This is a genomic window from Bifidobacteriaceae bacterium (assembly GCA_031281585.1).
GTDB lineage: Bacteria > Actinomycetota > Actinomycetes > Actinomycetales > WQXJ01 > JAIRTF01.
Map to the genome: position 1 here is coordinate 1 of JAITFE010000047.1, position 42,769 is coordinate 42,769.

General features: G+C 67.4%; 34 protein-coding genes. 8 read left to right on the top strand and 26 right to left on the bottom strand.

Annotated features, from left to right (window positions below):
- Positions 1-815 (bottom strand): N-acetyl-gamma-glutamyl-phosphate reductase (locus LBC97_04825; GenBank protein MDR2565375.1); only part of this gene is annotated, 815 nt, incomplete at its 3' end.
- A gap of 118 nt (positions 816-933) precedes the next feature.
- Positions 934-1,362 carry a helix-turn-helix domain-containing protein gene (locus tag LBC97_04830; protein ID MDR2565376.1) on the bottom strand — a complete coding sequence of 143 codons (429 nt, stop codon included), beginning with the start codon at positions 1,360-1,362 and terminating at the stop codon, positions 934-936.
- Positions 1,363-1,603: 241 nt separating this feature from the next.
- On the opposite strand from LBC97_04830, the gene LBC97_04835 reads away from it, so the two are divergent.
- Positions 1,604-2,350, top strand: coding sequence for a phage Gp37/Gp68 family protein (locus LBC97_04835; GenBank protein ID MDR2565377.1), 747 nt, complete (start codon positions 1,604-1,606; stop codon positions 2,348-2,350).
- A 1-nt stretch (position 2,351) separates the two neighbouring features.
- On the opposite strand, the gene tcmP is transcribed toward LBC97_04835, so the two are convergent.
- The 6 genes from tcmP to LBC97_04865 form a co-directional block, all read right to left on the bottom strand.
- On the bottom strand, positions 2,352-3,530 hold the full coding sequence (gene tcmP / locus LBC97_04840) for a three-Cys-motif partner protein TcmP (GenBank protein ID MDR2565378.1): 1,179 nt from the start codon (positions 3,528-3,530) through the stop codon (positions 2,352-2,354).
- Between the two features lie 66 nt (positions 3,531-3,596).
- Positions 3,597-7,001 carry a bifunctional lysylphosphatidylglycerol synthetase/lysine--tRNA ligase LysX gene (gene lysX, locus LBC97_04845; protein ID MDR2565379.1) on the bottom strand — a complete coding sequence of 1,135 codons (3,405 nt, stop codon included), beginning with the start codon at positions 6,999-7,001 and terminating at the stop codon, positions 3,597-3,599.
- A 274-nt stretch (positions 7,002-7,275) separates the two neighbouring features.
- The gene (locus tag LBC97_04850) at positions 7,276-8,043 is read right to left on the bottom strand and encodes an ABC transporter permease (GenBank protein ID MDR2565380.1); all 768 of its coding nucleotides are present in this window, start codon (positions 8,041-8,043) and stop codon (positions 7,276-7,278) included.
- A 25-nt stretch (positions 8,044-8,068) separates the two neighbouring features.
- Complete coding sequence (locus LBC97_04855; protein ID MDR2565381.1) at positions 8,069-8,983, bottom strand: sugar ABC transporter permease; 915 nt, start codon at positions 8,981-8,983, stop codon at positions 8,069-8,071.
- Positions 8,983-10,317 (bottom strand): sugar ABC transporter permease, encoded by a 1,335-nt coding sequence (locus LBC97_04860; GenBank protein MDR2565382.1) that lies wholly within the window; start codon positions 10,315-10,317, stop codon positions 8,983-8,985. The genes LBC97_04855 and LBC97_04860 overlap by 1 nt, the downstream gene beginning before the upstream one ends.
- Before the next feature lie 246 nt (positions 10,318-10,563).
- Complete coding sequence (locus LBC97_04865; GenBank protein MDR2565383.1) at positions 10,564-11,805, bottom strand: extracellular solute-binding protein; 1,242 nt, start codon at positions 11,803-11,805, stop codon at positions 10,564-10,566.
- Positions 11,806-12,242: 437 nt separating this feature from the next.
- Between LBC97_04865 and LBC97_04870 the strand changes: the two genes are divergently transcribed.
- Complete coding sequence (locus tag LBC97_04870; protein MDR2565384.1) at positions 12,243-13,592, top strand: sodium-dependent transporter; 1,350 nt, start codon at positions 12,243-12,245, stop codon at positions 13,590-13,592.
- Here LBC97_04870 and LBC97_04875 read toward each other — a convergent pair.
- The 9 genes from LBC97_04875 to LBC97_04915 all read right to left on the bottom strand — a co-directional run bounded on the left by LBC97_04875 (position 13,589) and on the right by LBC97_04915 (position 23,140).
- Entirely contained in the window at positions 13,589-14,893 is a 1,305-nt protein-coding gene (locus LBC97_04875; protein MDR2565385.1) for an FAD-binding oxidoreductase, read from the bottom strand. The genes LBC97_04870 and LBC97_04875 overlap by 4 nt on opposite strands.
- Positions 14,894-15,062: 169 nt before the next feature.
- Complete coding sequence (locus LBC97_04880; protein MDR2565386.1) at positions 15,063-16,022, bottom strand: FKBP-type peptidyl-prolyl cis-trans isomerase; 960 nt, start codon at positions 16,020-16,022, stop codon at positions 15,063-15,065.
- 62 nt (positions 16,023-16,084) lie between these two features.
- On the bottom strand, positions 16,085-17,311 hold the full coding sequence (locus LBC97_04885; protein MDR2565387.1) for a hypothetical protein: 1,227 nt from the start codon (positions 17,309-17,311) through the stop codon (positions 16,085-16,087).
- A gap of 126 nt (positions 17,312-17,437) precedes the next feature.
- The gene (locus tag LBC97_04890) at positions 17,438-17,749 is read right to left on the bottom strand and encodes a ferredoxin family protein (protein ID MDR2565388.1); all 312 of its coding nucleotides are present in this window, start codon (positions 17,747-17,749) and stop codon (positions 17,438-17,440) included.
- Entirely contained in the window at positions 17,746-19,041 is a 1,296-nt protein-coding gene (locus tag LBC97_04895; protein ID MDR2565389.1) for an FAD-dependent oxidoreductase, read from the bottom strand. The genes LBC97_04890 and LBC97_04895 overlap by 4 nt, the downstream gene beginning before the upstream one ends.
- A gap of 19 nt (positions 19,042-19,060) precedes the next feature.
- Complete coding sequence (locus tag LBC97_04900; protein MDR2565390.1) at positions 19,061-20,200, bottom strand: acyl-CoA dehydrogenase family protein; 1,140 nt, start codon at positions 20,198-20,200, stop codon at positions 19,061-19,063.
- Between the two features lie 59 nt (positions 20,201-20,259).
- Positions 20,260-21,195: an electron transfer flavoprotein subunit alpha/FixB family protein gene (locus tag LBC97_04905; GenBank protein MDR2565391.1), complete on the bottom strand. Its 936-nt coding sequence runs from the start codon at positions 21,193-21,195 to the stop codon at positions 20,260-20,262.
- Positions 21,196-21,210: 15 nt separating this feature from the next.
- On the bottom strand, positions 21,211-21,963 hold the full coding sequence (locus tag LBC97_04910; GenBank protein ID MDR2565392.1) for an electron transfer flavoprotein subunit beta/FixA family protein: 753 nt from the start codon (positions 21,961-21,963) through the stop codon (positions 21,211-21,213).
- A gap of 22 nt (positions 21,964-21,985) precedes the next feature.
- Positions 21,986-23,140: an acyl-CoA dehydrogenase family protein gene (locus LBC97_04915; GenBank protein MDR2565393.1), complete on the bottom strand. Its 1,155-nt coding sequence runs from the start codon at positions 23,138-23,140 to the stop codon at positions 21,986-21,988.
- Positions 23,141-23,428: 288 nt separating this feature from the next.
- Here LBC97_04915 and LBC97_04920 point away from each other — a divergent pair, with 288 nt between their 5' ends.
- The 4 genes from LBC97_04920 to LBC97_04935 all read left to right on the top strand — a co-directional run bounded on the left by LBC97_04920 (position 23,429) and on the right by LBC97_04935 (position 27,940).
- Positions 23,429-24,658 (top strand): CoA transferase, encoded by a 1,230-nt coding sequence (locus LBC97_04920; GenBank protein MDR2565394.1) that lies wholly within the window; start codon positions 23,429-23,431, stop codon positions 24,656-24,658.
- 75 nt (positions 24,659-24,733) lie between these two features.
- A complete protein-coding gene (locus LBC97_04925) occupies positions 24,734-26,401 on the top strand; it encodes an AMP-binding protein (protein MDR2565395.1) in 1,668 nt (555 codons plus the stop codon).
- A gap of 215 nt (positions 26,402-26,616) precedes the next feature.
- Positions 26,617-27,546, top strand: coding sequence for a LysR family transcriptional regulator (locus LBC97_04930; protein ID MDR2565396.1), 930 nt, complete (start codon positions 26,617-26,619; stop codon positions 27,544-27,546).
- A 22-nt stretch (positions 27,547-27,568) separates the two neighbouring features.
- Positions 27,569-27,940 (top strand): hypothetical protein, encoded by a 372-nt coding sequence (locus LBC97_04935; protein ID MDR2565397.1) that lies wholly within the window; start codon positions 27,569-27,571, stop codon positions 27,938-27,940.
- Positions 27,941-27,944: 4 nt separating this feature from the next.
- Here LBC97_04935 and LBC97_04940 read toward each other — a convergent pair whose 3' ends face one another.
- The 4 genes from LBC97_04940 to LBC97_04955 all read right to left on the bottom strand — a co-directional run bounded on the left by LBC97_04940 (position 27,945) and on the right by LBC97_04955 (position 32,822).
- A complete protein-coding gene (locus LBC97_04940) occupies positions 27,945-29,687 on the bottom strand; it encodes an ABC transporter ATP-binding protein/permease (GenBank protein ID MDR2565398.1) in 1,743 nt (580 codons plus the stop codon).
- Positions 29,684-31,444 carry an ABC transporter ATP-binding protein/permease gene (locus LBC97_04945; GenBank protein MDR2565399.1) on the bottom strand — a complete coding sequence of 587 codons (1,761 nt, stop codon included), beginning with the start codon at positions 31,442-31,444 and terminating at the stop codon, positions 29,684-29,686. Before LBC97_04945 ends, LBC97_04940 begins: the two co-directional genes overlap by 4 nt.
- A 154-nt stretch (positions 31,445-31,598) precedes the next feature.
- Positions 31,599-31,892 carry a hypothetical protein gene (locus tag LBC97_04950; GenBank protein MDR2565400.1) on the bottom strand — a complete coding sequence of 98 codons (294 nt, stop codon included), beginning with the start codon at positions 31,890-31,892 and terminating at the stop codon, positions 31,599-31,601.
- 438 nt (positions 31,893-32,330) lie between these two features.
- Positions 32,331-32,822, bottom strand: a complete 492-nt coding sequence (locus tag LBC97_04955; protein MDR2565401.1) for a hypothetical protein — start codon at positions 32,820-32,822, stop codon at positions 32,331-32,333.
- A 151-nt stretch (positions 32,823-32,973) separates the two neighbouring features.
- Between LBC97_04955 and LBC97_04960 the strand changes: the two genes are divergently transcribed.
- Positions 32,974-34,677, top strand: coding sequence for a glutamine--tRNA ligase/YqeY domain fusion protein (locus LBC97_04960; GenBank protein MDR2565402.1), 1,704 nt, complete (start codon positions 32,974-32,976; stop codon positions 34,675-34,677).
- 172 nt (positions 34,678-34,849) lie between these two features.
- Entirely contained in the window at positions 34,850-36,523 is a 1,674-nt protein-coding gene (locus LBC97_04965; GenBank protein ID MDR2565403.1) for a hypothetical protein, read from the top strand.
- Between the two features lie 303 nt (positions 36,524-36,826).
- Here the strand turns inward: LBC97_04965 and LBC97_04970 are convergent, their stop codons facing one another.
- The 5 genes from LBC97_04970 to LBC97_04990 all read right to left on the bottom strand — a co-directional run.
- On the bottom strand, positions 36,827-37,276 hold the full coding sequence (locus LBC97_04970) for a hypothetical protein (protein ID MDR2565404.1): 450 nt from the start codon (positions 37,274-37,276) through the stop codon (positions 36,827-36,829).
- Between the two features lie 396 nt (positions 37,277-37,672).
- Positions 37,673-38,542, bottom strand: coding sequence for a DUF3800 domain-containing protein (locus LBC97_04975; protein ID MDR2565405.1), 870 nt, complete (start codon positions 38,540-38,542; stop codon positions 37,673-37,675).
- Between the two features lie 572 nt (positions 38,543-39,114).
- The gene (locus LBC97_04980; GenBank protein ID MDR2565406.1) at positions 39,115-40,365 is read right to left on the bottom strand and encodes a hypothetical protein; all 1,251 of its coding nucleotides are present in this window, start codon (positions 40,363-40,365) and stop codon (positions 39,115-39,117) included.
- 334 nt (positions 40,366-40,699) lie between these two features.
- Entirely contained in the window at positions 40,700-41,563 is an 864-nt protein-coding gene (locus LBC97_04985) for an Abi family protein (GenBank protein MDR2565407.1), read from the bottom strand.
- An 830-nt stretch (positions 41,564-42,393) separates the two neighbouring features.
- The coding region (locus LBC97_04990; protein MDR2565408.1) for a winged helix-turn-helix transcriptional regulator at positions 42,394-42,769 on the bottom strand (376 nt) is incomplete at its 5' end.

A 42,769-nucleotide genomic window follows, 5' to 3' on the forward strand; every position in this document is an offset into this window, starting at 1 on the left:
TTGGCCGGGTCAAACCGCGGGCCCGGTTTGGCGGTGACCGTGGCCAGGATGCCCCGGCTCATGGGCACCAGGGTGGGAGTGAAGCTGATGGTGGGCTTGGGCCCGCCCGGGGCTCCCGCTTTGGCCAAGTTCTGGATGATCTCAGGGATGTGACGGTGGCCGCCGCCCACCGCGTAGGGGCTGGCCGCGCCCAGGATTTCGGAGGCGAGCAGGTGCGGCTTGAGGCTCTTGCCGGCGCCGGAGACGCCGTTGGCCAGGACTGCGGTCAGGTCACTGGGGCTGAGCAGGCCGGAGGTGATCCCAGGCGCCAGCGCCAACGTCACCGCGGTGACGTTGCAACCCGGCACCGCGATGCGCTCCGCGCCCCGGAGGCGGTCGCGCTGCTTGGGCGCCCCGGTCCCGCCCGCGCGCCAGCCGACCAGGAGTTCCGGCATGCCGTAGGTCCAGGTCCCGGGGTGCTCGCCGCCGTAGTAGTCGGCCCAGTCTTGGGGATCTTCGAGGCGGTGGTCCGCGCCCAGGTCCACCAGGATCGAATCGGGGCTGGCTTGCTCCAAGGCGGCGGCCAACTCCCCGGACTTGCCGTGCGGCAGGGCGAGCACAATGACGTGGTGCCCGGCCAGGACCTCCGGGGTGGTGTCCGCAAGCACGCGCTCCCCCAAAGCGGCGATGTGCGGATGATGCCGGCGCAGCGTTTGGCCCGTGCTGGAGTGGGCCGTCACCGCGCCGACCCGCGCCTTCGGATGGGCCGCCAACAAGCGCAGGGTCTCGCCGCCGGCATAGCCGGAGGCCCCCGCAACCGCCACACTGAAACTCATGCGCCCCAGCCTACCGCATGATTATGCGCTCCACCGCAATTCCATGCACCCGCAGAAATGGGGACGGTACCTGTTTCCGGCGAGCCGGAAACAGGTACCGTCCCCATTTTGGGTCGACTCACGCCAGGCGGCGGATGCGCCGGAGCGTTGCCGAACCCGGCGTGACGCGGCCATTCACCCAAGTCGAAAGACGGGTGCGGGAGGTGCCCAGACGCCTGGCAAACTCGGTTTGGGTCAACCCGGAACCGGCCACCAGGGCCCGGATATCGGCGGCGACCGCCTGGGCGTCCTCCCGGTCCGCCTGGGCGCGGGCCTTCTTCAAGATCTCGGCCAGCAACACCGCGGCCGGGCTCGCGTCCACATAGCGAAGGACGTCGGCCAAGTTCGCGGCGGCCGCCCCGTACGGCTCTGCGCGAACCGCGTTGGCGACCCGCGCCCAGTCCGCCAGATAGCCGCGCTCGATCGCCGCCCGGAAGCCCTCTTGCGGCCAGGTCTCCACCGGATCCAGCGGAGACGCGTCCACATTCCTGAACGCCAGCCGGGTCATCGGGCCATTTCCTCGGCCAGATTGATCTGCCACATCGGCAATCGTATCAATTGTGATACGCAGCCTTGAATTGCCCCAGTGGCGCTGTGGGGCTGCAAACGTACCTGCGTCTTCTCGGATACGAGGGTGGCGAGGGCTCGTCGAGTGGCCGACCCTGCCACCACGGCTCTGCCTTCGACCGGCCGTCAGACTTGGGTGGCAAGCTTGACCCGTCGAATCTGTGGTGCGCGAAAGGTTGCTTGTGAAGAAGACCAGCATCGAATGGACCGAACTGTCCTGGAACCCGGTGACCGGCTGTGACCGCATCTCCGCTGGCTGCGACAACTGCTACGCATTGGCCATGGCCCGGCGGCTCAAAGCGATGGGCACTCCCCAGTACCAAACCGATGGCAACCCGCGCACATCGGGGCCGGGCTTCGGCGTGGCCATGCACCCCGAATCGTTGAGCCAGCCCCACACCTGGACCGGTCACAGGACGGTGTTCGTGAACTCAATGAGCGACCTGTTCCACGCCAAGGTGACCACTGAGTTCATACTCGAGGTCGTGGAGGTGATCCGCGAGACGCCCCAGCACACCTACCAGGTCTTGACCAAGCGCCCTATACGAGCTCGTCGGCTCAGTGCCAGCGTCGAGTGGCCGGACAATCTGTGGCTGGGAGTGTCGGTGGAGAATATGGGGGCCAGCCGCCGTGTGAGCGAGTTGCGCGTCATCCCGGCCGCCGTCAAATTCTTGTCCTGCGAACCGCTGCTCGGCGACCTCTCAACGCTCAACCTCGCCGGTATCGACTGGGTGATCGCCGGAGGCGAGTCCGGCCCGCGCTGCCGGCCCATGCACATCGACTGGGCGCGCGGCATCAGGGACAACTGCCTTCAAGCGAACGTACCGTTCTTCTTCAAGCAGTGGGGCGGGCGGGCGCCCAAGGTCCGGGGACGTGAACTCGACGGCCGCACCTGGGACGAGAAACCATTGTTGACCGGCACCGGATGACTCACCGGGAATACAACCGGCGCTGAAGCCGCTTGTCGGCCCGAACCAACCGGATTTCGCCGCGTTTTAGCAAGGCGGCGACGGCGCTGCGCGCTTGCTTTTCGCGCGCGATTCCGAGGACGTCGGCGAAGACCTCGGCCACATGGTCAACCAGCCGGAACTTTTGGCCTGTGGCCGCGATCCTTCGGATGTTTGCCTCCACTGCGGCCGCCGATTCGGCCTGCTGACGTAGCGCGTCGCGTTTGAGTTGCGCCCTGAGGGTGGCGCCTTCGAGCGTGACTCCGGCCCCGTTGAAAAGGTCGGGCTGCGACCGGTCCGGCTCGCGCGCCATCGCCTCGACCCATTCCGGCCAGGCCGCGCCGAGGCAATCGGCGAAGCTCCACAGCCCTTCCGTGTGCCTGGTCAGGAAAATCAGGTGGTAAATGGGCTGGTGGTCAATGCGTTTGCGCACCGGCACGACGATCCCGTCCATGCTGGTGGCAGACGCCAGACGCCGGGCATATTCGTTGGCGACCGCTTGGGCTATGGCTTCGAAACTCTCAGCCGCATCCCTGGGACGCAATCGCGCCGCAATGTCCCGCCACCATGGGCCGCCGCACACGCCGTCGAGGCGCGCTGCCCCTTCTTGGTCGCTGGAGTGCTTCAGAACCTGTCCCGCCGCTCTGCGCACAAGGCCGTCCGAGAAATTGAGGAAGCCCTCGGTCGGCGGGAACTTGGCGGCTCTCGGGCCGGTCAGCGTGTCGCGCACGTAGTCAAATGGCATTAGCGCGCCACAGGGGTCGAGGAACAAGAACAGCGCAGCGCCCTTCGACCCGGCGATGATGGGCGGCAACTCGTCTTCGATGCGGCCCTTGCGGTCCTGCACCTGGATGCCGTTTTGCCTGAAAAGGGCCGCCGTCTCGCTGAGTCGCTTGTAGTTGGTGGCATTGCTCTCGACCAGGTAGATGTCCACCTGCGTCAGGCTGCCCGTGTCCCGCGCCGCTTGCAGCATCAGCTTCGCCGAACCAGGACCCGCGCCAGAATCGCCTGTGCCAGCGTAGCCGTCAACGAGGAGCACTCGGGGGCTCCGGGAACCGGTCTTGGCGATGAAGCGGGGAAGGTATTGTCGCAAGATCGCGTGTTTGAACATTGATTGCGCGTGCTTCTCATCCAGCAGCCCTGCGCTGGTTCCCGTCGCCATGTGCCAATCATTCCAGCGGGGTCTGACACCCGTCTGAGTTGAAGTGGATAGAAGCGGCGGGTGGGACTAGGCGCCCGGAGGGCGGACGAACGGGAAAGTCAGCGTGTCGCGGATGGTGGTGCCCGTCAAGGTCATGACCACGCGGTCCACGCCCAGGCCCAGGCCGCCCATGGGCACCAGGCCGAAGTCCAGGGCGTTCAAGAAGTCCTCGTCGATCTCCATCGCCTCCGGGTCGCCGGCGGCCGCCTTGGCGGATTGGGCGGTCAGCCGCTGGCGCTCGTCCACCGGGTCCGTCAACTCCGAATACGCGGTGCCTACCTCCGTGCCGAACGCCACCAGGTCCCAACGCTCCGCCAAACCGGGCTGGGAACGGTGCTTCCGGGTCAACGGCGAGGTCTCGACGGGGAAGTCCTTGTAGAACGTCGGCTCGAAGGTCTGGCCCTCCACCAACGCGTCGTACAGCTCCGCCACGACCTCCCCCGCGGTCCACTCGTCGCGGAACGCGACTCCCGCGCCCGCGGCCAGCGGGCGGAGCTCGCCCAGCCCCGTGGCCGCCGTGACGGGCGCCCCCAAAGCCTTGGAGACGGCATCGTGCACCGAAACGACCGGCCAATCCCCCGCCAAGGAGACTTGGCGCCCGTCCGGAGCCACGGCCACCGGCTCGCCGTGCACCGCCAGCGCCGCCGCGCGGATCAAGTCCTGGGTCAGCAACCGCATGCCCTCGTAGTCGGAGTACGCCTGGTAGGCCTCCAACGACGTGAACTCCGGATTGTGTTTGCGGTCCACGCCCTCGTTGCGGAAGTTCTTGCCCAGTTCGAAGACGCGTTCCACGCCGCCCACGGCCAGCCGCTTGAGGTACAACTCCGGCGCGATCCTCAAGTAAAGGTCCATGTCATAGGCGTTGATGTGGGTCCTGAACGGGCGCGCGTTGGCGCCCCCGTGGACTGGCTGGAGGATGGGCGTCTCCACCTCGATGAAGCCCCGTTCCCCGAGCGCGGAGCGCAAAGCCGCCGTCGCGGCCGACCGCGCGTAGATCAACTCCATCGCCCGGTTGTTGGTCGCCAACACCAGGTGCGGCGCCCGCGCCAACGCCGGGGTGGGCTTGGGCGCGGCGTTTTCCAGGCGCCGCTTCGACGGCGGGTGCGCCACCGATTTGGCGGCCATGGCCCAACTGGTGGCTTCGAGGCTCAGTTCCCCGGTGCGGGTGAGCGTCAGGGAGCCCGTGACCGAGACCACGTCGCCAAGCTGCGCGTGCCGTTTGAACAGGTCGAAGCCCGCCAGCGTGCCCCGCCCGGCCAACACCTGAAGTTCGACCACGCCTTCCCGCAAGTCCGCGAAGACCACCCCGCCGTGGTCCCGTTTGCGCAGGATGCGCCCCACCACGGAGAATTCCGCCGCCGATGCCGTCCGGTCGCCCGCCGCCACGCCGTCCGAACGTTGGAGGGCCTCCCGCAGCGACATGGTGCGCGGGACCGCCACCGGGTTCGGCTCCACGCCCGCCGCCGCCAACTCGTCCCGGTGCTTGAGGCGGGCGGCCACCACCCTGTCGGGGGCCGGCTCGCGTGTCGGCGCGGCCAGTTCGGCGCGGTCCAACTCCGCGACGGCGGCCACCAGCGCCGGGTCGCTGGGACCGCCCAGGCCGCCTCCGCCGCCCGGCAGGAGGTCCGCGGGCGAGCGGTCCGGCAAGAAGCCCTCCGCCCGGCCGATCGCCACGATCACCTCCGCCAGGGACGCCCCGTGGTCGAAGCAGATCATGCGGGGCTGCCAATCCGGCAGGTACTTCTCATTCGACCGGTAAAGCCCGTCGATCTGCCACCAGCGCGAGGCCACCAGCAACAACCGGCGCACCAGCCGCGCCATGGGGTAGGCCCCCACCTGGGCGCCGTCCACCAAGAACCGCCGCAGCACCGCGAAGTTAAGGGAGACGCGCTCAATCCCGCTGTCCCGCGCCGCCTCCACCAAGGCGGTCACCATCAACTCGGTGGTGCCGCCGTGCGCCCTCGGATCGTGGCGCATCACGTCCAGCGAGGCACCGCGCCGCCCCCAGGGCGCGAACGTCAGCAGCGCCCTGACCTGCCCGGTCGAGTCATGCGCTGTGACGATCAGGTCGCGCCCGTCGCTCGGGTCGCCGACCCGCCCCGACGTCATGGAAAAACCGCGCTCGTCGCCCCGGCGCCAGAACTCCGCGTCCCGGGCGAGGGTCGCCAACTCCTCGGCCGGAATGTCCTGCTGGCGCCGGACCCGCGTCGTATAGCCGGCGCGGCGCGCCCGCCTGGCCGCCTCCGCCACCGGCCGCAGCCTGGGGTCGCGGAGCGAGAAGTGGTCGGGGCGGATGATGGCCTCGTCGCCGAGTTCCAGCGAGCGCAGCCCCGCCGCCTGCCAGGCCCGCCCGCCCCGCCGGGTGGCGGAGACCACCGCAGGCGTCCAGCCGTGCCGCCTGGCCAGGTCGATCCAGCGTCCGATGGCGTCCCCCCAGGACGCCCTGTCCCCCACCGGGTCCGAACTGGCCAGCAAGACGCCGCCGATCACGCGGCCCACCACCGCTGCCTGGCCGTCCGCCGAGAAAACGGCCGACTTGTCGCCGCGCAGGTTGTAATAGCCCAGCGAGTCTTGCTCGCCGTACCGCCAGAGCAGCCGGCGCAACGCCAGCTCTTGCGCGTCGGTGATGGCGGTCAGGCGCCGGTCGGAGCGGGTGAACACGATCAGCGCGGCCAGCACGGCGAGCATGCCCAGCGCCGAGGTGGAGCGGATGACCCACCACGGCGCCACCGCGTCCGTCATAGCCGGGTGGAACTCCGGCCGTCCGCCAATCCCCGAGCCGGTGATGATCTCCTCCGGGCCCTGCCCCAGGGTGACGTTCACCGCCCACCAGGCTTTGAGGGCCAGCGAATCCGCCTTCGAGCCGATGGCGGCGGCCCAGGCGAACGCCCACGCGGCCGCCAGGGCCAGGCCGGCCGCCAAAGTGGCGACGGCCTTGACGGCCGCCCCTTTGGACACCAGCGCGCCGAAGGCTTTGCGTTGCGCCACCAACCACCCGGATACGGCGGCGGCCACGACCACGCTGACACCCACCCGCACCGGCACGGCGGCCACCCCCAAGCGGATGACCAGGCTGGGGTAGACCAGGCCGTGCCAGTCGAACCCGGCCGCCCACGCCGCCACGAGGACGCCCGCGTAGATCACCGCCGGGGCCTGGATCACCAGGATGACCGTCCACATGGCCGCGCGCTTGCGGTGCCGGATGGCCACGGCCAGCACCAACAGCGCGGCGAAGTTGAAGAAGGAGGGGTTGCCGGGCAGGTTGAGGGCGTCCAGCACCGTCCAAACCGCGCGGTAGGCGTGCGGGAAGAGGCGGCGGGTGGGCCCCGCGATCAGCGCCCATACGGCCGCGAAACCCAGAATGCGGGCGGCCCAGACCGGCGTGCGGTTGGCACGCCAGTCGCGGGCCTCGGTTGTCTCCCGCTTGGCCATGGCGGTTCCTTTCCCCCGATGCGTGCGCCCTATGGGTGCGGGGGCGCCGCTAAGGCCATTGTGCCGCACCGGAGCCTGAGGCGGGCGGGACCGCAGGTGGACCGACCACCGCGCGGCGGCCAGGGTGGCCGGCCTACGGGGCCAGGAGCGTGGTGAATAACCACGCTCCGACCGTGTTGACGAGGGGCGGCGGAACGCTGACCAGCGGAAACTCCCCACCTTCGGTGTGGGCCCAAGCAGGAAAACACCGTTTCGGTCCTAGGAGGCCGGTTTTTCACCGGCCTCCTAGGACCCGGTAGAGACCCGCCGCCACCAGGAACAACGGGTACAGGAAATAGAAGAGGTATTTCTCCCAGTTGTGGCCAAGGCCTTGGCGGCCGTTGCCGAAGTGCAAGACCACCAGTCCGGCGGCGGGGGTGATCCCGCCCAGCACGCCGATGGCCGCGCCCGTGAACATCATGGTGTTGCGCCGCTCCGCGAGCAGCCGGAACACCAGGGCGAACGCCAAGACCAAGAGGCCCGTCGGCATCAGGCCCAGGCGCAGGCCCACGTTGAACAGCAACAGCCAGAGCGCCCCCGCGACGCCGAGCACGGCCCACAACGCCCCGCGCGCGAGGCGCGAAGTGGCCTGGAACCGGCCCGCGCCGGCGCCCATAGCCAGCACCGCCAGGGCGGCGAGCAGGGCCCACACCGGGTTCTGCGACGACATGTCCCACGCCCGGCCGCTGGTGGCCAGGTCGTAGGGCACCTCGCTGACGGCGGCCAGCGCCGCCAACCGCAGCGCGTAGAGGCCGACCGAGCGGGTGCGGGAGAAACCCTGGCAGACGAACCAGGCGTAGATCGGGATGGCCGCCCAGGAGGCGGCCTCCAACAGGATCGCCGCGCTCAGGCGGCCAACCCCGACCTGCGCCAAGTCCGCCGGCATGCCCTTTTGGACCACTGCCGTTCCGACCATCGAGGCGGCGAGCAGCGTCAAGCCGATGACCTTGAGTTGCCGGTCGGTCAGCCCGCGCGCCTTGGCGCCGCTTGTCGCCTGATCCATCCTCTGGGACCGCCGCTCGCGGCCCTCAGCCCTTGACGGCCCCGGACATGGAGGTCTGGTAGAACCGCTGCATCAGCACGAACAGGATGGCGATCGGCAACGACACGCAGACTGCCCCCGCCGCGAAGCGGGCGAACCACGTGCCGATGTACTCGCGCTGGAGCATCTGCCACAGGCCCAGCGACACGGTGTAGTTCTCCTGGGTGCGGCAGATGGCCTTGGCCAACACGAAGTCCAGCCAGGGGACCATGAAGCCGACAATGGCCTGGTAGACGATCATCGGCTTGGTGATCGGCAGGATGATCTTGGTGAAGACCTGCCAGCCGGTGCAGCCGTCCAGGATGGCGGCCTCGTCCAGCGAGAAGGGGATGGTGTCCATGAACCCCTTCATGACGTAGAACGTGGCCCCGGACCCGCCCGCGTACACAATGATCAACGCGACCGTGGTCCCCGTCGTGGAGGACGTCAGCCCCATGGCCTTCAGGATGAAGTAGATCGCCACGACGGACATGATCCCGGGGAACATGCCCAGGATCAGCGCGCCGTTCATGAAGGGCTTGCGCATGCGGAAACGCAGCCGGCTCATGCAGTACGCCACCGACAGCACGAAGAACACGCTGATCACGCACACCACGATCGCGATGATCAGCGTGCGCAGGAACATCTGGCCGAAGTTCATGACCTCGGTCTCCGTGAACAACTGGATGTAGTTGTCGAACGTGTACTCCGTCGGGAAGAACGTGGTGGTGTAAGGCTTCGTGTTGGCGTTGAAGCTCTCCATGAACACCCACGCCACCGGGACGAGCCACGCCACCGCCATGACCGCCAAGAAGAGGTGGCTGGCCACGTCGCTGACGATCCGCCGGGTCCTCAGGCCCGCGCCGTGGCGCTCCTCGGGCTCCAAGCCGGGGCTTTCCAGGTCGATAACTGTCGCGCTCATCAGCGGAATCCCTCCTCGTTCTTGTACGACCCGCTGCTGCGGTAGGTGACCAGCGCGACCACCGCCAGCACCACAAAGGTGAAGATGCCGATCACGGCGCCAACGTTGTAATTGCCCTTGTCGACCGTCAGCTTGTACAGCCAGGTGATCAACAAGTCCGTCTTGCCCGCCGAATCGCCCACAGGCGTCGGCGCGCCGTTCGACAGCAGGTAGATGACGTTGAAGTTGTTGACGTTGGACGTGAACGTGGTGATCAGGTACGGGGTCATGACGAAGAAGATGTACGGCATGGTCACGTAGATGTAGCGCTCCCACCAGTTCGCGCCGTCAATCTTGGCCGCCTCATGCGTCTCGGCCGGAATGTTCTGCAGGATGCCCGTCACCTGCATGATGGTGTAGGGAATGCCGATCCACAGGTTGACCACGATCACGGTGACCCGCGCCCAGGTGGCGTTGGTGAAGAACGGGAGCGACTCGTCGATCCAGCCCCAGTTCCGCAGCATTTGGTTGACTATGCCCTCTTGCTGCAGCATCTGGTTGATCGCCAGCAGGGACACGAACTGCGGCACCGCGATCGACATGGAGAAGCAGACCCGCCAGAAGCTCTTGAGCCTGGTCCCCACCCGCAAAATGATCATCGCCATGAACATGCCGAGGAAGAAGTTCAAGAAGGTGGCGAAAAACGCCCAGACCAAGGTCCAGATCAGCACGGAGACGAACAGCTTGGCGTTGACGCCAATGTCCCCGGACCCCTGGCTTGAGAGCACCACGGAGAAGTTCTTCAAGCCCACCCAGTTGAAGGCGGGCGTGTGGTTCTGGTCGAAGCTGGTGAACGCCATCGAGATCATGAAGACCAGCGGCAGGACCGTGAAGACCAGCAAACCCAGAGTCGGCAACGTCATCAAAGTGCCGTACAGGCGCTTGTCTGCGAGCGACTTCAGGTCCTGGCCGAACGAGGGCGCCTTGCCCTTCTCGCGGACCAGCACCTCGGCCTTGTAAGCGCTGCGGACCGCGAACGACCACAGGACAATGAAGAGCAGCACGATCAGGGCCCAGGCGATTCCGTAAAGCAGTACCTGCACGGAATTGGTGGGGTTGAGGACAACGTAATTGCCGTCCGCGTCCCAGTCCTGGGTGCCTTTCGTGATGGGGCCCAACTCGCCCAGGCCCTTCAAGCTGCCTATCCCAGAGGTAATGAGCAGCCAGACGAACACCGCCTCCGCCGCCAGGAAGATCAGGCCCTTCACGACCTGGCCGCGAACCATGTTGCCCAGACCCATCACCAGAGCGCTCGCTTTTGTGAACGCGTCCCCGCGCCTAAAGGCGGCGCCCAGGGAATAAGGTGACGGCGGGACTCGAGCCGGGGCTTTCCGTCCCGGTTTGCTCCTGGGGCGCTTTTCCGCGCCGACCGGAGCCGTCGTTTGTGTCACTGGTTATCCACCTTCTTCGACAAGAAAGAAATACGGGAGGTGACCTAAGGGGGACGACATGAGGGCCGCGGCAGGGGCCACCGCCCCGGCCGCGGCCTTCATTCAACTCCAAGGGTCCACACTACCCCTCATGAGTCAGCGAGTTGGCTGCTAGCTGCCCGCATTCAGGGAAGAATTCCAGGCTTCCGTCTGCTCGGCCGCGTTGGCGGCGGTGACCTCCTTGGAAACCAGCGCCTTGCCGAAGTTTTCCGTGGGCGTCCAGAAATTGCCCATCGCCGGAACGGTCGGCTGGAACACCGATGTGGCGGCCACCGTGTCGATCTGGGCGAGCGCCACCGGGTCCGCCGCGACGGCGGAATCAGAGGCCAGCGACTTGTCCGTGGGGATGATCCCGCGCATGTCGTAGTGGGCCTTTTGAGCCTCCGTCGAGCCGAGGAAAGCCGCGAACGCCGCAGCGGCCTGCGCGTTCTTGGCGTTCGGGTTGAAAGCGATCGCCTTGGAGCCCGCGAAGGACTTCATCTGGACCTGCTGGCCGCCCAAGGTGAACGTCGGCAATTGGGCTGCCCCGAAATTGTCGCCCAAAGCCTCTTGGACCGCCGCGCCGTCCCACGAGCCGGAGAAATAGGCGTTGATGGTCTTGTTCTGGATCCCCGCCAGGCCCGCGCCATTCGAGTCGACCACGAAGTTGGGGTTGGCCACCAGCCCCACCAGGTAGGCGGTCACATCCGCCGCCTTGGCGCCCGAGAAATCGACTCCGGCCGCCTCATCGGTGCCCTCCGGGCCGTACAGCGTGCAGCCGTTCCCAATGTAGAACGAGGGCAGGTACCAGGCGGTGTCCAGCGGGAAGGCGACCTTGCCCTTGGCCAGCATGGCGTCCAGGCTCTTGACGTCCTCCTCCGTGAAGACCGACTTGTCGTAGTACATGAACCAGGTGTTGGCCGTGAACGGGACGCCGTAGACCTTGCCGTCCGCGCCCGTCACAGATGTGATCATGATGTCTTCGTTTTGCTCTTGCACCTGGGACAGGACGTTCGCCGGAACCACGCCGATCGCGCTCGCCTCAACCAGGTTGCCAAGCTGGTCGTTGGCGAACATGTACACGTCGGCCGCAGCGGACGTGTCCTGCTTTACGGTGGTGGCGGCGTCGCCTTCCGACACCACGGAGTTCTTCCAGGTGATCTTCCATTCAGGATGCGCCTTTTCGAACGCCGCCTCTTGGGTCTGGAGCCATGACGAGGCGTTAGCCTGGTCTTCTTTTGGCCCCCACACGCTCAGGGTCACTTCGCCGGTCGACCCTGAGCCATTGTCGTTGTCTTTTGAATCGTCGCCGCAGGCCGCCAGGCCGGCGGTCAGGCCCAGTGCCAAGACGGCCAGGACTGTAACACGCTTCATTTATTCGCCTCCATATTGTTATGACTCCCGCGAGCGCACCGAGGGCGTCCGCGACATCGGTTGTCAAGGAGCAACGCTAGTGGCGGAAACACAGCGGAAACAAAAACGCGTGAGTAGCCTCACATCCTGGACGGTGGTCGGGAGCCCGTTTCGATCCCCTTGTTGCGCGGCCAGCCGATGCGCTGAACTGGCCTTTTTTTGGTGCTTTGGCTCCCGCTTGAGGAGTCCTTGGGCCAATAACGTTATAAAGTTGTAACGCGCGGCAGCGCCCCGGCCCGCGCCCGGCGGCCGAATTGCGGATCGGGCCCCAAAAACGGGGGGCGACCAGGCGGCATCGTGCGCCGGATTTGTATCAATTCCGTAACGATTTGCGGCTACGCTACCCAAGGGCGCGGCGCCGCGCCCTTGCGGCCAATCCCCCAACCTGGAGGCTCCCCATGGCAAAACCGGCTTCGCACAAAGAAGCGACCACACCCTCAGCCCAGCACGGCGGAAACGCTTTTTCCTCCGCCTATGGCTTCATCATCACAACGATCGGCTTCGCGGTCGGCGTGGGCACCATCTGGCGCTTCCCCTACATGCTGGGAGAGAACGGCGGGTCGCTCTATCTGATCACCTACCTGGTCATCATCGCGGTCATCTGCGTGCCGCTGCTCGCGGCGGAAATGGTGATCGGGTTCAAAGGGCAAGGCTCGGCGGTCAAGGCGTACCAGGCGCTGGAGCCCCGCCGCCAGCCCTGGCACCTGGCCGGTTGGCTCCACCTGGCGACCGCCCTGATGCTGATCGGGTACATCACGCCGATCTTCGGCTGGATCCTCAAGTACATCGTGGCGACCCCGCTGGGCGAGTTGAAAGGCCTGGACGCCGAGGGCACGCAGGCCTATTTCAACGACCTGGTTGGCCACCCGTGGGAGGTGGCGGCGTTCTGCCTCGCCAATCTGGCGATCAACGCCCTGGTGGTGGTCGGCGGCGTCAAGCGCGGCGTCGAAATGCTCTCGAAGGTGCTGCTGCCGCTCTTGGCCGTCGTGATGGTGGGGCTAATCATCTTCGGGCTCACCCTGCCGGGCGGCGGCGAGGGGCTGACCTTCCTGCTCAAGCCGGACTTCTCGGAATTTGGGCTGGGCACCGTCCAATCGGCGCTGGGGCAGTCCTTCTTCGCGGTCGGGATCGCCATGCTGGCGTCCATGATGTTCGGCTCCTATGTCAAGAACCCGCGCGAGAAGATCGCGCGGGCCTCCGTCATGGTGTGCTCCTCGCTGGTGGTGGCCGGGCTGTTGGCCGGCTTCATGATCTTCCCCGTGCTGTTCTCCGCCGGCTTGGCGCCGGAGGCCGGCCCCGGTTTGGTCTTCATGACCCTGCCGAACGCCTTCAACCAGATCCCCTTCGGCACGGCCTTCGGCACGCTGTTCTACGTGGGCTTCTACTTCGCCGCCCTGACCTCCATGGCCGGGGTGATCGAGGCCTGCGTCGGCATGATGATGGACCAGTTCAACCTCAAACGCGGCGTGTCGCTGGTGATCACCCTGGCGATCCAGAACGTGGTGGCGCTTGTCGCCGTTTTCTCCTTCGACCCGATGTTCGACGTCTTCGACTCGCTGGCCAACAACTACCTCTTGCCGATCGGCGCGTTCATCATCGCGGTGTTCGTGGGCTGGATTTGGGGCGCCGACAAGTTCGTGGCGGCCTGCAACGTCAAATCGGCCTTCGCCAAGGTCTGGCTGAAAGTGGCGATCAAGTACCTGTGCCCGATCGCCGTGCTGGTGATCTTCGTCAGCGCGTTCTTCTAGCCGGACACGCCGCCGGAGGTGGTGTGCGCCGACCGCAACCGGGAGAAGAAGCCCAAGCCGACCTGGCGCCCGGTCCTCGGGCTTTGCCAGGTGGCCGGCACGGCATCGTGATCCTGGCCGTCCTCCGTGGCCGTGACGATCGCGTTCAGGTACTCCCCCAGCAGTGGGCCGTACTTGAACGAGTTCCCCGAGGTCCCAATGCCCACGTAGAACCCCTCGGCGGCTGTCTTGTCGAGGATCGGCGTCCAGTCCGAGGCCACGTCGTAGACGCCAACCACGCCGCTCGGCCGGGGCGGGATGGCGATGTCCGGGAACCGCCGCGCGGCGCGCGTGACCTGTGCGTCGAACAGGGCCTGGGTCCGGTTCATGTCGACCTGGTCGACCGGGCCGTCCACCCAGTCGAACCCGTCGCACTCCGGTTCCGCGCCGCCCACGATCAGCGACCCGCTCGGCTCGGGGCGCAGGTAGTAGCCCAGGTCCTCGTCCACCACGACCGGCCCCAGCTGGCCGCCTTGGTTGTAGGAGGGCGGCGCGGCGACCGCGTGGACCTCTTGGCGCATGGGCCGGGTCGTGATGTTGAACTCCGCGCCCACCCCGGCCAGTTTCAGAAGCTCGGCGGACCACGGGCCGCCCGCGTTGACCACCTCCGGCGCCTCCGCCACCGTCCCGTCGCTCAGGTCGATCCGCCACACGCCGCCACGTTGCCCGATGCCGACCACCCGGGTCTTGTAGCAAGTCCTAGCGCCTTGGCGTTCGGCCGCTTTGGCGAAGTTCTGGGCGGCCAGCCGCGGGTCGTCGATGAACCCGGCTTGCGGGGTCAGCATGGCGCCAAGCTCTCCGGTGGGGTCCGCCCAGAACTCCTCCGTGTCGATTCGCTTGGGCGGATAGAAGCGGCCGTTGTCGATGCTGGGATAGGCGGCCCTGAGGCCGGCCGGGTCGAACTCCTGGTAGTCCACCCCCAACTCTTCGAAGAGCGCCCGCAGATGCTCATGGGTGAAGGAGACGGAATCCATGATCAAGATGCCGATCTGGTGGAACTTCGCCACGTCCTCGCTTGGCGGCGCCTCCAGGTAGTCGCGCAGGTTCTGCCAGACGAACCTCGACTCCCAGGCCGTCGCGGCGGTCTCCAGCTTCGAATACTCGAAGCGGATGACGGCGCTCGAGGCGCTGGTCGAGCCGAAACCGGGCCCCGCGCCCTTGTCGATCAGGACGACCTTGCGCCCGGCTTTGGCCAACTGGTAGGCGGCCGAGGAGCCGACAATGCCGGCCCCGATAACAATGACGTCGCCGGTGAGGGCCATGGCGCGCTCCTGTCCTTCGCGATAGCGGGGTTCCGCCGCATGGCGCGCGGGTCCCCTGGGGGTGGGTCCATCTTGCGTGCAAACCGCAAGCCGCCGGCCCGAACGCCGCGACGGCGGGGCTTTAGCGCGGTCGGTCTTGCGGCATTCAGCATACCCGCGTCAATCCGAGTCAGGCGGCGGCGAGGATGTCCACCACGAAGACGAGGGTCGAGTTCGGAGGGATTGTGCCCATGTCCTGGTCCTTGTAGCCCAGTTCGGGCGGTACTACCAACAAGACGCGGCTGCCCACCGGCACGCCGGTCAGCCCTTGCGCCCAGCCTTGGACCACGCCGGACAGGAAGAAGGCGGTCGGCGCCCCCCGCTCCCAGGAACTGTCAAACTGGGTTCCGTCCCACAGCCAGCCGGCGTAGTTGACGCCCACGGCCTGATCTGCGGCGACGGCGGGGCCGGTCCCCTCAATCAGGCGTTGGCTGACCAGTTCGGCGGGCGGCTCGGCGCCCTCGGGGATGGCGATCGAAGGTTTGCCGTCCTCGCCGAATGAGACTGTGGGCAGGCCTGGCTGGTCCGGGGTGAGGGCTTCGCCTTCGGCGCTTTTGAGCATGGGTTGCGCCTTCTTGATGCTCAACGCCACCAGATAGGTGTCATCCGGGGCGGGGGAAGCCGAACCGTCCGCGTTGGCGGCCGCCTGCCCCGGCGTGGTGAAGCTGAGCACCACCTGGGCCCCGACCTTTTGCCCGTTGATCGCCTCGCGAATGTAGTCGCCGTCGGTCGGCTGCTCGGTGACTATGTAGGCGTCAGGCGGGCCGCCCTCATAGGTCGAGGCCTGCAGCGACCCGTCCAACCCGCCGAAGAGCGCGTAGTCCATGAGCACAAGGTCGCCGGGTTTCACCTCGGCCCCGTCGCCAGCCTTGGCAACCCGTGAGGCGCTGGGTTGGTTCAGGTTGAACGGCTTCGCGAAGTCAAGCGAAGGCGAGTCGCCCTCCACCCATTCCACCGCCGCCAGCGGGTTGGCCGCCGCGGGGCTCCCCGAGCCATCCGGCGTCTTGGCGCCGCCGTCCCCCTCGCCGCTGCACGCCGTGACTGTCAAACCGACGCACACCAACCCCGCCAGCACCATGCGTTTCCTCATGCCGATTCCTCCGTTTCAAGTGACTGAGCCATCCTAGAGGCTGCCTCGGCGGGTTCGGCCGCTCAGTCGTCTCGGTCAAGCAGTTCGTTCACGAACTCCAACACATCCGGCGACAGGGCTTCCGCCAGAATGCGGGCCACATTCTCGCGGTCTCTTTCCCAAGTGCCCGCCTCCTCGGCCGCCTCCCGGAACGCGGCGAGGCTCTCCGGGGATGGGTCCAGCGGCAGGTAGCGCAACCAAACCGCCGCAGCGCCCTCCAGGTCGCCGCGCCGCTTGGCCGCCTCCGCCAACAGGTCGGCCAGGCTGGGGTCAGGTTCGACGTCCGGGCCGGCCGGATTCCTGGAAAGGCGCTCCATCGCCTCGAAGCCGCTGGTCGCCGCCGCTTGCGCGGCGTCCTCAAAGCCCGCCCGGCTCAGCGCGTGCGCCAGGTCCGAATAACTGTCCGGATCATCCGGCTCCACGGTTATCAACTCGCGAATCAGGTCTTCGTCGCGGCCCAGGATGGCGAATTCGCGGTCAATCCAAGCCCCCGCTCGCTGAACGCTCTCGTGGCGTCCGCGCCGACGCCGGGTCTCGGCCGCTTTCGAGCGGAAACGCCCCCAAGCGGACGTGTCCAACGCCCCGTCGTATTCGGCCACGGGCACCAGCATGCCGCCGCCCGGAGCTTCAAAAGTCAGCCAATGCAGCCAGTCGGCCAGCTTCTCCCGCTCCTCGCGGGTCAAGGATTCCGCAAGGCCGGTCGCGGCCTGCTGGTGAAGCATCCCCAACACCTGCGCCCCCACGGCGGGCGCCGCCGCCCCCGGCCCCTCGCTGGCGGACAGTTCGCGGAGGTGAGTCACCCCGGCCTCGATGGCGCGCAGCAATTCGACGCTCGGCGCGTGCGTCGCCCGTGTCGCGATCTCGGTGAGCAGGTCCGTGTTCAGGTCCCAGTCGTCGTCAAAGTCCTCGTCGTCGAAGTAGTCCTCGAAGTCGTCTTCGTCGTCGAGTTCGTCGTCGTCAGGCTCGTCGTCGTCATTGTCGTCATCGTCGTCAAAGTAGGCGAGTGGGTCGAAATCGTCGTCCTTCGCGGTGACGAACGCCTCCACGATCCTTTCCCCCAGGTCGCCCACGTCCAGGGCCTTGACGGTGCCCTCGCGCTCGGCGAACGCGGCGAACTCCGGGACTTGCGCGGCGGCGGCGCGGATGAACTCCGCCAGTTCGTCTGAGGCCGCCCATTTCAGCCAGCCTTCGACTGGACGGGACAGCACTGCCTTCGGGGAGTCGTCGTTACGGGTGTCGTTTTGGTCCATGCTCCAATTGTCGGGGGACGGTTCCAGATCCACCCCGACGCCGCGCCGGGCCCGACGCGGAATCCGCAGCCGGTCAGCGGCCGTCAACTGGGTCGTCTGGGCGACTTCCACGACTTTTAGGCTGTATCACCCGAAGCGGTACTGGACGCCGGCCGCGCCCTCCGGGTAGGTCCACTCCAGCACGTCGGGGCCGCACAGCAGCCAACACGCCCCGCATTCCAGGCAGCCGTCCCGGCCCAATTCGACCCTGCCGTCACCCCCGACGGTGTAAAGGCCCGCCGGGCAGGCCGCCACCGCCAGGAGCAGGCGCGGATCGCCCTCGCTGCCGGGCTTGACCCGGATGTGGAAGGCTTTGCCCTCCCTGAAGACGTTCAGGCCTAACAGCGCCGTGGCCGCGCCAGGCGCCTGTGGCGCCGCCTGGCCGCCGCCCCCGCTCACAGCCGCACCACCTTCGGCAGGTCCCTCACGGCCGCGCGGGCCAGATCGCGTAACGTGAGCGCGCCCGCCAGCGTTTTGAAGATCCTTGGCTTGGGACCCGGCGGCATCCGGTACAGGGCGCCCAGAACCGAGGTCGCCAACTCCGGGTAGTAGGCGAAGAACCGGTCGTGGTCCAAGGCGCGCGCCACTTTGCGGTGCTCTTTGAAGTCCGCCATGACGAAGCTGTCCCGCAAGAGGCGCTCGTAGAGGCCCAAGGACGCGGCGCCGTAGTCGCCCCGCTCGGATGCCGCGACCGCCGTTCGCGCCGCCAGATGCCCGCTCATCAGGGCGTATTCCATGCCGCGCACCGTGATGCCCGCGTTGATGGAGAAGCCGGCCGCGTCCCCCGCCACCAGGATCCCCTCCCCGCTCAGGCGCGACAACGCGTCGTAGCCGCCCTCGGGGATGAGGTGCGCCGAGTATTCCACCGCCTGGCCGCCGTCGATCAGCCGGGCCACCTCCGGGCGGGCCTTGAAACGCTCGAGCAGCTCCCAAGGCGCGGTCTTCGGCTCGCGTTCCGCGAGGGCCGTCAAACCCACCACCAATCCAAGGCTGATGCTTTCCTTGTTGGTGTACAGGAAGCCCCCGCCGAACTTGCCCTGGGTCGGGTCCCCCATGAACAGTCGCGCCACCCCGGCGCCCGGCGCAAGGTTGAACCGGCTTTCGATCGCCTCGGCGGGAAGCTCTATCACCTGCTTCACCCCCAGGGCGAATTGCCCGGGCGGCATGGGGCCGCGCAGCCCCGCCTCGCGGGCCGTGAACGACAGCACCCCGTCGCAGCAGATGACCACGTTGGCGCGCAACTCTTCGCCGCCGGCCTCCACCCCGTCGACCTTCCCGCCCGCCCAGATCAGGCGCTCGACTTTCTGCTTGGTCGCCACCACCGCGCCGCGACTTTCCGCCCGCCTGGCCAAGTGCCGGTCGAGCTTCGCGCGGCTAACCGAGTAGCTCTGGTGGGGTTCCGCCTCGATCTGCGGGTCGCACAGGCGCGCCAACAAGCTTGACCCGCCGCTCATCACGCACAGTTCCTCCTGGGTGATGGGGCGCTCGAACGGCGCGCCGTCCAGCAGGTCGCCCAACGCTTCCCGGATTGGCGACACGTACAGCCGCCCGCCCGTGACGTTCTTGGCCCCGCAGTAGTCCCCGCGCTCCAACACCAAGGCCTCGCGGCCGGCCGCCGCCAGGGTGTGCGCGGCCGCCAACCCGGCCAACCCGCCGCCCACAATGATCGCGTCGAATCGATCCTCTGCCATCGCCAGCCTCCGACCTTTCCTAGCCGCGCAACAGTTGGCCGGCCACCACCAGGCGCTGAATCTGGGCGGTGCCCTCGTAGATCTGCGTGATTTTGGCGTCTCGCATGAGCTTCTCAACCGGGTAGTCGCGGCTGTAGCCGTAGCCGCCAAAGACCTGGACGGCATCCGTCGTGACGCTCATCGCGGTGTCCCCGGCGAAGGTCTTGGCCATGGCCGCCTCTTTGGTGCTCGGCAAGCCCGCGTCCTGCAACCAGGCGGCGCGCCGGGTCAGCCACCGGGCGGCCTCGGTCTTGATGGCCATGTCCGCCAGCATGAATTGGACGCCCTGGTTCGCCGCGATCGGCTTGCCGAACTGTTTGCGTTCGCCGGCGTAGACGACAGCCAGGTCGAGGGCGGCTTGCGCTATCCCGACCGCCTGCGCCGCCACCACCGGCCGCGACAGATCCAGCGTCTTCATGGCGATTTTGAACCCGTCGCCCTCGCCGCCCAACAAGTGGTCGGCGGGCACCCGCACGTCGGTGAAAACCACGTCGGTGGTGCTGGTGGCGCGGATCCCCATCTTGTCCTCTTTGGCCCCGATTTGGACGCCCTCGCGGTCCCGTTCCACCATGAACGCCGTCAGCCCCTTCAACCCCAGGGCGCGGTCCACCGTGGCGAAAACCGTGTAGACGCCCGCCACGCCGCCGTTGGTGACGAACCGCTTGGTGCCGTTCAGCACCCATTCGTCGCCGTCCCGCACCGCCGTGGTGGCCACCGCGCCCGCGTCTGACCCGGCGCCCGGCTCCGTCAGGCAGAACGCGGCCAGTTTCCCGCCCAGGATCAAGTCCGCGAAGTACCGCTTTTGCTCTTCGTTCCCCGCGATCAGCACCGGATAGCTGGCCGGGTTGCAGGCCAGGAGGGTGCCGGTGATGCCGGTGCAGGCCTTCGAGATCTCCTCCACCAGGATGACGCTCAGCACGTGCGAGACGCCCGGCCCGCCGTATTCGGCGGGGATGGCCAGCGCGTGGAGGCCCAGTTCGATCCCCCGGTTGACCGCCTCCCAGCAGACCTCGCCCGCGCGGTCGGCCCCCTTCGCGGCCGGGGCCACGTGCTTCTCGGCGTACTCCCGCACGGCCTTGAGGATCAGTTGCTCTTCCTTGTTCAAGCTCATGTCATACATTTGGTTTTCCTCTTCGAGTTTTCCCCTTGGGTTGTGGTGCGCGACTGGGCGAGCCGCGTTCACCCGATCGCGGCCAGCAGTCCCGGCAGCACTTCGCGCACGTCGCCCACCAGCGAATAGTCCGCCATGGCCATGGCCGGCGCCCCTTCGTCCGTGTTCACGGCGATGATCGTCTTGGCGTCCCTGACGCCCGCCCAGAACTGGACCTGCCCCGAGACACCCAACAGGAGGGCCAGCTGCGGCGCGCAGGACTTCCCCGAGATGCCAATCACCCGGTCTTCCCCCAGCCAGCCCCGGTCCGTCGCGAGCGGCTTGGAGCAGCCCACGGCGCCGCCCAGCCGGGTCGCCAACGCCTCCGCCCCGAGCGCCGCCTCCCGCTCGGCGAACCCGCAGCCGACCGCCACCAGGACGTTCGCGGCCGCCACGTCGACTCCGCCCGCCGGTTTCGCCTCCCGGCCGACCACCCGCACGTTCGAACTGGAAGCCGGCAGGTCGATCGGCTCCACCTGCGGTTCGCCCGCGGCCGGGGCCTCCGCGAAGCACCTGGGCGCCACGGCGAAGACCGCCGTCGGCGTGGCCACCACGCACCGCTCCACCACGGCGCCGCCCAGGGCGTCGCGCCGCGCGACCGTTCCGTCCTCCCCCGGCTCAAAACCGGTGACGCCGCTCACCACGCCCGCGCCCAGCTTTTCCCCGACCCGGCCGGCTAGTTCTTTGCCCCGCCGGTCGCCGCCCAGGAGCACGATGCCGCAGTCCAGCTTCCGAGCCGCCGCCGCCACCGCTCCCGCCACGGCGGCGACGTCGCCGATTGAGACCGGGGCCGTCGCCGCGCGAACCCGCGCTCCCCCCAGTTCGTCCGGCTGGCAGCCCTCCCCCAAAGTCAGGGCGTAGACAGGGGCTGACTGGCCGGGACCGGCCGCCGCCACCCCGGCGGCCGCCGTCAGCAGTTCGCGGGCCAGGCCGGCGTTGGCGCTGTACACCAAGATTCCAGGCATGTTGATCGCTCCTTCTCAAATCAGGTTTTCGTCTGCCAGCACCGCCGCCAGGTCGGCCACGCCGCCCAGCCGCTCGCCGCGGCGCCGAACCTCGGGCGCCAGCGCGCTCAAAGTCCGCGTGCCGGGCGGGGGCGGTTCCACGACCAGTTCGGCGGCGTTCAGCGATCGTTTCGGTTTGCGGCCCGCCCGCAGGATGGCCGTGACGGCCGGGATGCGGGGCTCGTTGATCTCCGCCGAGACGGAGACCACCGCGGGCAGGGGGACTGCGACCGTCTCCAACACGTCTTCCAGGCTGCGCACGGCCACGACCTCCCCCTGCTCCAGGCGGAGTTCGCGCGCGAAACCCACTTGCGGCCAACCCAGCAGTTCGGCCACGCGGCCGACCACCTGGCCGCTGTAGCCGTCGCCGCTGCCCTCGCCCATGATCAGCAGCGCCGGCGCCTCGACCGTCTTGACCGCCGCCGCGAGCAGCGCCGCCGTCACACGGGAGTCCGGCGCGCCGACCGGCGTCCCCTCTCCGACCAGCACCAAGACCGCCTCGTCGGCGCCAGCCGCCAACGCCTCCTTGACGGTGTCCTCAAGTTCGGCGTCGCCCACGCCGAGGACGGTCACCTTGTCCCCCTCGGCCTTCAGGGCCACCGCGGCCTCGAGGGCGTTCTTGTCCAAGTCGCCGAAGGTCTTGGGCGCCCCCTCCAGTACCGGCCGCCGCTCGCGCAAGCGAAGCTGGCGCAGGTCCGGCGTCTGCTTCATCGCCACCAGGATGTTCATCGCGTTTCCCCTTCCCGGTCTTTCACTGATAGGCCGCGATGATCGAGTTGGCCACGATCACCTTTTGGATGTGCGCCGGCCCTTCGATCTGCGGGAACATGACCGCCTCGCGGTACCGCCGGGCGATCGGGTAGTCCTCCATCAGGCCGTAGCACCCGTGCATGTCCAGCGCCGTGTTGACGATCTCGCGGGCGGTGCCGGTGACGAAATCCTTGGTGGCGGCGCACTCGCGGGCGAAGACGGCGGGGTTCTTCTTGGCCGCCCAGTTCGCGTCCGTCGCGGTCTTGTAGAGCATCAGGCGGATAGCCGTGAGCTTCTCGTAAATGTCCGCCAGCATCAGCTGCAGCGCCTGGAACTTCGCCAAAATGGGGGTCCCCCGGTGCAGCTTCGACATGCAGTACGCCAGCGCGTCGTCATACGCCCCCTGGGCCAGCCCAAGGCTGTACGCGGCCATGCCCAGTTTGCCGAAGCCGATCCCGGCCAGGAGCTGCTTGTAGCCGTCGCCGATCTGGCCCATCAGGTTGGCGGCCGGCACCCGGTAGTCCTCGAAATACAGGTCCAGCAGTTGCCCGCCGTGCATGGCGAGCTTCCGCCACGGCTTCGACGTCGAATAGCCGGCCGAGCGCTTGTCCACCATGAACGTGGCCAACTGGCCCGTCTCGGACTCTTTGACCACCACGCCCAGGTAGCCGGGGTAGGCGGCGTTCGTGATGAACCGCTTGGTGCCGTTCAGGATGTACCAGTCGCCGTCGCGGCGGGCCGTGGCGGTGATCTGTTTCGGGTCGCTGCCGGTGGTCGGCTCGGTGAACGCGAAGGAGGCGATCAACTCGCCCGAGCAGCCCGAGGGCAGCGCCGCCTGGCGTTGGGCCTGCGTGCCGAACACGTCGAAACAGGCCAATCCCAACGTGTGGGCCGCGATCGCCATGGCCAGGGAACTGGACACGCGGCCGATCTGCTCCACCGCGAGCACGTAGCCGTCATAGCCGCCACCCGCGCCACCCACCTCTTCCGGGAACGGGATGCCGAGCAGCCCGTGCTCGCCGGCCTTTTGGAACACCTCCATGGGGATTGAGTGCTCCTCCTCGATCTGGTCGACCAGAGGCGCGAGGAATTTGTCGGTGAACTCCCTGGCCGTTTGCTGGATCAGCAGTTGTTCTTTGCTCAAATTGAAATCCACGATTTCTCCTGTTCGAATGCGACCAATCTCAGTTGCACGCGCCCCTGTGCGCGTCCCGGCTAAGCCGCCTCTTGCGAACCTAGTGAGACGGGGCTGCCCTTGTCCAATCCCCGTACACTATGGATTCATATCCTGCGGCGATGAATGACGCGCGACTCCCAGGCCGCCGCAAACATCTTTCTCAGGAATGAACTCATACAAAATCTGGCATTGGACCGGCCGCCGCCCGACCGTTAGTCTCATTCGTTACCCGAAGATCAACGACGAACCGAAGGAAGGCGAACAATCATGGCTGACGGAATCCTCAAAGGGCTGCGCGTCGTAGAGTTGGCCACCCTGGTGGCAGTCCCCTACGCTGGCAGAGCGTTGGCCGACATGGGCGCCGAGGTGATCAAAGTCGAAACGCTGCAAGGCGAAATCTACCGGGGCAAGGCCGGAATGCTTTTCGGGATGCCCAACGCGCCGAAGCACGACTACATTTTCACGCCCTACAACGTGAACAAGTTGAGCGTCAGCCTGAACCTGAAGGCGGAAGCCGGCATGGAGGCCTTCCGGAAGCTGCTCGCGACTGCGGACATTTTCCTGACCAATAACCGCGAAGCGGCGCTTGAGCGCTTGGGACTGGGCCTTGACGCCCTCCGCGAGGAATTCCCCTCGATGATTATCGCGTCCGTCAGCGGCTTTGGCCGCAAGGGACCGGAGAAAGACCGCGGCGGTTACGACGCGACGTCCTTCTGGAGCCCCGCCGGGCCCATCCAGGAGTGGACGGCGGCGGACGGGCGGGCCTTCAAACCCTTCTACGGCTTTGGCGACTCGGTGGCGGCGGCGCACCTGACGGCATCGATCATGGCGGCCCTCTACCACCGGGAGCGGACAGGCCAAGGCGACCTGATCCGGTCCTCGCTGCTGGGAACAGGACTGTGGACCAACATCGGCGGGATCATGCGCTACCAGGCCGGCCAGACGTTCCCCAAGGACTTCTACGAGCCGCCCATGCCGCTGGACAACTTCTACAAGACCAAAGACGGAAAGTGGTTCATCACCTCGGAGGAGAACTGGGACACTCGCTGCCACGCCTACTTCGACCTGTTCGGCACGCCCGAACTGGCGGACGACCCGGCGTGGACCACCCAAAAGGGCTACCTGGACCCCGCCACCAGACGCGAAAAGGCCAAGTTCTTCGAGGCGCACATAGCGCAAGTGACCTCGCAGGAGATCACCGAGAAGCTGGCGCCGGCCGGCTGCATCTTCGAGTTCCTCTATGAGACCGACCAGGTGGTCCACAACCAACAGGCCTGGGAAAACGACTACTTCCGGCACGTGGTCACCCAAGACGGCACCGACCTGGTCATAGCCAATTTGCCGTGTGAGCATGCGGCGCATCCGCGGATCGAAAAGATCACGCCCGCGCCGCTGCTGGGCGAACATACCGCCCAGCTCCTAGCTTCACTGGGCTATTCGGAGGCAGAGCTGGGGCAGCTCGAAAACGCTGGGGTAATCCGGGTAGACCGAAGCTAGGAGGAGGCCGGGCCGGGGCCGTGACTGCCAGTCGGGCGGCTCCGGCTCGGTCTCCGTCAAGGGTGGCGGGAGTTCATGGGTCAGGTGATCGGGGCGACGGTGTCCCTTCAAATCGGCATGTCGGCGGCCGCGCATGGCGCCCGGACCGCGTTCGTCTTCCCCGCGGAAGACCTGCGTCTGGGCTTCGCGGAGTTGGACGCGAGGACCGACCAGGCCGCCAGGGCGCTGTTGGCCTTGGGCCTGCGGCGTGGCTCCCGAATCGGCTTGTGGAGCGTCAACACCTCCCGTTGGCTGGTCACGGCGCTAGCGGCGGCCAAGATTGGGGTTGTCTTCGTGCCGATCAACACCTCTTACCGGCGCTTTGAACTCGACGACGTGATCACGCGGTCGCAAATCGATTGCCTGTTCGCCCAATCCCGGTTGGCTGAGGACGCGCTGGGCGGGGACCCCCTCGCTGTGGACGGGCTGACCGGCGGCCGGGTTGGTGGCGGCCAGACGGCATCGTGCAAGGGGGTGGTCTGGTTGGACGGCCAGGCGGCAGACGCCCCGGCGGGCTGGGAGGCCTTCTTGGCGGGCGCGGACCGGGTGGGCGCCGCGTCGCTGGCCGCCGCCAAAGCCGAGGTCCGCCCGGAGCACGACTACGTGGTGCAATACACCTCCGGCACCACCGCCAGACCCAAAGGCGCGGTGTTGACCCACCGGTCGGTCCTGAGCGCGGCGGCGGCGTTTGGCCAGGTCATGCGGCTCAGCCCAACGGACGTGACCTGCGTGCCGCTGCCCCTGTTCCACTGCTACGGCAACGTCTTGACGCTGCTCGGCGGCCTGATCCGGGGGAGCGCCACGGTCTACCTGGAGCATTTCCGCGCCAGGGAGACGCTCGACGTGCTCGAGCGGGAAAGGTGCACCGCGTTCATGGGCGTGCCGACCATGTACCTGGCGCTGGTGGACGCCGACGGGCGGGGCCGGCGCGACTTGTCCGCTCTGCGCAAGGGCGGGATCGGCGGGGCGTGCTGCCCGCCGGGGATGACCCAGGCGATCGCGGCTGAACTGGACATGGACCAGTTGACCGTTGGCTACGGGCTGTCCGAAGCCTCCGCGCTCTGCCTCATCTCCCCCGTCGACGCCCCCGCCCACCACCGGCTGCGGACCACCGGCTTCCCCATCCCCGGGTTGGAGGCCAGGATCCTGGACCGCGCCACAGGCCGGGCCGCGCCTCCGGGCGTGGTCGGGGAACTGCTGGTCCGGGGGCCGGGAGTGATGAGCCGCTACCTCGACGCGCCGGAGGCGACAGCCGCGGTGATCGACCCGGATGGTTGGCTCCACACCGGCGACCTGGCGAAACGCAGCCCCGACGGGTCGTACAAGTTCGCCGGCCGCGTCAAAGACATCATCATCCGCGCCGGCGAGAACATCTCCCCAACCGAGATCGAAGAGGTCCTCCTAGAGTTGCCCCGCGTCCGCGACTGCCAGTGCGTGGGCGTGCCGGACCGCCTGCGCGGCGAGGAGATCGCCTGCTGCCTCATCACCACCGACGGCTCCAGACTCGACCCGGGCGCCGTGCGGGACCATGTGGCCCGCCGTCTGGCCCGTTTCAAGGTCCCCAAACACGTCCTCACGCTGCCGGCCTTCCCGCTCAACGCCGCCGGGAAGGTGGCGCGGGACCGGTTGGCGCGCGTCGCCGCGGCCGCCGTGGCGTCTTCCGGGATTGCGGAGTCCTCCCCCGTCTCCGACCGGCCGCTTTGACGCCGCCGATGCCGTGTGGTCCAGCCCCGCCCTGGGCCTCCCCGCAGGCGCTTCCCCGGCCTGCGGGCATTTCCCGCGCGCCGAACGTCCCGGCGGCGCGGGAGGCCCGGTCAGTAAACTGGCGCAACCAAAGACGGTGCCAACTGTGGCGAAAACAGATGAAATGTGGGAGTTGCGTCGAGGATCCGGCGGCGCGTTGAAAGAAAGAGGCGGATATGGAATTGAGACATTTGGTGTTCTTTGCGAAAGCAGCGGAACTCGAGCATATAACAGAAGCGGCCGACGAATTGTCCACGTCACAGCCGTTCGTGTCAAAGACGATACGCGAGCTCGAGCGCGAGCTCACGGTCAATCTATTCGAGCACGTTGGCCGGCGGATTCGCCTGACCGAACACGGGCGGGTCTTCTACAACCGCACCCGCCATATCCTTCAAGATTTAGACAACGCCAAACGCGAAATGCTTGACGCGGCCGAGGCCGGGTCGCACCGCGTCAGCGTTGTCACCAACGTTGGCCTCTACATGCCGGAGATTGTGGCCGCCCTCCACAAGGCCGACCCGGACGCGCACCTCACTTTGACCGTGGCGAAACGCGGCAAGCTACTCGAATACTTGCTCAAGGGCCGCGCCGACTTCGCCGTCTGGGGACCCGGCAACCCCGACGATCGGCTGCCCGGAATTGCCACGGAACACGTCCTGCTTGAGGCAGTCGCCATTGTTTTCTCCCCCAAGCACGTGTTCTGCGGGAGAGAATCGGTGGACGTGAGAGAACTCGACGGGATGGAGTATTACACCTCTCCCGCCGGCTTCGGAATGCGGGACACAATGGACCGGGCCTTCGCGGAGGCGAACGTGCGCCCCCAAATCGCGATCGAGTCCCCGGACACGGCGGCGATCGCCCACTTCGTCCGGACCGGCTCCGGTTTCGCCTTCGCCCCGCGTTCCCTGGTCAACCGCTCCCCCGACCTCTACCCGCCCAGGGCCGACCTGACCGGCTACCAGAGGGTGCACGTGTCGGTCTCCTGGTCCACCAGCGCCTTCAAGTCCAAGACCCAACGGCTGTTCCTGGACCTGGTGCGGCGGCACTTCCGGGAACTCCAGCCCTGGGCGGATGGCCTCCCCGCCGACCTGTCGGCGGCTCGCTGACCCCGGCGCCAGCGGTGCCGTCTTGCGCAAGCAGATCAGGGCGCTGCCCGCGGGCGCCGACGCCACCGCGCACCTTGTCGGCAGCCAACTGCGCGGCAGGCGGTGGTTCGTGGAGGAACACGGCCTGCCCTTCGGTGCCTGGCCCAAACGCCAAGGCGCCGCCGCGACGAAGGCCTTCAAAACGGCATCGACCGCTGTCGCCAAATCCGCAGGCGCAGACGCGGCGCGAGAAGCCATCATCGGCTTCACCGACGCCCTGAACCGGCTCGGGAGCCTTGAGACCTCCGAACGCGAAGACGCCGCGACCGCGGTGTCGCTCTTGGCCGAGCTCAGCCGGGCGCCCGTGGACCGGGCGACCGCCTTGGCCTGGTTCGACCAAACCCGCGACTTCTGACCGCTCAGGCGGCCCGCGGCGAATCGGCCAGTTTCCAGCCCGCAGCGGCCACGCGGTCCCGCCAGTAGCTGGCGTAGGCGCCGCCCGCCGCGAGCAACTCCTGGTGAGTGCCGGACTCCCGGATGCCGCCTTCGCCGTCAAGCATGATGATCTGGTCCGCCGTCATGATCGTTTGCATCCGGTGGGCCACCACGATCAGGGTTCGCCTCGCGCGGATCGCGTCGATCACCTCGCCTATGGCGATCTCGTTGCCGATGTCCAGCGCGGCGGTCGCCTCGTCAAGCAGCACGATTGGGGCGTCCTTGAGCAGGGCGCGGGCGATCGACACCCGCTGGCGTTCGCCGCCGGACAGGTTTGAGCCGCCCTCCCCGACGCGGGCCTCCCAGCCGCCGGGCAGCCGCTCGGCGATCTCATCCACGCGGGCCAACTTGGCGGCCGCGATCACCTGATCCCGGTCCAGGTCCGGGTTTCCCAGCCAGACGTTGCCCAGGATGGTGTCGTCGAACAGGTACACGTCCTGGAAGACGGGCGCCACGGCCGCTTCCACGACCTTGGTGCCCAGTTCCGGCAGCGGCTTTCCGCCTATCGACACCTCCCCGCCCTCCGGGTCGTAGAAGCGGGCGATCAGGCGTGTGATGGTCGTCTTCCCGGAGCCTGAGGGGCCCACGATCGCGGTCATGGTGTTCGCCGGGACCCTGAAGCTGAGGTCCCGGAGCACCGGCTCGCCGCCGTATCCGAAGGTGACCTTCGAGAAGGCCACGCCCCAATCCGCCGGTTCGGCCCCGGCGGCCGGTTCGGGCAGGTCCTTGACCGCGCGGAGATCGTCCAACTGGTCCAGGGTGGTGTTGGCGACCGCGATCCCCCCGCTCAGGGCCCCCGAAGTTGAGATCGGCTCCACGAACCGCACGCCCAGGACCAGGAGCGCCACCAGCGTCGCCGCGTCGACCGACCCGCCGAGGGCCAAGTACGCGCCCAACACGATGATCGCGGTCAGGGCGAGCTGGACGAACCCGCCGAAGAGGGCTATCCCCGCCCCGCCGGTGAGCAACAGGCCCCGATAGGCGTGATGTTGGGCCGACAACGCCTCCTGCACCAGCCTGTCCCCCGCCGAGCCGGGGCCCGCCGTGCGCAGCGCGGGCTGCATCCGCGCGAACTCAATGGCCCGGTTGGAGGCTTCGGCGGTCGCCTGCGCGTGGACGGCGTCCGCCTTGGCCATGGCCTTCTTGATGGCGACGTAGGCGAGCCACAGGACGGGCGCCGCGCCCGTCATGGCCAACGCCAGGCGCCAGTCGAAGAAATACATCCCGACCAGCACGGTGGCCGGCGTGATCAGGCCGCCCAAGATGCGCCTGAGGACCGAGTAGGGGGCGGAGCAGACGAACATGGCCCCCTGGGTGGCGATGTGGCTGATCTGGCCCGAGCGGTCCTGGGTGAACCAGTTGACCGGCAGTTCCACAAGGCGGTCTCCCAGCCACGATATGACCGCGTCCAGCGCGTCCATCGCCGCGAGTTGGCTGGCGTAGCTCGCCACGTAGAAAACCACCAGATACGCCGCTGTCGCCCCCGCGAGGACTCCCAGCCACCGGGTGGCCCCGGCCATGTCGGGTTCGAACAGCGCCCTCAGCAGCGGAACCAGCAGCAGGAACACCACGCCCTGCAGGACGGCGGAGACAATCACCAGCGTCAGCGAGCGAATCAGGGCCCTGCGGGTGTGGTCGTCGCAGTAAGTCAGGATGCGGCGGATCATTTGACTGCCCCTTCCGGAGTCGAGCGCGCGTGCCGCGCCTGGTAGTCCGCCCACATCCGGGCGTAGCGCCCCCCGGAGCGGACCAGGTCCGCGTGAGTGCCCCGTTCGACCACCCGACCCTCGTCCAGCACCAGGATCTGGTCCACCCCCACAATGGTGTGCAGGCGGTGCGCTATCACCAGCACCGTCCGCCCGGCCGCCAGGACGCTCAGGGCGTCCTGGATGGCGGCTTCGGAATCCGGGTCGGCGAAGGCCGTCGCCTCGTCCAAGACCAGGATGGGCGTGTCGGCCAGCAGCGCGCGGGCTATGGTGACTCTCTGCGCCTCGCCGCCGGACAAGTTGGCGTCAACTCCTACGACGGCATCGTAACCCCGTTCGAAACGCGTGATGCGGTCGTGGATCTGGGCGGCGCGGGCGGCAGCGGCGACATCGGCGTCGCTGGCTTTAGGCCGGGCCAGCCGGATGTTGTCGCGCAGAGAGGCGCGGAGCAACTGCACGTCCTGGAAAACGAAGCCGACCTGCCGGTATATCTGGTCAGCGGCGACCTGGCGCACGTCGGCCCCGCCGATCGACACCGCGCCGGCCGCCACGTCGTAGAAGCGCGGCACCAACCGGGCCAGCGTGGACTTCCCCGAACCCGAAGCACCCACCAGCGCCGTGACCGTGCCCGGCGAGCATGTCTCGCAAATCTCGTGGAGCACCGCGTGTTCGCCGTCGTAGCTGAACCCCACATTGTCGAGGGCCACCGCGTGCCCTTCCGGCGCTTGGGGCGCGTCGGCATACCCGATCTCCGGAATGGCCAGGAACTCGGCCAGCGTCTTCTGCGCGTTCGCGGCGTTGCGCAGGAAGGACGCGCTGGCGCCCAAACTCATGATGGGGCCGGTGACGCCGGAGCCGAGCAGCACCGCCGGCAGGATCTCGATCGGGTCGGCCCAGCCCTGATGGACCAGCGCCACGCCCACAGCCAATAGGTAGACGATGACGACCGCCGGGGAGCACAACGCCTCAACCGTCGCCATTTTGCCCAGCGTGTCTTTGGTCCAGTCGGCGTTGAAATCCACGTACCGCCTCGCCTCCGCCCGGAACCGCTGGTGCGACCGGCCCACCTGCCCGAAGCGCTTCACCACCGCGATGCCGTGGACGTACTCCACGGTGGCGCCGCCAAGGCGTTCGGACGCCTGGTCGTAAAGCTTGAACTTCTCGGTGCCCCCGCCCATCATCGCCGCGAACAGGAAGAGGACCACCACCAGCGGAATCAGGGTCGCCAGGCCGAGAATCCATTGCGTCCAGAACAGGTACGCCAGGATCAGGATGGGAACCACCGTCGCGGAGATCAGGTCGTTGATCGAATGCGCGATCAGTTGGTGGAGCGCGGACACGTCGCTTTCCACCAGCTTCCGCACCGCCCCCGAGTGGCGCGCGTCGAACCAACCCAGCGGAAGCCGTTGCAGGTGCGCGATGATCCGCCGCCGAAGCGACAATTGGAGCTCCGCGTCCGCCAGGTGGCTGACAAAGCCAGACCCGAAGGTGCAGGCGAAAGAGACAATCAGGGCGCCGACCGCCACCCAGACGACCAGCCAAGCGTGGTCCCGGTCCACCGCCTGGCCGCCGAGGCTCGGCAACAAGGTGCGCGCCAATTCGACAATCGCCACGTAGGGGACAACGCTGCTCGCCGAGCCGAGGACGCTCAAAGAGATGATCGCCGCCAGGGCGCCTTTGACCGGCGCAAAGAAGTCGGCGCGGGGTTTGGAAGGCATGGGGGCTCCGTTTCCCTGAGGGGCCCTCGGCTCGTCGGGACACCGAAGACCGTAGTGCGGGTTAGGTAAGGCTACCCTATTTTGCTGGCCATTCTGCGCAGATGACCGGGCTCCCTCTCCGGGTCCGCGCGATTCCCCGGCTTCCCCGGTCGGCTCAACCCATCCCGCCGAGTTCGCCCTCCCACCAGTCGATGTCGCCCGCCGGCTCGTACCGGGTACGCCCCTCGGGCAGGGGCACCTGGCTCGGGTGGGGCTCCACGGTGACCGCCTCGATTCGCCACTCAACGCCCTCTTCGCTGGCGTAGGCCAGCGCGGCCTGGTCAAACGCCGCGGGGTCGATCGGCCGGTCGCCCGGCCCAGACATGACGGCATTCGTCAGCCGGACGTTGACGAAGGCGTCCTGCACAATGGTCCGCCGCAACCGGTACTGGATCGAAAACGTTCCCATAGTCCCAGTATCCCGGCCGCAGGTCGTCGAGCGTCACGCCTCAAGGGTGGCCAGCGGACAATTGGCGTGGCGTGGAGGCGCAGCCAGTGATCTCCAGCAATGCCGCTATCCCGGCGACGACGCCGTCCAGGTCGCAGCTTCCAAGTCGGCCGATCCGGTCGCCAAGCTTTGAGCGCGCCACCGCCGCGCGTTGAAGGCGGCCACGAAAATGCGAATCGCGTCGCCCGGGGTTGTGCCCAGTTCCTTGGTCAGTTCCCGGAAAGCTTGTCAACCGCCGCCAAGACCGTGTCGCCGGAAACGAGGTTGGCTTCCGGGACTTCGACGTCGCTTCCAGCGGGCAGGCGCGGCGATCCCTTGGCTTGGGGGGGTTGTCGCCCTCGGCGAAGCTGATCTTGCCATCCCACCAGACGGCCCAATCCGCCGTCTGGGCCGCCCATGTCAGCGCCTGCGCAGACCCGGAGTGTCAAAGGTGCGGATCTGCCGCACAACACTCAGGTAATCGGCGCGGTCGAACCGCGCCTGGGGCACCCTCTCGAAATCCGGGTCCGGCTCCAACTGGGGCTCGTACTCCGTGTCAAACGAGGTGAAATCGCTCCAGGTGACCGTGTCGGCGTCAAAGGTGACCCGGACCGCGAAGGCGCCGCAGTTGAGGTCGCCGCACTGTGAGCACCGGTACAGCGGAACCCGGCCGGATGGCAGGCGCAACGGGTAGCCGGGATCCTCGGGATACAACTCGGCGATGCGGTCGCCCTGGCCCGCGAGCAGCAAGAAATCCTCAGCCGCGTGGGTGGGTAGCAAACCTCCCCGGCCAAGCCGCAAGACGGGCTCTTTGACCCAACGCGCCAGCCACTCCCCCAGCGGGCGCCCGTCAACGCCCCAATCAAGGCCGCCCACCGCGAAGTCGGCTGAAAGCCAACTGAGCTTGTTCACGGGCGACTCCCCTCCGCTCGGCCTTGACGTGTGGGTAGATCATCCCAGAAACCGCGGCACCGCTGAGAACGCCGACCGACCTGGCGTTGAGAACCAGTACCGGCCCGGTTTCCCCACCGATCGGCGAACCGGCACGTGGTACTTTGGGCCGATGACCATTGGAAGCGCCGGTGGCGCAGGAGACTTCATCGCCGATGCCGTCCTGGCGGACAACGCCAAGGGCACCTTTTCCGGCCGTGTCCAGACCCGCTTCCCACCGGAGCCGAACGGCTACCTCCACATTGGCCACGCCAAGGCGATCAGCGCGGACTTCGGCATAGCCGAACGGTTCGGCGGTATTTGCAACGTGCGTTTCGACGACACGAACCCGGACACTGAAGACGACGAGTACGTCCAGGCGATCTTGGACGACGTCGCGTGGCTGGGCTTCACCCCGGCGAACGTCTTCCACGCCTCCGACTACTTTGACCAGCTTTACCTGTGGGCCGAGGGCCTGATCTCCGCCGGCCTGGCCTATGTGGACCAGCAGGATGGCGAGACGATCTCCGCCCAGCGGGGCGGTTTCGGGCGCCCCGGCGTGGCCAGCCCTTACCGCGACCGGCCCGCGGCCGAATCGCTCGACCTGTTCCGGCGCATGAAGGCCGGCGAGTTCGCCGATGGCGCCATGGTTCTGCGCGCCAAGATCGACATGCAGGCCGACAACATGCAACTGCGCGACCCGGTCATGTACCGCATCCGGCGCGGCCACCATTTCCGCACCAAGGACCAGTGGGTTATCTACCCCATGTACGACTGGGCCCACGGGCAGTCCGACGCCCTCGAAGGCGTGACCCATTCGATGTGCACGCTGGAGTTCGAGGACCACCGGCCCCTTTACGACTGGTACCTGGACCACCTCGAACTGCCTTTTGAGCAACCGGTCCAATACGAGTTCGCCCGCCTGGAGCTGACCCACACCCTGACGTCCAAACGGCGCCTGGCCCAGTTGGTGGCGGAGGGCCGGGTCGACGGTTGGGACGACCCGCGCATGCCCACCTTGCGGGGCCTGCGCCGGCGCGGCTACCCGGCGGCCGCCATCAGGAACTTCTGCGCGTCGATCGGGGTGTCGAAAACCAACTCGCGCCACGCCATCGAGGAACTGGAGCACCACGTCCGGGTGGAGCTCAACCGCGTGGCGCTGCGCCGCATGGCCGTGCTCAGGCCGTTGCGTCTGGTGATCGACAATTGGCCGGCCAATCCCGATGGCACGCCCGTGGTCGATTGGGTCGAGGTGGCCAACAACCCCGAAAACGCCGACGATGGCGTGCGCCGCGTCCCGTTCTCCGGCTCGCTTTACATAGAGCAAGACGATTTCCGCGAGGAGGCGCCGCCCAAGTACTACCGGCTCACGCCGGGCCGCGAGGTGCGCCTGCGCGGCGCCTACCTGGTGCGCGCCACCGACCAAATAGTCAAGGACCAGGATGGCCGCGTGGTGGAGGTCCACGCGGTCTACGACCCGGCGACCCGGTCCGGCCAGGCGCCGGACGGCCGCAAGGTCAAGTCCACCCTGCATTGGGTTTCGGCCCCCCACGCCGAAGACGCCACCGTCAACTTGTACAACCATCTGTTCGCCGCCGAGGTGCCGGGCCAGGCCACCGGCGACCCCTTTGACGACATAGACCCGGACTCCCGCGAGACGCTGACCGGTTGCAAGGTCGAGCCCGCCCTGAAGAGCGACCGCCCCGGCGCAGCCGTCCAGTTTGAGCGCCTGGGCTACTTCGCGCCGGACCCCCATGAGCCGATGGTCTTCCACCGCACAGTCGGGCTGAGAGATGAGTGGGCCAAGCTCCAGGCCCGCCAAACCCCGCCCGCCTAGCGCCGCGGCAAGACCCCCGGTCACGATGCCGTCGCCTCGGTCCAGCGCGTCGCCGTCGTTTGCCGGAGCTTGAGAACGGCCGCACTATTGTGGTGCCGGTCTGTTCGCAGGCGTCCCGCCTGCTCTGACGGCGGGCCGCGCACCCCGGGCAAGGCAATCCAGGAGGACAGCCATGGAGGTCAAGGAATTCGTCGACGCGCTGGAGCGTTACCTTGTCGCGGCTGGCGAGGCGGATCGCCGCGCCACCCTGCGGGCGGTGGCCCGGCGGTTGGGGGCGGAGGGGCGGGCGGCGGTCGCGGACGGCATCGGCGGCCTGTCGCAGGAGGGGGCGGCGGACGGCGGGGCCCCGGCGGGCGGAAAGCGGCCCGACTTGGGAACTCTGCTGGAGCGGGCGGCGGCGCTGGTCGGACGGGTGGAGGCGGGGGAATACGGCTTCGAGTACGGCTACGAGGAGTACGGCTACGGCGAGTACGGCGACTACTGGGATGACGAGGGATTCCTGGTCGACCAGGACGGCCTCTGCCCCGAAATCAAGGCGCTGCTCCAAGAGGCCGTTGACGGGATCGACGACGGCCACCACGCGCTGGGCTTGGCCGTGATCGACTTGCTGGCGGACATCGACGTGCCGTGCGACTATGACGGCGCCGACTTCGTCAGCCTGCTGGAAGAGGGGCGCCTGGGCTTGGGCCGGGATCGGGTCTTGGCGCCTTGGGTCGCGGCCGCGTTCCACGCGTTGGAAGGCGACGAGCGGTTGGCCCGCGTGCTTGAGGTTGGGCGGCGCTTCCACTGGCGGCTGCCGCTGAAAAAAGCCTTGGAAGCCGCCGGGGCGGAGCCTGAGGCGGCCGACCGGTTCTTGGGGGAACTGGCCCGGAGGATCATGGCGGAACTGGGCCAGTCCGTGCCTCCCAACCCGTTCGCCTTTGACGCGACCGAGCTTGACCAACTGCTGGCCGACGCGGTCAGCTTGCGCGGGCGCGGCGCTCTGCGCGAGGCGGCGTCTCGCCACGGCCAAAGGCATCCCGTTCTGTATTCGCGGCTGGTCGGGGAGCTTTCGGCCGCAGGCGAGTTGGAGGCCGCCGTTGACGCGGCGGCGGCGGCGCTGACCGCGGTTCCGAGCGCCCGGCGGGCCGAACGCGCCCTGATAGCCGACCTCATGTTTCAAGCGGCCGAGGAGGCCGGCCTGGCGGACCAGGCCGCCGCGGCGGCCGAGGCCGGGTTCGCGGCGGGCCTCGACCTGCCGCGCTTTCTGAGGTTGCGCCGGGTGGGTTCGGCAGCGGCCGTGGCGCGGGGCGTTGCCGCGCTGAAAGGCGCTCCGCCGCGCGGGGATGACGCGATGGCGGTGCTTTTCCTGGCGGGGGAATTCCAGGTGCTGTGGCGCGCGGTCAGCAGCGACAAGGCCGCGTTGGGCTGGTCGGGGAGCGACAAGGGCGCAGCCTTTCCGCTGATCCTGGCTTTGCTGTTCGAAGGCCGCGAGTGGGGAGCGGTGGCTCGGGGCCTCGTCCGGGCGGTGGCGGAACCCCGCGGCGCGGAGGTCGCCGACCAGTTCATGCGGGCCGCGGAGGAGGTGGACACGGCCGTGCCGCCCGCCGACTTGGCCACCTACAGGGGCTGGTGCCGGGCGGAGGTCGCGGGCCGGGTGGACGGCATCGTCCAAAACCAACACCGGGGCGCCTACGCCCGGGCCGCGACGCTGGTGGTGGCCTACGCCGAAGCGGTGGCGGCCACCGGCGGCGGGGGCGATCCGAAACCGCTCGCCTATGTGGCGGGATTCCACGAGCGGTTCCCCAAGCACGGCGCGTTCCGCCGGGAGTTGGAAGCCGCCCTGGCCAAGTCGTCGCTGCGCTGACGGGGCCTCAGGCCGCCCGAGGACGGTACTTCACCCCGGAACTTGCCGCGCAACTGACTGCCTGGCCGCCGAGGCTGCCGAAGGCGGACTGTTTGCAGGTTCTTGACCCGGGAGCAGGCTCGGGCATGCTGACCGCGGCCATCGTGGACCGCCTCTGCCGGAAGGGCAAGATCGGGCGAGTAGAGGCCACGGCGGTCGAACCCGTGCCGCACTGTGGCATGGAGTTGATTCTGAACCCCGAGCTTCACGCGCTCGCCACCGTCGCGGGCCGGACGCGACCGGCCTTGGACGCAGGGGCCTTCGCTAGTCCCACATGCTGACGAGAAACTCGCGCAGAGTGCCACGGGGCTGATTCCGCGTCCGCCAGATCCCGCCGCACAGGCTCACCGCCATGCTGCCGAGCCCCCAGCAAGTCCAATACCAATCACCGGTCGCAGCCCAAACTGCTGCGCCGAGGACCACGCACGCAACCTCAAGCGAGCCCATCCAGATCCACCCGCGCCTGTTTGGGCGCCCGTCGCCCTCCCGGCCGGGAGGCCCCTGCCTTCGCCAGACAAGCAGAAGCGCGCACAAGTCGCCCAACGCCGCTCCCATTGCGATCGCACCGGCCACGTATCGCGCGGAGAGGACCAGGTAGAGGGCCAATCCAAGACAAAGCAAAGCCGCAGAGCCCAGCGCGAAGTACAGCTTGCCCTTGGTCGCATCCGTGTTCACGTAAACCCTCCGGTGAAAACTGACAGTGAATTCTTTCACTGTCCCCGGCGACCGCGCGGGGTGGGGCCGCACCGCAGAAATGAAGACGTGTCGCGTGTGACCGCCTCTCCTTCAGCCGCCCGCCGTGCCCGAACCTGCCGGCTCGCACGGCCGGAATCGCCGCAGGGCATGGTCCTGACACCGCTGACGTGGCACATGATGGTCTGCATCTACAGCAGAGCACGCCTGATCGGATCCCCGTCGCTCTGCTTCTTTGGTGCCACCAGTGCACGTCGTCCGGTGCAGACAGGGGCTCCAGGGCCACCGCTACCAGCGAGTGCGTCATCTGCACAAGTCTCTACATAGGTGAGTAGGTGCCGTCTGAAGAACCCGCGCCGGCGTGTCGGAGACCAGCAAGTCGGCGCTCTGTCAGCGGTGGCCCGCCCCCCAACGTGGTTAGTCTGGCGCATCACTGGACTTGGACCTACCTGCGGAAGTGCCGAGCAAGAGTCGGCCGGGGCGACCCTCCACGCGGTCAATGACGTGGAACCCACCGCGCCTGGAGCCCGTGTCGTTGACGTAAACGTATTCCAGGGCGGCGAGCCGATTCCCGAGCATGCGCCGCACCAGATCGTAGGACGGCGACAGATGCGGCGTCGACCCGTCCAAGACCGAATAGGCGGCGCACGCCGCCGGGTACGCCAATCCCGACGCGACAACGTCCGCGATCTGCAGCGCCGGGTGAGTGTCCGAGTGACCGAACACCGGCGACTCGATCAATTCCGGGAACACTCCGCCGCCTCGGCGGAATCGGCGCGTCGTGATCGTGTGGACATTGCCCTCGTTCTTCACCTTGGTCTGCGAGTCCAACACCATCAAACCCCTAGCTCCCAGATCGGCGAGTTGCCGCGCGAACGTCTCCGCCATCACCGCGACAGCGCTCGGGTATGTTGACGCGGCGCTGTAGACCTCGCCGGGCCGCTTGACGAGGACCCGCCCAAACAGCCGCGCGCCGCGCGACTCCAGCAGACGCACCGTCTTGTCCAGGAACCCAATCGCGCGCCGCCTCGTGTCCCGCGAACCCTCTTCACGGATGTCGCGCCGCAACGACGCTCCCTTGACCTCGTGGCTAATCGCCTCCGACAACTCCCGGCGGCCCAACGACGGCTCGAATCTGGCCTTCAGGCGTAGGTACGCCATCGTCAAGTCAGGCACCACGGCGGCGTCCACACTGACGCCGGCCACCACGAAGACAGGCGTAGACGCGGGATCCACCGGCGCGTACACGCCCGCGTTCCCTGCTTCATCGACGTAGCACAGGCGCACCGCTCACCTTCCCGCAAACGCAACTGTGGCCGCCCGCAGGCGGCCACAGGACTCACCGCACCACGTGCGGCTAAAGCGTTCACTGAACGCCACAACCACCCTAAAGGAAAAGGTCCCAAGCCGACAACCGCCGCCAATGCCATGCATAACATCCACGTCCCGGGATCCGTCGTCAGGCCAACCTGTGACGGAACAGACCGCCCGCCTGGAACACATGTCCGGGCAATCGAGAAGGAGACCCCCTGGCGGATAGCCGCTCCTGGTAGCGCGTGTCTGGGTTGTTGGTAGCGGTTTTCCGGGTGGTTGGTAGCGCGGGGTGTGGCGGAGCGGTTGTCCGGTCGGGCGGCGCCAGATCGTCATCTTTGATCGGCAGCAGCCCGAAGTCCTATTCGCCCGACGTACGTCCACCGCCGTGAAGAACAGCGCTGTCTCCATGTAAAGCGCCTCTCCGTCACCCGCTCGAACGAACAGGCCCAATGCTGGGGAGGCGGCACACGCCAGGCAGAGTCCTTGCCGGGTCGGGCGCGACGCCATCGGGCTGCTGTTGCCAGGTGTTCTCCTGGAACTCAGCGTCAGCCTGAGCGTCCGGTCATGATCTGGGCCGCGACGTCGCGGATGGCATCATAGGCGTCCAAAAGGCATTCCTCGACTATCCCGTCCGACAGAGCGTGCTTGTCCCGCATCAAGTTGACTGCGTTCGCCCGGCAGATGGAGCACGGCGTCTGCCGATAGACGTATTCCAACACCCCGGTGGTCACCGGCCTGTCATCGGGTTTGAGTAGATCAATGACGCGGTCGTAAGCGGCATGCCCGGCATCGCGACGAAGTGACGCACGCCGAATAGCCGCCCCGACAGCCGACTCATCCTCCGGCAAATAGCTGGCTTGGAGCAATTCCAGGGCTTCGTCCACATGCTCCCGGTCCTTCAGCAGATCGAGTGCGTGCCTGCGCTTCCAGCCTGCCGGCCGTTGGCCCAGGATCGACCGGACGACCTGCCGCAACTCGTCGTTGGCGGTGTCGACCAAGGACGCGAGATCATCGTCCGGCAAGGGGAAGGACCAGGCGCGGAACGCCCACAGAACCTCGGCTTTGATAGTCGGATCAGACTCCGCCAGCCCGAGACGCGCTACCTCCTCGGTGTACGTCGGGCTTCGATGCCGGACGATTTGCATTCCCACTGACCTGAGGCGCCGCGGGTTGATGTCCCCGCGCCTGGCCTGGTCGACCAAGGCGGCCAGCTCCTCGATAGTCGGCTGCTGGCTGTGGGCTCCGGTCCGCCACGGCTTCGTGCGTGCCGTCGCCGCAGTGTCGCCGTACGCGCGCAGACCAGGTGAGGAATGGTCTTCCAGATAGGCGTTGACCTTCGCGTCGCCGAACTGTTCCCGGATGGCCGAGTCGAACCAGTCGGGAAAATACAGCCATCGTGCATGCTCGGCCTGGCTTCGCCACGCCGCCAGACCTTCCCCAAAATCGGACACCGCCTTCCGCGCGGCATCCCAACCGCCCACACGCACCAAGTCGAGGGCCAAACTCTCAAGCGTGGAGACCGATCGCCACCAGCTATCACGGCGGACCACCCGTGCATACCGCGACATCAGCCGGGAGTAACCGGCCCACAGCGCTTGACGAGAAGACCCCGACCCATCCAACGCGAACTGAACCAGAATGTCCGCCAGATGGTCGAACCGCCACCCGTCCGGCGCGCACGCCGCGAACCGGTCGACCACATCCGCCTCGATAGACTCCGCCCACCCCGTCAGCACGGCAGCCTCATGCAGATACCAGCCCCGACTGCCCTCACACTGCGGGTCGTACGTTGTCACATGGAGACACGCCCAGCGCACCGCCTCCGCATATCTCTGCGGATCAGGGCTTGACCGCAGGGTCAACAGGGCCGACCCCAACCCCCGCCGAAGATCATGGCGAAACGTCCTCAGCACCGAGGTGTCTGCCCCGCTCTCCCAAGCACTCATGTCCAGGCGGCCCGACCGACCGAGAACGCAGCGGCGAAAGGATCAAATCTCACGACCGAATTCTCCCACCACGGCACCGCCCCGCCAGGAGGGTCCAGCCGCAACCTACTGCCGCAATCGCGGCGGCCAGGGGCATCCAGCGAAATCTCAATGAGCGCTTTGTTGATTAGCGCGGAAATCCGCGCTAACGGCCCGGCACATCGCGGGCGCTGAGACCAGGCAGGTCGATGCGCAGGCCGTCGAGGTCGTTTGCGGCTGGGTAGGCGGCCAGCTCGGCCTCGCCGGGGTATGCCTTGTCCTGCCAGTCGGCGGGCAGGTCCCTGGCTTGCAGGGCAGGCTTCACGGTTAGCACCCGGTTCCACAAGCGTTTGTTGTGGGCACAGGCGTTGCGGACGTGGTTCATGCTCCGCAACCAGGTCCGCATGGTGCGTTCCGCTGAAAGCCCTGCAGCCCAGGCCTTGCGATCCGAATACGGCATCAGTTCATAGATGTCCGTGACCGCGCCGAAGTCGAATAACTCGCACGCGATCCAAATGGCCAGAGGCTGGCCGTACTTGGTCAGGTTGTGGCCGACGAACGGCTCCTTCTGCGCCCGCTCCTGGAGACTGTTGTACTTGGCCAGCCACCAGTTGAAGGCCGTGTCGGTCCTCTTTCCTCGGGCGAAACGGCGACCACAGGCCATCTTGCCCAGGCATTTCATGGCGACGTGGGCGAACAGGTCGCGTTGACCCAGGACGTAGGCGACCCTGGCTCGAGCGGCCACCTCGATCAGCCGAGCCCCATCGAGAAGGCAGTTGCGCAACTGGCGGTCATACTCGATGAGTGTCTCCACGTCGCGCAGGTCGGTGCCGGGCCGGAAGACGTCAAGCCTGCCCTTACTAGAGGGCGCGGGGCGTCGATACGGGTAGAGGTACCCTGTCAAGTTGTAGTAGCCGATGGCCTCCAGGAGCCGGATCGCTCCGGCGTCGTCGGGGCACGCCGTGCCCCTGGACTTGATCAGCGCCAACTGCTGTTGGTAGGTCAGGTGAGGCTTGGAGTAGGTGCTCACGGGCGGCCCCAGACATGAGACAACCGGCCTTGCCGTTGCTGGTAGAGGGCCGATCTTAGTGCAATCACTGTAAGTCCCCGATCAGCGCAAGGCAAGACGGACGGACGGACGCCGCCAATGCCATGCGGAACATCCACGTCCCGGGATCCGCCGTCAGGCCAACCTGTGACGGAACAGACCGCCCGCCTGGAACACATGTGCAGTCGAGAAGGAGACCCCCCACCACGACTTCTCCTGGCCGCCCGCAGGGATTTCCCAGTGGCAACCGACAATTCGAACCGGCGCTACCGCCTTGAGCGCTTGGCTTGGAGGACGATGGCGTGCTTTGGCTCGCGTTGGAAACTTGCGTTCATCTGCGGTTTCGCCGTTGGGTGGCGTTGCCTCGGGTTGGTCCTTTCCGAACCTGGCACGGGACCAAGACGGGACAGATTGCTGTGAACGCGGTCAGCTTCGGCGTCTATGCGAGAACCAACGGCTGTTGGTCGTCACGTGAATTGGCGATGCTTGGCGTCGCTGGGGTGCCGCCACGCTCGCAGGAAAGGGCCCTGGGCGGGGGCCCCTTGGGTCCAGCCACAATCAGCGCTCGGAGCGCTGCGACGGCCTGTTGCGGGACGACGCCGTTGCCGAGTGCGTGCAGTTGTTGGGTGAGGGTGAGCCCGGGGGAAGAGTCGGTGACCCAGCCCTCGGGCGCATCATCCATTCTGTGAACATCGCCGAGGATTGTCTCATGGGCGGGTCGCTCGTAAGCACACAAACCAAGCGTCACTTGATTTGCGAACAACAGTTGGCAGACCGGTCACGAGGCTGACGATCAATCGAATCGTCGGGGCTCATTCTTCACCGCCCTCCACGATGATCCACTGTCCTTGCCTGTCGGAACCGACTCGACGGATGACGCCGGTTTCGCGCAGCTTCCTGATCTCCCGTGAGATCGTGCGTTCAGTGACGCCCACCAGGCGGGCAAGCTCCTTCTGGGTGATGCTCGGGTTGTCCGCCAGCGCCGACAGCACCGCCCTTGCCTGGGCCTCCCCAGCGTCCACGACACTTTCTACGACATCTACGACAGGGCCTGTCGGTGATGTCGTAGAAGTGGCGGGGAACGGGAAGGTGACGTTCACTTCGCCAGGCCTGGACCTGAAGACCGGGATCGGCTTGCGCGCCTCACGGCTGGCGGTCTCGATCTTCTCGATGCCTCGTCCCCACGCC

Excerpts from the sequence above, each read along its gene's own strand:
- LBC97_04855 (MDR2565381.1), bottom strand. The coding sequence starts at position 8,983 with ATGAGCGCGACAGTTATCGACCTGGAAAGCCCCGGCTTGGAGCCCGAG.
- LBC97_04830 (MDR2565376.1), bottom strand. The coding sequence starts at position 1,362 with ATGACCCGGCTGGCGTTCAGGAATGTGGACGCGTCTCCGCTGGATCCG.
- LBC97_04875 (MDR2565385.1), bottom strand. The coding sequence starts at position 14,893 with ATGGCCCTCACCGGCGACGTCATTGTTATCGGGGCCGGCATTGTCGGC.
- LBC97_04880 (MDR2565386.1), bottom strand. The coding sequence starts at position 16,022 with ATGAGGAAACGCATGGTGCTGGCGGGGTTGGTGTGCGTCGGTTTGACA.
- LBC97_04885 (MDR2565387.1), bottom strand. The coding sequence starts at position 17,311 with ATGGACCAAAACGACACCCGTAACGACGACTCCCCGAAGGCAGTGCTG.
- LBC97_04925 (MDR2565395.1), top strand. The coding sequence starts at position 24,734 with ATGGGTCAGGTGATCGGGGCGACGGTGTCCCTTCAAATCGGCATGTCG.
- LBC97_04950 (MDR2565400.1), bottom strand. The coding sequence starts at position 31,892 with ATGGGAACGTTTTCGATCCAGTACCGGTTGCGGCGGACCATTGTGCAG.
- LBC97_04850 (MDR2565380.1), bottom strand. The coding sequence starts at position 8,043 with ATGGATCAGGCGACAAGCGGCGCCAAGGCGCGCGGGCTGACCGACCGG.
- LBC97_04960 (MDR2565402.1), top strand. The coding sequence starts at position 32,974 with ATGACCATTGGAAGCGCCGGTGGCGCAGGAGACTTCATCGCCGATGCC.
- lysX (MDR2565379.1), bottom strand. The coding sequence starts at position 7,001 with ATGGCCAAGCGGGAGACAACCGAGGCCCGCGACTGGCGTGCCAACCGC.
- LBC97_04965 (MDR2565403.1), top strand. The coding sequence starts at position 34,850 with ATGGAGGTCAAGGAATTCGTCGACGCGCTGGAGCGTTACCTTGTCGCG.
- LBC97_04865 (MDR2565383.1), bottom strand. The coding sequence starts at position 11,805 with ATGAAGCGTGTTACAGTCCTGGCCGTCTTGGCACTGGGCCTGACCGCC.
- LBC97_04900 (MDR2565390.1), bottom strand. The coding sequence starts at position 20,200 with ATGTATGACATGAGCTTGAACAAGGAAGAGCAACTGATCCTCAAGGCC.
- LBC97_04945 (MDR2565399.1), bottom strand. The coding sequence starts at position 31,444 with ATGCCTTCCAAACCCCGCGCCGACTTCTTTGCGCCGGTCAAAGGCGCC.
- tcmP (MDR2565378.1), bottom strand. The coding sequence starts at position 3,530 with ATGGCGACGGGAACCAGCGCAGGGCTGCTGGATGAGAAGCACGCGCAA.
- LBC97_04895 (MDR2565389.1), bottom strand. The coding sequence starts at position 19,041 with ATGGCAGAGGATCGATTCGACGCGATCATTGTGGGCGGCGGGTTGGCC.
- LBC97_04910 (MDR2565392.1), bottom strand. The coding sequence starts at position 21,963 with ATGAACATCCTGGTGGCGATGAAGCAGACGCCGGACCTGCGCCAGCTT.
- LBC97_04905 (MDR2565391.1), bottom strand. The coding sequence starts at position 21,195 with ATGCCTGGAATCTTGGTGTACAGCGCCAACGCCGGCCTGGCCCGCGAA.
- LBC97_04940 (MDR2565398.1), bottom strand. The coding sequence starts at position 29,687 with ATGATCCGCCGCATCCTGACTTACTGCGACGACCACACCCGCAGGGCC.
- LBC97_04930 (MDR2565396.1), top strand. The coding sequence starts at position 26,617 with ATGGAATTGAGACATTTGGTGTTCTTTGCGAAAGCAGCGGAACTCGAG.
- LBC97_04870 (MDR2565384.1), top strand. The coding sequence starts at position 12,243 with ATGGCAAAACCGGCTTCGCACAAAGAAGCGACCACACCCTCAGCCCAG.
- LBC97_04920 (MDR2565394.1), top strand. The coding sequence starts at position 23,429 with ATGGCTGACGGAATCCTCAAAGGGCTGCGCGTCGTAGAGTTGGCCACC.